Below are 57671 nucleotides of genomic sequence, written 5' to 3'. Positions count from 1 at the left end.
GCTCTTCGACTGATCCTTCTCTATGTCCATCTGATCGGGTTCGCGCTGCTGCTCGGCGGTGCGGTCGCCCAGTACGTCAGCGGTCGGCTGCGGGTCAACCAGGCCATGCTCTGGGGCTCGGTGATCCAGTTGCTGACCGGCCTGGGCCTCTCCGCGCCGCTGCGCGACGGCGACGAGCCGGCACCCGCCAAGCTTGTTACCAAGTTGGTGCTGGCACTGCTCATCTTCGTCATGGTCTTCTTCTCCCGTAAGCGGGCGCAGGTGGCCCGTGGCCACTTCCTGGCGATCATCGGGTTGACCCTGGTCACGGCCGCAGTGGCGGTGTTCTGGCGGTAGTCGGCCGAGGCCGGCGGGGGGCACCGGGAAACGGGCGTTCGCGACACCGGGCCGGTCAGCGCTGGCACGCTGAGTGATGTGCCCCACCCCCGGGTTACGCCGGGATAACGAGCGTTCAACAGTCGTGCACGATTGGCGGCCGGTGGGTGGGCGTGGGGCTACGCTCCCGTCCGTAACGTGGGATGCCGGCGGCACAACGCCTGTCGGTTCAAGGGCTGCCACCGCACGAGGCGGTGTGCAATGGAAGGAGACGTCTTGCGCTCTGTGCGTGGGATGCGGATCGCCTCTGCCATCGCGGCGGGTGGGCTCGTGCTGGGTGCCGCCGCGTGTGGTGAGGCGCCGGACGACGACAACAACGCCGGTGGCAGCGGCGACAAGAAGTACAGCGCCTGCATGGTGACCGACGTCGGTGGCATCGACGACAAGTCGTTCAACACCTCCGCCTGGAAGGGCCTGGAGGAGGCCAAGAAGGCCAACGACAAGATCGACATCAAGTACGTCGCGTCGAAGGCCGAGGCGGACTACGAGGTCAACCTGACCGGGTACGTCAACCAGAAGTGCGACTTCATCCTGGCCGTCGGTGGTCTGATGTCGGACGCCACCAAGAAGATCGCCGCCGCCAACCCGAACCAGCAGTTCGGCATCGTGGACGCGAACCCGGCCACGGCGAACGTCTACCCGATGCAGTTCGACACCGCCCAGGCCGCCTTCCAGGCCGGCTACCTGGCCGCCGGGATGAGCAAGAGCGGCAAGGTCGGCACCTACGGTGGCCTGCCGATCCCGCCGGTGACCATCTTCATGGACGGCTTCGCCGACGGCGTGGCGTACTACAACAAGGCCAAGAGCAAGAACGTCCAGGTGCTGGGCTGGGACAAGGCGACCCAGAAGGGTTCCTTCACCAACGACTTCGCCAAGCAGGACGAGGGCAAGAAGGTCTCCGACGCGCTGGTCGCCCAGGGCGCCGACATCGTCATGCCGGTCGCCGGTGGCGCGGGCCTCGGCACCACCTCCGCGGCGAAGGCCTCGGGCGGCAAGTACTCGGTCGTCTGGGTCGACGTCGACGGCTGCGAGAGCACCCCGGACTGCGCGGCGCTGCTGACCACCGTGGTCAAGAACATCCCGGACGCCGTCAAGGACGCCGTGCTCAAGGCCGCCGGTGGCGAGAAGCTCGCCGCCACCCCGGGCTTCGTCGGCAACCTGGCCAACAACGGTGTCTCGATCGCCCCGTACCACGACTTCGACAGCAAGGTCCCGGCGGACCTCAAGGCCGAGGTCGACAAGCTCAAGGCGGACATCGCCGCCGGCACCATCACTGTCACCTCGAAGGCCCAGCCGACCAAGTGACCGCCGCGTCGGCCGCCGCGATGGGATCATCGGCAGCGGCGGCCGGCGGGCACCAGGCATGACGACCGGCCGTCCCGGCGTACGTGGGGGAATCCACGGGCGTCGGGGCGGCCGGTCCGCGCACCGGTCGGCCGGCACCCCGGTGGCCGGTCGACCGGCAGCTAGGCTGCACCATCGCTCGCACTCCAGGAGGTTGCGCTGAGACTCGAACTGCGCGGCATCACCAAGCGGTTCGGTGATCTGGTCGCCAACGATCACATCGACCTGACGGTGGAGCCTGGAGAGATCCATGCCCTGCTCGGCGAGAACGGTGCCGGCAAGTCGACCCTGATGAACGTGCTCTACGGGCTCTACCAGCCCGACGAGGGCGAGATCCTGGTCGACGGCCAGCCGCTGAAGCTGAAGGGCCCCTCCGACGCGATCGCCGCCGGGATCGGCATGGTGCACCAGCACTTCATGCTGGTGCCGGTCTTCACCGTGACCGAGAACATCATGCTCGGTGCCGAGCAGGTCCGGGGCGGCATCGTCGGCTTCCTGGACCGGCGGCGGGCCCGCCGCGAGGTGGCCGAGGTCTCCGCCCGGTACAACCTGCGGGTCGACCCGGACGCGGTGATCGAGGACCTGCCGGTCGGCATCCAGCAGCGGGTCGAGATCGTCAAGGCGCTCACCCGCGACGTCGACCTGCTGATCCTGGACGAGCCGACCGCGGTGCTCACCCCGCAGGAGACCGAGGAGTTGCTCACGGTCATGCGGTCGCTCAAGGCGGCCGGCAAGTCGATCGTCTTCATCACCCACAAGCTCGGCGAGGTCAAGGCCATCGCCGACCGGATCACCGTGATCCGGCGCGGCCGGACCGTCGGCACCGCCTCCCCCGAGGCGAGCCGGGACGAGTTGGCCGCGCTGATGGTCGGCCGCAACGTCCGGCTCACCGTGGACAAGCAGCCCGCCACCCCGGGCCGGCCGATCCTGGAGGTCGCCGGCCTGGTCGTCGACGACGACCGGCAGATCCGCGCGGTGGACGGCATCGACCTGACCGTACGCGCCGGTGAGGTGTTGGGCGTGGCGGGCGTGCAGGGTAACGGGCAGACCGAGCTGATCGAGGCGATCATGGGGCTGCGCCCGACGCTCGCCGGCTCGGTGAGCCTCGACGGCGAGCCGGTCCACGGCTGGTCCACCAAGAAGGTGCTCCGCGCCGGGGTCGGCTACGTGCCCGAGGACCGTAGCGTCGACGGCCTGGTCAAGGAGTTCAGCGTCGCGGAGAACCTGGTCCTCGACATCTACGACCGGCCGCCGTTCGGCAAGGGCCTGGCGCTGCGGCCGGACGCGATCGCCTCCTCCGCACGGGAGCGGATCGCCCAGTTCGACGTGCGTACCCCCTCGGCGGACGCGGCGGTGGGCACCCTCTCCGGCGGCAACCAGCAGAAGGTCATCGTGGCCCGGGAGCTGTCCCGGCCGCTGAAGCTCTTCATCGCCGCCCAGCCCACCCGGGGCGTGGACGTCGGTTCGATCGAGTTCATCCACAGCCGGGTCATCCGCGAGCGGGACGTCGGCACCGCGGTCCTGGTCGTCTCCAGCGAGTTGGACGAGGTGATCGGCCTCGCCGACCGGATCGCGGTGATGTACCGGGGCCGGATCATCGGCATCGTCGGCCCGGACACCCCGCGCGAGGAGATCGGCCTGCTGATGGCCGGCATCACCCCGGACCCGCCCGGGGCCGCCCCGACCGGTGGCGCGGCCTCCTCGGCAGCGCCCGGGACCGCCCCGACCGGTGACGCGGCCACTCCGTCCGCGCCCGGAACGGCTCCGGCGGGTGGCGCTGCCGCCCCGGCCGAGGCGACCGGCGGTACGGGCGGCGGCGTGGCACCGGCATCCGAGAGCCCTGGTAACGAGGACGAGGCATGAGCAACCCCAACCCGGTGTCCGGCTCCCCGGACAAGGAACCGGCGACCGAGGCGGAACTGACCGCGACCGGCAAGGCCGACCGGGGCGCCACGATGACCTCACCCAAGCAGCCCGGCCCGGGGCCCCGGCCCTCGCTGGGTCGGCTCTTCCTGGACAACCTCTGGGCCGCCAACACGGTGACCGTCACGGTCCTCGCGCTGGTGCTGGCGATGCTGGTCGGCGCGGTCCTGATCATCGTGTCGGACCCGGAGGTGCTGGCCACCTACGGCTACATCACGGCCCGTCCGGCCGACGCGCTGAACGCGAGCTGGACGGTGGTCAGCGAGGCGTACGCCAACCTGTTCAAGGGGGCGGTCTTCGATCCGGAGGCGTCCGGCTTCACCGCCGCGTTGAGCCCGATCTCGGAAACCCTGACCTACACCGCGCCGTTGGTCTTCACCGGGTTGTCGGTGGCGCTCGCCTTCCGGGGCGGCCTGTTCAACATCGGTGCCCAGGGGCAGGCGACGATGGGCGTGATCCTGGCCGCCGTGGCCGGCTTCGCGTTGCCGCTGCCGCCGGTGGTGCACCTGGTCGTCGCGTTGATCGCCGGGGCGGTCGGTGGCGCGGTCTGGGGTTTCGTCCCGGGCATCCTCAAGGCCCGCACCGGCGCGCACGAAGTGATCAACACGATCATGCTCAACTACGTCGCGGTCTACTTCCTGTCCTGGGTCATCGTGCAGAACGGGGTGCAGAACCCGGACCGGGCGGACGCGATCAGCCGGCCGGTCGACTCCTCTGCCGCGCTGCCCCGGCTGCTCGGCGACAACCTGCGGGTGCACGCCGGCATCCTGCTCGCGGTGCTTGCCACCTGGGCCATCGCCTGGCTGCTCAACCGGTCGACGCTCGGCTTCGAGCTGCGGGCCGTCGGTGCCAACCCGGACGCGGCCCGGACCGCCGGCATCAGCGTCACCAAGACGTACGTGCTGGTGATGGTGATCGCCGGCATGCTCGCCGGGCTCGGCGGCAGTCAGATGGTGCTCGGCTCCACCGCGAACGCGCTGACCCCGTTGGTGATCGCGCAGATCGGCTTCGACGGCATCCTGGTGGCGCTGCTCGGCCGGGTGAAGCCGTGGGGGGTGCTGCTGGCGGCGCTGCTGTTCGGCGCGCTCCAGGCCGGCGGCAACCGGATGCAGTCGTACTCCGGGATCTCGTTGGAGCTGGTCACCGTGCTCCAGGCGCTAATCGTCATCTTCATCGCCGCGCCGGCCCTGGTGAAGGCGATCTTCCAGCTCCGGGCCGCCCGCGCCGCCCGGTTGCAGACGAGCCTCGCGAAGGGCTGGTGAGGCATGTCCACCACAGCTGTTCCCGACGTCGCCGTGGCCGCGGTCGACGAGGGTTTCTGGACCCGGCAACGCAAGACCGGCGCGGTCCTGCTGGCGCTGGGCGTGCTCGCCGCCGTGCTGTTCGGGGCGCTGGCCACCGGTCAGCAGGCCCGGTTCACCCTCAGTGAGACCGAGGGCGGCGCGGCGTTGGAGATCCACGGCACGGTCGGCGCGATCCTGTTCGGGATCGTCGCCGCCGCGGCCGGCGGCGCGCTGCTGGCCGGGGTGCCGAAGCGCTGGTTCACAGTGGTCCTCGGCGTCGGGCTGGTCGGCTTCGTGCTGAGCTTCCTGTGCTGGCAGGTCTCCGCCGCCCCCGAGGGCCGCAACTTCATGCCGATGGTCAACATCGTCCGGGGCACCTTCGTGCTGGCCCTGCCGCTGGTCTTCGGCGCGCTGGCCGGGGTGCTCTGCGAACGGTCCGGTGTGGTCAACGTCGCCATCGAGGGGCAGTTGCTGATGGGTGCGTTCAGCGGCGCGCTCTTCGGCAGCCTCTCCGGCAGCGTCTGGGTGGGCCTGGTGGCGGCGGCGATCGGCGGCGCGCTCGTCTCGCTGCTGCTGGCGGTCTTCGCCATCCGCTACCTCGTCGACCAGGTCGTCATGGGGGTGGTGCTCAACCTGCTGGCGGTCGGCGTCACCGGCTTCCTCTACGAGCGGCTGATGCAGACCGACGCGGAGAAGTACAACAGCGCGCCGCGCTTCGGCAACTGGGAGATCCCGCTGCTGAAAGACATCCCGCTGCTCGGCCCGGCGCTGTTCCGGGGCAACATCTTCCTCTACCTCGGCCTGCTGCTGGTGCTCGTCATCCACCTCGCGCTGTTCCGTACCCGGTGGGGGCTGCGGACCCGGTCGGTGGGCGAGCACCCGACCGCCGCCGACACCCTCGGGGTCAAGGTGCTGGGCCTGCGCTACCGCAACGTGCTGCTGGCCGGGGTGGTGGCGGGCATCGGTGGCGCGTCCTACACCCTGGCGCTCTACAGCTTCACCAAGAACATGATCGGCGGCAAGGGCTTCATCGCCCTGGCGGCGCTGATCTTCGGCCGGTGGAGCCCGACCGGCGCGCTGCTCGCCGCGCTCTTCTTCGGCTTCGCCGACCAGCTCGCCACCTACCTCGGCGCGATCGGCAGCAGCATCCCCAACCAGTTCCTGGCGATGCTGCCCTACCTGGCGACCATCCTGGCGGTGGCCGGGCTGGTCGGCCGGGTCCGGGCACCCGCCGCCGACGGCAAGCCGTACGTCAAGGGCTGAGATCCGGCCCGGTCCGGTGGGGGGAGACCTCGCCGAGCCGGGCCGGGTCTGGTGAAACAGCGCGGGGGCGGCGCGCGTCGGCCGGCACCATTCGCGCATCCGAGCCGGTGACCTGGGCAGAATGAGGGCTATGAGCGAGATCGACTGGGAGCGGCTGCGGGCCGCCGCCACCGAGGTGATGCGGCACGCCTATGTGCCGTACTCGAAGTTCCCGGTCGGCGCGGCGGCCCTGGTCGACGACGGCCGGGTGGTGGTCGGCTGCAACGTGGAGAACGCCGGGTACGGGGTGACCCTCTGCGCCGAGTGCGGGGTCGTCTCCGCCCTGCACGCCACCGGTGGCGGGCGGCTGGTCGCCATGTCCTGCGTCGACGCGACAGGCGAGCCACTGATGCCGTGCGGCCGGTGCCGGCAACTGCTCTGGGAGAACGGCGGCCCGGAGTGCCTTGTCGAGTCGAGGACCGGCCCGCTGCGGATGGCGGAGCTGCTGCCGCACGCCTTCGACGTGGCCGACATCGAGGCGGTCGTCGGCGAGACCCCGGTACCTGTGGTGCCGGACCGGTTGGCCGCCTGGCGGGGGCGGGGGACCGTCTTCGTGCACCCGGACCTCTCCGCCGGTCAGCAGGTCTGGACGGCGTACTGGGAGCGGTCGGCGGGGGACACCGACGAGACCGGGCCCGGGGTGCTGGAGGAGGGGCCGAGCTGGGGTGACCCGGCGGAGGCGATCACCTGGGGGCTGGCCCGTACGCCCAGGGTGGTGGTGGTGGACGCGGAGGGCACCATCTTCTGGGCCGGCGAGGGCGAGCCGCCGCTGGAGATCCCGGCCCGCTGGGCCGCCTCCTGAACCCGCCGGGCCGCCTCCCCAACCCGCCGGGCCGCCTCCCGAACCTGCGGGGCCGCCTCCCGAACCTGCGGGGCCGCCTCCCGAACCTGCGGGGCCGCCTCCGGGACCGGCAGGTGGTCACGCCGATTTCTGCAACGACTTCAGAGGGAACTCAACGGTGAGTGCTTTTACCGCGGTCGACGTCATCCGGGCCAAGCGGGACGGGGGCGTCCTGAGCGACGGCCAGATCGACTGGGTGGTCGACGCGTACACCCGGGGGTCGGTGGCCGACGAGCAGATGTCGGCGCTGGCCATGGCGATCCTGCTGCGCGGCATGACGGTGCCGGAGATCGCCAGGTGGACCGCCGCGATGATCGCCAGCGGGGAGCGGCTGGACCTCTCGGCGGTGGCCCGGCCGACAGTCGACAAGCACTCCACCGGCGGGGTCGGTGACAAGATCACGCTGCCGCTCACCCCGCTGGTGGCCGCCTGCGGCGGTGCCGTGCCGCAGCTCTCCGGCCGTGGGCTCGGGCACACCGGCGGCACCCTGGACAAGCTGGAGTCGATCCCCGGCTGGCGGGCGGCGCTGAGCAACGCCGAGTTCATCACCCAGCTGCGGGACGTCGGCGCGGTCATCTGCGCGGCCGGCGACCAGCTCGCCCCGGCCGACCGCAAGCTGTACGCGCTACGCGACGTCACCGGCACCGTGGAGGCGATCCCGCTGATCGCCAGTTCGATCATGAGCAAGAAGATCGCCGAGGGCACCGGGGCGCTGGTCCTCGACGTGAAGGTCGGCTCCGGCGCGTTCATGAAGAACGTGGCGGACGCCCGTGAGCTGGCCCGGACCATGGTGGCGCTCGGCGACGCGCACGGGGTGCGGACGGTCGCCCTGCTCACCGACATGTCCACCCCGCTGGGCCTGACCGTCGGCAACGCGGTCGAGGTGACCGAGTCGGTGCAGGTACTGGCCGGCGGTGGCCCGGCCGACGTGGTGGAGCTGACCCTGGCGCTGGCCCGGGAGATGCTCGAGGCGGCCGGGCTGCCCGACGCCGACCCGGCCGCCGCACTGCGCGACGGGCGGGCGATGGACGCCTGGCGCTCGATGATCCGTGCCCAGGGTGGTGACCCGGACGCCCCGATGCCGACCGCCAACGAGGTGGAGGTGGTCCGCGCCGAGGCCGACGGGTTCGTCGAGTCGGTCGACGCGTACGCCGTCGGGGTGGCCGCGTGGCGACTCGGCGCCGGTCGGGCCCGCAAGGAGGACCCGGTCAGCGCCGCCGCCGGGGTGGTGCTGCACAAGCGCCCCGGCGACCCGGTGCGCGCCGGCGACCCGCTGTACGAGCTGCGCGCCGACGACGCGACCCGACTGCCGGCGGCGCGGGCCGAGGCCGCCCGGGCGGTCCGGGTCGCCGCCCACGCACCGTCGACGTCGCCGCTGGTCATCGAGCGGATCGGCTGAACGACCGAGCCGGTCGGAGACTGGTGCGGCCGAAACCGGGCGGCCGGCATGGTGCCGGTCGACACGGAGCGCTATTCTCCCAGGCCAGGGGGACCGAACGGCGGTGACGCCGACGTGAGCAGACAGGGAATCCGACCGTGCTGGTAGCCGCCCCCGATCCCCGGGAGGTCCGCGAGGCGAGCCTCGACGAGTTGTCCCGGCTGGGCCTGCCCCTGCCGCCGGCCCAGTTTCCCCTGGTGTGGGAGCCGGGCGACGAGATCGAACTGCGGCCCACCGGGGAGATCGAGGCGCGTATCGCGGTGTTGCACCTGATCCTGGCCAGGTGCTTCGGGATGCCGGCGCAGACGGCGATGAGCTGGCTGCTCGAATCCCACCTGGTCGACATGGTCACCCCGCCCGAGTGGCAGTTCGTGATGGGCGGCAAGGGCGACCACCGCTCGTTCGTCCTGCACCACGACGCGCTCTTCTCGCTCTCCTGGGTGCTCGGCCTGAGCAAGCAACTCGACCCGACCGTACCGGTGGACGAGCGGCTGGTGGAGCGGATGCCGTACCTCGCCGGCGGGGAGACCTTCGACCAGTGGCGGGCCCGCATCCTGGCCGCTCCCCAGCACCCGGCGGACGCCGCCGCGCTGCTCGACCTGCACTACTGCCTGGACTGGGCGTACCTGGAGGTGGAGAAGTCGGGTCACCGGCTACCCGGCCTGGTGGACGCGAACGCGATCGGCCAGCGCCGGTGGGCGTTGGAGTGGGCGGTGATGCTGCGCGGGCCGTACCACGACGAGCCGCCCGGCTGGGAAGAGGTCGACCTCTCCACCTGAGCTTCCGGGCTGCGCGGTCCCTCACCACCGGGTGGGCCGGTGCGCCGTAGTGCCGTGGGTCGACGGGTCAATGCGTCGTGGCGCTGGGGGTCAGCGGGGGCGCCAGACGGTGAGCCGTACCGACGCGGTCACGGTGACCGGCGCGGGCAGTGCGTCGATCGCGGCGGCGAGTCGTCGCGGGTCGGTGTGCCAGGCACTCGGCCCCATCCCGACCAGGGTGGCCACCTCGGCCCGGTCGAGGGTGAGCCGGGCGGTGTGCACGGCGCTGTGCTCCGACGTGAAGTTCCCGGCGAGGCTTTCCGCGACCCGGTCGGTCTTGGCCGGGTCGACCCGCAGCAGCCCGAGCACGTCGACCAGTTCGGCGAGGTGGGCGTCGGTGGGGGTGACCACCAGCAGCGCCCCGGCCGGGTGGAGCACCCGGTGGAACTCGACGCCGTTACGCGGGGCGAAGACGTTGAGCAGCACGGCGACCGACCGGTCGGCCAGCGGCAGCCGCTGCCAGGTGTCGGCGAGCGCGGCGGCGGCGCGCGGATGGGCGCGGGCGGCGCGGCGCAGCGCCGGCTTGGCGACGTCCAGGGCCAACCCGACGGCGGCCGGCACCGCCGCCAGCACCGCCGCCAGGTGCCACCCGGTGCCCGCCCCGGCATCCACCACCAGCGGGTACGCCCCGAAGCCCGCTCCCGGCCTGTCCGCTCCCGGCCCGTCCGTTGCCGCCTCGGCGAGGGTGGATGCCGCCGCCTCGGCCAGGGTGGACGAGATGAGGTCGTAGTGCCCGGCGGCCAGGAAGTCGGCGCGGGCGGCGACCATCCCGGCGGTGTCCCCGACGTGCGGGGCACGGCCGGTGAGCAGGTTGACGTACCCCTGGCGGGCCAGGTCGAAGCTGTGCCGGCGGGGGCAGCGCAACGCCCGGGTGTCGGTGGCGGCGGCCAGCGGCTCGGCGCAGACCGGACAGCGCAGCCGGGCGACGATCAGCGGATACGTCGCGTCTAGGGGCGACGTCATGTCGTCAGCCTGCGTCGTGCCGTCGCGGTGTGTCGTGTCGTCGGGCTGTGTCGTGTCGTCGTGGGGCGTCGTGTCGTCGGCCTGCCCGGTCGAGTGCGGCGCGTTCACCCGCAGCAGCCTACGGCGCAGGGGAGACATGGCCTCGGAGGTGTCCCGAGAACTCCTGGTCAACTCAACATCGCTGATGTAGTGGTATCCACTCGCGCTGATACCACTACATGAGCGATGTAGTGGGGCTGGCCGTCGTGCGGGGCTGGCCGCGAGCCTGATCGCGGGTGGTCGGGGCACCTGACTAGGGTCTGGGGATGGTCGCAATCCGATACGAGGACATCGTCAAGGTCCCGAAGGCGCTGCTGCACGATCACCTCGACGGCGGCCTGCGGCCGGCGACGGTCGTCGAGTTGGCCGCCGAGGTGGGCCACGAGTTGCCGAGCACCGATCCCGAGGCGCTCGGCAGGTGGTTCGCGGAGGCGGCGCACTCCGGTTCGTTGGAGCGTTACCTGGAGACGTTCGCGCACACCGTCGCCGTCATGCAGACCGCCCCGGCGCTGCGCCGGGTGGCCCGCGAGTGCGCGCTCGACCTGGCCGCCGACGGCGTGGTGTACGCCGAGGTCCGGTTCGCTCCGGAGCAGCACCTGGAGCAGAACCTGACCCTGGACGAGGTGGTCGAGGCGGTCGTCGCCGGTTTCGTCGAGGGCAGCGCGGAGGCCGCCGCCTCGGGCAACCCGATCCGGGTCGGCACCCTGCTCACCGCGATGCGGCACGCCGCCCGCTCGCAGGAGATCGCCGAGTTGGCCGTCCGGCACCGGGACGCCGGGGTGGTGGGGTTCGACATCGCCGGCGCCGAGGCGGGTTTCCCGCCCACCCGGCACCTGGACGCCTTCGAGTACCTCCAGCGGGAGAACTTCCACTTCACGATCCACGCCGGCGAGGCGTTCGGGCTGCCGTCGATCTGGCAGGCGATCCAGTGGTGCGGGGCGGACCGGCTCGGCCACGGGGTGCGGATCGTGGACGACATCACCCCGGGCCCTACGCCGACGCTCGGTCGCCTGGCGGCGTACGTGCGGGACAAGCGGATTCCGTTGGAGCTGTGCCCGTCGTCGAACGTGCAGACCGGGGCGGTGGCGTCGATCGCCGAGCATCCGATCGGGCTGCTGCGGGAGCTGCGGTTCCGGGTGACGGTGAACACCGACAACCGGTTGATGAGCGGCACCTCGATGTCGCGTGAGATGGCGCTGCTGGTGGAGAACTTCGGCTACGGCTGGCAGGAGCTCCAGTGGTTCACCGTCAACGCGATGAAGAGCGCCTTCATCCCGTTCGACGAGCGGCTGGCGATCATCGACGAGGTGATCAAGCCGGCGTACGCGAAGCTGATCGGCTGAATCACCGGGGCGGGTGGCCGGCGACCAGGTCGGCCACCCGACGCAGGATCTCCCGGGCGTGGGCCGCCTCGGCACCGAGGCCGGTCTGCCGGCGCAGCACCGCCGGTTCGGCGCGCAGCAGTGCCACCCCGCGTCGGATCAGCACCTTCGGGGCCTTGCGCTGCTCGGCCAGGTCCCGGGCCAGCCGGCGGACGAAGGTCGCCCCGCGCGGTCGACGCAGTGCGTACGCCCCGGCGAGTAGCCCTCGTCGACGGCATTCCTCGACGATCTCGGCGGCGAAAATCCCTTCGGCGATGAAGAGTGGCGATCCGGTCACCTCGAATGGCCGGGTGGCCACTTGTCGATCCGCACCGATCGCATAGACGGGTACGTCGGCCCGGCCCTGCCGGGCCAGTCGGGCAATTGTCTCCACGGCCGTTCCCGCGTCCCACGACTCGGGCGCGTCCCAGTCGACCAGTCCGTTCTGTCGCGGCAACGTAGGGTCATCACCGTTCTTGTAGAAGTCGTCCAGGCAGAGCACGGGAAGGCCGGTTCGATGGGCTATGTACGACTTTCCGGACCCGGACGGGCCGGCGAGCAGGACGACGCGATGGCGATATTCCATTACTTTGAGTGACTCCGGCCAGACGGATAGCGATCAAATTGCATCAACATCTCATCACACCTCCGGCGACCGACAACCTGGGCTTTCTCTTTCAGGGGAGCCGTGATGGAATCTCGGAGGTCCGACCCGCCGGGTCGGTTGCTGGGCGTTGCCCGTGGCAACGCGGAGGCGCTGTAATCGCGAGGGCGGTGACGTGAGCAAACGGCCAACGACGGCGGGCTCCTTCCTGTCGCGTCTGCGTCGGCCGGCCGGCCGGCTCCGCGACATGCCGATCTGGTCCAAGCTCGGCCTGATCATGATCGTGCCGACCATCGCCACGGTCGTCGTGGGCACCAGCGGGCTGGTGGACCACCTGCAGACGCTCAACAACGCCAACCGGGCCGGTGACCTGGCCAACCTGGTGGGTTACTCGGGTGACCTCGTCAACACCCTCCAGGACGAGCGCACCAACGCCGTCCTGCTGCTCGGCTCGCCCAAGGGGCAGTCCCGCGCGCAGTACCAGGAGGCCTACAACCGGGTCAACCAGCGGGTCGATCAGTCCAAGGTGCCCTACTCGCAGCAGCGCGCCGAGATCGAGGGCCTGCCGGCGACCCTGGAGACGCAGCTCGACCGGATCGACACCGACCTGACGGAGATGCCCGGCGTCCGGAGTCAGGTCTACAACGGCAAGCTCCGACTCAGCGAGGCGGTCAGCCGGTACACCGGTCTGATCAACAACCTGATCACCATCCGTGACTCGGCCACCCAGCTCGCCGGTGACAACGACCTCAGCGACCAGATGCGGGCCGCCGCCGCGATGGCCCGCGCCAAGGAGTACGCCTCGGTCCGCCGGATCGCGGTGCACCAGGTGCTGCTCCAGAAGGCGTACACCCCGGCCCTGCGTGAGCTGTACATCTCCAGCAACACCGGTGAGCAGCAGGCCCTGCAGAGTTTCCAGGCGGTGGCCACCCGCGCCGAACGCGAGTTCCAGGACCAGAGCGTCTCGGGCTCCGACCGCCGTCAGGCCGACATCTACGCCGGCCAGGTCAGCGCGCTGAACAGCGACAGGTTGGACGGCCTCACCTTCACCACCGACCAGTGGGACGCGGCCATGGTCGCGTACGCCCAGCTCAACCGGGCCGTGGAGGTGCGCCTCGACGGCGACGTCGTCGCCAAGGCCGACGAGCTGCGCTCCGACGTCCAGCGTCAGGTCTTCCTGGAGACCGGCCTGCTGCTCAGCATGCTGCTGTTGGCGATCCTCTTCGCCTACCTGGTCGCCCGGTCGATGGCCCGGTCCCTGCGTGACCTGCGCCAGGGTGCCCTGTCCATCGCCCAGTTCGGCCTGCCGCAGGCGGTGGCCCGGCTGCGTGACCCGCAGTTCACCGGCCAACAGTCCCCGGCGCAGTTGGCCAACCAGATCGCCGAGCCGCTGCCGGTCCGCAGCAGGGACGAGTTCGGCCAGGTGACCGAGGCGTTCAACGCCGTCCACCTGGAAGCCGTCCGTACCGCCGCCGAGCAGGCCGCGCTCCGCTCCTCGGTCGCGACGATGTTCGTCAACCTCGCCCGCCGGTCGCAGATCCTGGTCGACCGGCTGATCGGCCACCTCGACCGGCTGGAGCGCGGCGAGGAGGATCCGGACCGGCTGGCCGAGCTGTTCCAGCTCGACCACCTGGCCACCCGGATGCGCCGTAACGACGAGAACCTGCTGGTCCTCGCCGGTGCAGACTCCACCCGGGTGCAGCGTGAGCCGGCCGCCCTGATCGATGTGCTGCGCGCCGCGCAGTCCGAGGTCGAGCACTACACCCGGATCGAGTTCGGGATCATCGACCGGGACATCGAGGTCTCCGCGCACGCGGTCAACGACATGGTCCACCTGGTCGCCGAGCTGTTCGACAACGCGACCGCGTTCTCCCCGCCGGACTCCCAGGTGATGGTCGAGGCCCGCCGGATCGGCGAGCGTGCTTCGCTCTACGTCGAGGACCGGGGCATCGGCATCAGCCCCGAGCAACTGGCCGACCTCAACGAGCGGCTGGCCACCCCACCCCAGGTGGACGTGGCGGTCTCCCGGATGATGGGCCTGGTCGTGGTCGCCCGGTTGGCGTCCCGGCACGGCGTCAAGGTCGAGCTGCGTCCGGGCACCGACCGGGGCACCGTGGCCGAGGTCGTCCTGCCCACCTCGGTGCTGGTCCCCCGCGCCCTCACCGGCCGGGCCCCGGGCACCCCCGGCCTGCCTGGCGCCGGCCCGCAATTCGGTGGTACCGGCTCGGCCCCGGCCTTCGGTGGCCCCGGCTCGACCCCCGCCTTCGGTGGTGCCGGCTCGGCCCCTGCCTTCGGTGGATCGAGCGCCTCCCAAGCCTTCGGTGCACTTCCCGCGATCGGTAACGGCCAGCCGCCGGCCCCCCGCCAGGGTGAGTCCGGAAACCAGGTCACCTTCGGGGGCCGACCCCTGGAGCCGGCGCCGCGCAACGGCTCCGGTGCTCCCGTCAACGGTGGCCGCGGGATGCCCGCCTGGTCGGACCTCACCGGTGCCGGCGGGGTCAACGGCGCGGACGGCTTCACCCCGCGGACCACGAACGGTCAGGCGATCGACCCGCTGCCCCAGCGGCGGAGCAGTGACGACCCGGACAGCACCGGTCAGCAGCCGACCATCCCGCGTCAGCTGCCGAGCAGCCCGGAGGCCCGGCCGTACAGCTCCCCGCCGGTCCCGCCGGTGTCGGCACCACCGCTGCCGCCCTCGTACCCGGCCGCTCCGGTCTCCGGTCAGCCGGTCTCCGGCTACCCGTTGTCCAGCCGACCGGTCTCCGGTCAGCCCGTCTCGGGTCAGCCGGTCTCCGGCTACCCGGGCTCCGGTTACCCGGTGTCGGGTCAGCCCGCCCCGGGCTACCCGGTGTCGGCGTCCCCGTATGCCGGTCAGCCGGGCCCGGCCGCTCCGGTCTCCGGGTCGCCCAGCGCTCCGCTGCCGTCCCGGCCCACCTCGGGCGGGGCCGCGCCGGGTGCCGCCGCACCGCCGGCCTGGCCGCCGGTGGCCAATCCCGAGCGGGACACGGCCACCCCGCCGGTCCCCGAGCGGCTCGCCGCCGCCCTGGACATGACCACCGAGCTGCCCCGGGTGCCGCGTAACGAGACGGCAGCGCCGGCACCTCGACAGCCCACACCACCGCCGGTGCGGGCCGGGCACGCGTCGTCGGCGGGCCAGCGACCTCCGGTCCCACAACAGGCACCCCAGCAGCGGTACGCGGACGAGACGATGGAGCTGCCGATCTTCCGGGAGCTCGAGTCGGCCTGGTTCCGCACCCGCAAGCCGGGCCCGGACGAGGCCACCGTTGCCAGGCAGCCGGTGGCCAACGGCACCGTGACCGCGCAGTCCACCGTCGACACCGCTGGTCATGCCCTCCAGTACCCCGCACCAGGGACGACAGGTAGCGCACCGATGGCAGAGACCGCGCCGGCCGGTGGCGTGCCGCGTGACAACGGGCCGACAGTGAACGGGGATCTGCCCGGTCGGGGCGACAGCCCGGTGACCCGTCGCCCCACCCCGCAGCCCGCCAGCTGGCAGACCGCCGCCGACGACGGTTGGCGGGCCGCGGTGGCCGCGACCGAGGCACCGGTGGCCGGGACGACCCAGACCGGCCTGCCGAAGCGGACGCCGATGGCCCAGCTCGTGCCGGGGGCGATCGAGAAGCCGACCACGTCGGTGCAGCGGCGTACGCCGGAGGCGGTCCGGGGTCTGTTGTCGGCCTACCATCGAGGTGTGCAACGTGGCCGGACCACCTCGGACAACCCCGCCAACCCGGACGCCACTCCGGGCGGGCAGCAATCCTCGCCGTCCGGCTCCGGCCGGGCGGGTAGGAGCGGGCAGAAGGAGCAAGAAGGATGACAAGTACGCAGGATCTTGGTTGGCTGTTGGCCAACTTCGCCGACCGGGTGCCGGGTGTCGCACACGCGGTAGCCGTTTCCGCCGACGGCCTGCTCCTCGCTTCGTCGCGCGACCTGCCCCGGGATCGGGCCGACCAGTTGGCGGCGATCGCGTCCGGCCTGGTCAGCCTGACCCAGGGCGCGGCCCGCTGCTTCGAGGGCGGTGCGGTGCTGCAGACCGTCGTCGAGATGGACAACGGCTTCCTGTTCCTGATGTCCATCTCGGACGGGTCGTCGTTCGCCGTACTGGCCGCCCGCAGCTGTGACGTGGGTCAGGTCGGCTACGAGATGGCGTTGCTCGTGGACCGGGTGGGTGACGCGCTCACCCCGCAGGCCCGTACGGCTGTCGGGATGATGGGCTGACCGGGCTGGCCAGCTGGTCGGTACGGGACGAGGACAACAACGACGGGTTCCACCGGGTGAGAGCCGGTGCCGGGTGCGAGGGAGGTGAGCGGCTACATGATCGATCGTGACGAACCGACAGGGGCGTTGGTCCGTCCGTACGCCGTGACCCGCGGTCGTACCCGTCCCCGGCTCGACATCGCCCTGGAGGCGCTCGTCGAGACGACGGTGCGCGGTCGCGCTGCTGCCGGTGGCAACGGCGGTCAGGGCCGGGAGCACCAGTACATCGCCGCGCTGTGTGACGGACGAGTGCAGTCGCTGGCCGAGATCGCGGCCCGGATGCAGCTACCGCTCGGTGTGGCCCGGGTGCTCATCGCCGACATGGCGACGGACGGCCTGGTCGCGGTCCACGAGCCGACCATCTTGGACGACTCGGACGACGCGGTGGGCACTGAACTGCTGGAGAGGGTGCTGAGTGGACTTCGCAGGCTCTGACATGTCGCAGCGGCCGCCTGCCCCGAACGGGCGCGTGACGTCGGCGAAGATCGTTATCGCCGGTGGGTTCGGCGTCGGCAAGACGACGCTGGTCGGCTCGGTCTCGGAGATCACACCGCTGACCACCGAGGCCATCATGACCTCCGCCGGCGTGGGCGTCGACGACACCCGGCAGGTGCCGGGCAAGACGACGACCACGGTGGCGATGGACTTCGGCCGTATCTCGATCGATCGGGATCTGATCCTGTACCTGTTCGGTACGCCCGGTCAGACACGGTTCTGGTTCATGTGGGACGAGCTGGTCCGGGGTGCCATCGGCGCCGTGGTCCTGGTCGACACCCGCCGGTTGGCCGACTGCTTCGCGGCGATCGACTTCTTCGAGCACCGGCGGCTGCCGTACCTGGTGGCCATCAACTGCTTCGACGGGATGCAGTACCACGACCCGCAGGACGTCCGGGACGCGCTGGCGATCTCGACCGACGTACCGGTGGTCGCCTGTGACGCCCGTAACCGGGAGTCGACCAAGCATGTGCTGATCTCGCTGGTCGAGTACGTGCTGACCATGCGTCGTTCGCGCGCGGTCGCCCCGGCCTGATCGACTTCGACGCGCCCGGTGGCGGCTCCGGCCGTGACCGGGCGCGTCTGCGCGTCAGGCCTGTGGACCACCGGGCGCGTCGGAGATCGCCGTCGACAAGTGAGTACGGCGGAGCTGTCCGGGTCTGCTACCGGATGCGGGTGGCCCGGGTGGGCGCGCGTCAGCCGAAAGGCCGGACGCACCGCGTGGGTACGCCCGGCCAGCCGTCAGGTTCGTCAGGACCGGTAGCCGGCAGAGCGGAACTCGTACTCCCGGTCGTCTTCCCGTTCGGTCGGATCCCGGCTGAAGTCCCAGCCACCGGCCGCTTCACGCCCCGGCCGGCCACCGACCGCGAAACCACCGATCTCCTGCCCACGACGCCAACCACGGAAGTAGCCGGTGGTGTTCTCGGCGAGGCTCGCGGCGTCCCGGACGATCCGCAGCGGACGCTCCTCGCGCAGCGGCGAACCGGGGACCAGGTTGGCCTTGGGGACCCGCTTGGGTAGCCCGGCCGAGGTCTCCGCACCGACGGCAGGCTGGGCGACCTTCTCGGCGGCCTGCCAACCGGTGTCCGCGGTGGACGACCATTGCAGGTCGCTCTCGTCGCCGTGCCCGACGAACCACGCCGACTTGGCCTGCGCGAAGATCAGCAGGTCACCGTCGCCCTCGTCGGAAACCGGCGGCGGCCGGTGCTCCATCGGCGGGGGACGGCGCTCGACCGGTTCCGGCCGACGGTCAAGGCCCGCCCGCTCGCTACGGGTCGACCGCTCGACCCGTTCGGGACGGTCGAGGAGCTCCGGCCTTTCGTCCCGATCGAGCCGATCGGGACGGTCGAGTCGGCTGGCCCGCTCGGAGCGCTCGGCCCGTTCGGGACGGTCGAGGCGCGCGGGACGGTCGGCCCGGGCGGGGCGGTCCAGATGTTCCGGACGGTCGAGGCGTTCCGGACGGTCGAGGCGTTCCGGACGGTCGGCCCGGGTGGATCGGCCGGGACGGCCGGCTTCCTCCCGGTCCACCAACCGCAGCGGCGGGGTGTCCAGGTGCGGATCGACTGCGGCGTCCAGCGCGCCCCGCAACGCCCGATCGGCAAGCGGCGGCGGCTCCACCAACCGCAGCATCGGCGGCTCCTGGGGCAGGTCGTCGGCGAGCCATGGCGGGGTGACCCGACGCCCGGCACCCGGGTCGGCGGGAGCGTCAGTCGCTCGACCGGCCCGCTCACCGTAGGCCGGGACCACCGGGTTGTTGGCCGAACTGTTGGCTGGGTCCTCGGGGTTGTTGACCAGCGGCCAGTTCGCCCGCGATCCCGGCGGGGCGACGGGCTCCGGCTCGGGGCGGGAAACTGGCACCGGGACGTTGAGATCGGTCGCGCTGAATCCACCGGTGGGCGTCGAGAGCGCACCCGTGGTCTTCGGTCGCGGCGGGATCACGGTGCGCTGCCGCTCGGCACGGGCGTTGTTGATCGCGGCGGTGGTCAGCGTCGGCCGGAACGGCTCACCGGCCTCGGCGGGCGGCACGTTGCCGCGTTGCGCCGGGGCGATCGGGGTGATGCCCGGAGGAGGCGGTGGCGGGGCCGAGACCGGCCGGTTGGTCGGGGCGTCCACCCCGCGCCGGATCGGTGGGATCATCGTCGTCGGGGCGTCCGACCCGTGCCGGACCGGCGTCCTCGGATCGGTACGCGCCGGCGGCACCGAGCTCGGCAGGGTGGACACGGCAGCCGGGGTCACCGGCTGGGGGGCCACCGGCGGCGGGGTGATCGGGGCGGGGGCCACCGGCGGCGGGCCGAGCGGTCGGGGTGCGGCCGGGGTCGCCCCACCGGGGACCGGCTCGGGGCGGCTACGACGACCGGTCGGGACCGGCGGCGCCGGCTCGGCGGACCGAACCGGACGTAGGCCGGTGCCGGTGCCGCTGATGCCGGTCAGCTCGCCGACCTGCTCGCCCCGGCGGGCGGCAGCCCGACGGCCCGGCATCGGGCTCGGAGCGCTGACCCGGGTGCTGAGTGCACTCACCAGCGCCTCGCAGCCGGCGTCGCAGGCGCGTACCGCGGCGACCGACTGTCGGACGGTCTCGGCGACGGCGGAGGTGAGCGCCCGGTTGACGGTGGCCCGGCGCGGAGTCTCGGAGATGGCCACCCGCAGCGCGGTGACCGCCGCCTCGATCTCCCCGGCCTCGGCGACCCCGTCGGCGGTGAGGTGCGCGATGACCGCCTCGGCGGCCACCGACAGGTCACGGCCCCGCGCCGACGTGCCGCCGAGCATGTTCGGCTCGGGTAGCGCGTCGAGGACGGCCAAGGCCACCGGCTCGGCCGGATCCGGGTATGCCCGCAGGGCGGCCGGGTAGAGCTCGCGGAGCACCTCACGCAGTGCCACGGCGGCGGAGTGCCGACCACTGGACAGGGCGGCGTGTGCCGCGAGGACCTGCTTGAAGCCGGCCAGGTCCCGGGAAGCCGGCAGGGTGACCGCGGAGAGTGCGCCGGCCTGGAGGGCACGGGCCAGACCCACCGCCCGCCGTTCGGCCGGCGCGGACTGCATCTCCTCCAGGGAGTCGTCGTCGGCGAACCGCTCGGCGAAGTCGTCGACCGAGTCGTCGTCGGCGATCGCCAGTGGACGGCCGGCTGCGCTCAGCAGCGAGGTGACCGCGTGGTCGTCGCTGTCGGCGGCGATCGCCACACCACTCGGCCCGCCCGACCGCTCCACGAGCAGCGAGACCAGCTGGGCATAACCCGCCGCGTCGTCACCGATCTCGTAGACATGCAGCAGACGGCCTGCGTCGTCGACCACGGCGGACGTCAGCGTCGATCCGGCCGAGGCCGGTCGGTCGGCCGGATCTGCCGAAGCCAGACCGCAGTACACGCGCACGAGCGCCACGGCGTCGTCCTCCTCCCGGGACACAGGTCTATTCTCTGCCAGCCACTGATGGTCCCCGCTCGGAGTCAGTCGCGCCAGTCCACGACGGCAGAGATCTTGCCGACAATGGTGCGCCAACCCAAGCTTGCGGTCTGGGCCCCGATCTTCTTCAACCGCCTACGGCCGAGAAAACCACCGACTCCGCCGTTGACAGATGCACGCAGCGCCTCGTCGAGGTCGTCCAGGCTGGAGCCGGCCGAGAGCATGTCCAGCACGGCTGGTAGCCGCAGCGCGTACGACAGGTCACGGGCCACCTCGCCAGCCTCGATCAGGAGGGTCGGGTCCCACGTGTCGTGCCCGCCGCGCAGGTTCTCCACGACCAGGTCGAGCTCGTAGGTGTCCTCGTCGCGCGGAGCGATGTCGGCCGGTGTGACCCGTTCGGACAATTCATTCCAACCGTCCAGCTGGGACAGGTCGTTGGGGGCACCCGACCGGATGAAACTGACGAGCGACTCGGGCGTCTTGAACAGCAGCAGCCGGCCCTTGTGGCTCAGGAAGACCGGCACCTCCTCCTCGTCGCCGTCGCCGTCGGCGTCCGCATCCGCATCCGCGTCGTCGTCGGTGTCGGCATCGTCGGTGTCGGTGCCGTCCTTCCCGCCTGCACGCTTGCCGTCGCCCGCGTCCTTCCGGTCGTCCTCGGCCTCAGCCTCGTCCTCGGCCGACAGGGCGGCGAACTCCTCGTCGAGGATCACCACCTCCTCGTCGTCCTCGGCCTCGACGACCTGACGTCGGGCCAGGAAGGGGTCGTCCTCGTCGCGTTCGGCGACGTCCGTCGGGGTCAGCTCGCGCGCCGCCCGGTACGCCCGAAGCGTGAAACCGGTGCCGGCGGGCAGGGCGATCTCGACCGGATCGATGCTCAGCTCTTCCCAGAGCGAGCGGTCGGCCGGGCCGGGCTCCACGTCGGGCCCGGTCGGCCCGTCGGTGTCGCCGAGCTCGGGTTCGTCGGCGTCGGGCCGTTGGGGCGACTGGCGGGCCACGCTGACCTCCGTGTGCGTCGGGTTGCCCACTCGGCGACGTGCCGCCGCCAAGTGACTCTGGGCACATACCCTAATGGGCGTCCCGGCGTGTGCCGACCCCGCACCCCGGCGGCGCTCGGAACCCGTACCCCGAAGATGGTCGAAGTCTGCGCCCCGACGGCGGCGGACCTCCGGGACCGGAGCTGCCCCGGGCGGCCGGAGCTGCCCCGGGCGGCCGGAGCCGCGCGGGCGTCGGGGCCCTGCGATCGCTGGCGGTTCGGGCGGTTGACAAGTAGCGTACCTACGTATGAAGGCTCAGGCGCTGCACGGCCACCTCGACGCCCTGCTGCTGGCCGTGCTGGAGCAGGGCGAACTGCACGGCTACGCCGTCATCGAGGCGCTGCGCGCCCGCAGCGACGGCCAGCTCGATCTGCCGACCGGCACCATCTATCCGGCGTTGCGCCGGCTGGAGCGGGCCGGGCACGTGGCCAGTTCCTGGAGCACCGTCAACGGCCGGGAGCGGCGGACGTACCGGCTCACCGACTCAGGGCGGGCGTCCCTGGCCGGCGAGCGGGCCGGCTGGCGCGAGTTCAGTGTCACCGTCGGCCGGTTCCTCGACCCCGCCGGCCCACCCGCCGCGCCGGCCTGATCCCACCGGGACCGGTTCTCCGCCGGCCACCCGCACGTCGGGACCGGCTTTTCGCGCCCCGGGACGTGGGCGGCCACGGGGTCGGTGAAGTGGCGCCGTCAGCGGGCGGCGACCAGCCAGGAGCGACCGGCCCGGAACAGGGCGAAGTGGGCGGCGCCGGCCAGCAGCGCACCGACGATCATCGGCGGCCAGGTCAGGGCGGCGTCCCACAGCTCGACCGACCAGGCGAAGAGCGCCATCCCGGCGACCGCGCCGAGCGCCAGCGTGCCGACCAGCCCCCACCCGAGCAGCCGACCCGCCGACGTGGTGGCCGACCCCCGCCGGGCCGCCCAGCGACCGCCCAGCAGGGCCGCCAGTGCCAGCCCGGCCACGGCCAGCCAGATTCCGTTCATCGAACCGGCGAGCAGCTGATAGCCGGCCGGTGGGGGCGGTCCACCGCTCCAACTCGATCCCCGCCAGGTCAGGTCGCCGCCGACCGTCAGCACCACGGCGATCAGCAGCGCCCGCCGGGACAGCCCGCGCAGCGCCCCGGCCGCCAGCTCCTCCTGGTATGCCGGAGCCAGCTCGGCCGGTGCGCCGAAGTCGGCCACCGCCCGACGTTCGGCCTCCGGTGCCGGCAGTCCCCCGTCCCGGTACGCCTCGGTGGCGTCGTCCAGGGCCCCCCGTGCCTCACGGATCAGTTCGTCCTTCAGCCGCGCCGGGCCGTGCAGCCGGGACGCCAGATCCCGCAACCGCTCGTCGATTCCCACCTCGTCGCAGGCATGCATGGCACCACCCTGCCACGACAGCTGTCGCCGCGCGTCGGGGAGATTCCCGGACCCGCGTTCCGGACGCCGATCCGGGTACGGGACGCCGACCGGCCCGGGACGTCGGGCCGGGCCCCGGTGTTCATTCAGGGCGTCAGGGCCAGGTATCCGCGTTCGGCGGCCTCCTGCAGCAGCCACTGGTCCCGGTACCAGCCCGGGGCGGCGACCAGGTCGGTGTGCCGCCCGCGCTGGGCCACCCGGCCGGCGACCAGCACCACGACCTCGTCGAAACCGGCCAGGCCACTGAGCCGGTGGCTGATCAGCAGCACCGAGCGCCCGGCAGGGGTGGCCGCCAGCACCCCGGCGAGCACCGCGTCGGCGGCGACCGGGTCGAGGCCCTCGGTCGGTTCGTCGAGCACCAGCACACCGGGGGCGGCGAGCAGGGCCCGGGCCAGGGCGAGCCGCTGCCGCTGCCCACCGGAGAGCTGACCGCCCTCCTCACCGACCAGGGTGTCCCAACCGTCCGGCTGGGCGCGTACCCAGTCGAGCAGACCGGCGGTGCGGGTCGCGTCGGCCAGTTCCGCCTCGTCCGCGTCCGGCCGGCCGAGCAGCAGGTTCTCCCGCACCGAGGCGTGGAAGACGTACGCCTCGGCGAGCAGTCCGCCGATCTCCCGGGGCAGCTCCTCGGCCGGGTACGTCGACACGTCCCGGCCGGCCAGGGTGACCCGGCCGGCGTCGGGTCGTACCGCTCCGGTCAGCACGGCGGCCAGCGTGCTCTTGCCGGCGCCGCTCGGCCCGACGATCGCGATCCGACGGCCGGCGGGCAGGTCGAGGCCGATCCCGTCCAAGGCGGGCGCGGCACCTTCCCGGTACCGGACGACGACCCCGTCGAACCGCACGTCGTGCGCGGCCGCCCCCGGCCGCCCCACCGTGCCACCCGCCGCCCCACCGACGACCGGGCCATCACGCACCGGCCCGTCGTGCACCGGCCCGTCGGACACCGGCCCGTCGGACACCGCGGCACCGGGCACCGCCGGGCCGTCGAGCAGGCTGGCGACCCGGGCCAGGCCGGCGCGGAGCTGGGTGCGCTGTCGGGCCGCGCCGACCAGCGCCAACGCGATCTCCACAGCGGCCAGGGCACCGACGGCGAGCACGCCCACCAGTACCCCGTCCACCCCGGAGCGCAGTGCGGTCAGCACCACCCCGGCGGCGGTCGCCCCGGCCACCAGCACCCCCGCCGCGTCCACCGCGAATCCGGTCGCGGCGAGCCGGCGCTCCAGTCGGGCCAGCCGGTCGGCGCGGCTCGTCGCGGCCCGCAGCGCCTGGTCGGTGGCCCCGAAGGCAGCCAGGTCGGCGGCACCGTGGGTGAGGTCGACGGCGTCGCTGGCGAGCGCCCCGCGCAGCGGCGCCACCTCGTCGGCGGCCCGCCGGGTCAGTGCGGTGGCCAGCACCGGCAGCGCCACCCCGGCGACCAGGAGGCCGACCGCGAGCACCCCGGCCGAGGGCGGCGAGACCAGGGCGGCCCCACCGACGGCCAGCACCCCGACCAGCGCAGCCGCCGCCCCGGGTACGAGGACCCGGAGCAGCAGATCCTGTACCGCCTCCACGTCGGAGACCAGCCGACTCAGGGCGTCCCCGGTGCGGTGGCCGGCGGAACCGGGTCGGGTGGCGAGAGTGGCGAAGACTCTGGCCCGGACGTCGGTGATCATGCGGAGTACGGCGTCGTGGCCGGCGAGTCGTTCGGTGTAACGCAGCACGCCCCGGCTGATGGCCAGTGCCCGGACGGCGACGATGGCGACGGTGAGCCGGTCCAGCGGCGGCTGGCCGGCGGCGCTCATCAGCAGCCAGGTGGCGGTGGCCATCAGGGCCAGCCCGGCGAACTCGGTGGCCGAGGCGAGCAGCCCGGCCCCGAGCAGCCGACCCAGGTACGGCCGGGCCAGCCGCAGCACCACCCGCTCGGGTCGAACGGCGGGAACGGGACCGGTGGTCATCGACTGGCCTCCCCGGCCGGGCTCGGGGTCAGTTCGGTCACCCGGCCGGCGGCGACGTGCAGCACCCGGTCGGCGTCCGCCAACAGCGCCGGCCGGTGCGCCACCAGCAGGGCGGTACGGCCGGCCACCAGCCGCCGGGTGGCGTCCAGGACTGTCGTCTCGCTCGCCGTGTCCAGCCGGGCGGTCGGCTCGTCCAGCAGCACCAGCGGGGCGTCCCGGAGGAACGCTCGGGCCAGCGCGACGCGCTGCCGTTGACCGCTGGACAGCCCGTGGCTGCGTTCGCCGAGCAGGGTGTCCAGCCCGTCGGGCAGGGCCGTCACGACCTCGTCCAGCGCGGCGTCGGCGACCGCGTCGGCCAGGGCGGCGTCCGGGGTGTCGGGGGCACCGAGCCGGATGTTGTCGGCCAACGTGGCGGCGAACAGGTGGGCCCGCTGCGGCACCCAGGCGATCCGCCGACGCCAGTCGTCCAGGTCGACGTCGGCCAGGTCGACCCCGTCGACGGTGATCCGGCCGGCGGTCGGGGTGACGAAGCCGAGCAGCAGGCCGAGCAGGGTGCTCTTGCCGGCGCCGCTCGGCCCGACGACGGCGATCCGCTCGCCGGGTCGGACGGTGAGCGTGACGTCCCGCAGGGCGGTGGTCCGCTCGTATGCGACGGTGACGTCGTAGAACCGGATCTCGCCGCCCCCCGACGGTGCCGGACGGACCGCGGCCACCGGACGAGCGGCCATCGGACCAGCGGCCACCGGACCGGCGGCGGCGGCCGGACCGGCGGGTACGGCGGAGACGGTCAGCGCCTCGTCCAGCGCGGTGAGCCCCTCCATGCTGGCGTGGAACCGGCTACCGGCCGCCCGCAACGGCAGGTACGCCTCCGGGGTGAGCAGCAGCACCAGCAGCGCGGTGGCCAGGGTGATCCCGCCGTCCAGCAGCCGGATGCCGACCGGCACCGCGACCAGCGCCACCGACAGGGTGGCGACCAGCTCCAGCACCAGCGCGGAGAGGAAGGCGATCCGCAGGGTCTTCATGGTGGCGACCCGGTGCCCGTCGGCCATCCGGCGGACCACCTCGGTCTGCGCCCGGGCCCGACCGAACGCGCGCAGGGTGGGCAGCCCGGCGACCATGTCGAGGAAGTGCCCGCCGAGCATCGACAGCCGACGCCACTGCCGTTCGGTGGCGGCCTGGGCCTGCCAGCCGAGCAGCGCGCCGAAGACCGGGATCAGCGGGATGGTGAGCACGATGATCAGGGCCGAGCTCCAGTCGGCGAAGACCAGCCGGGCCAGCACGGCGGCCGGCACGGTGACGCTGAGCACGAGTTGGGGGAGGTAGCCGGTGAAGTAGGCGTCCAGCGCGTCGAGGCCGCGCCCGGTGAGGGTGGCGAGCTGCCCGGCCCGCTGACCGGCGACCCAGCCGGGCCCGTGCCGGCCGACGGCGGCGAGCAGATCGGCGCGGAGCGTCGCCTTCACTGTGGCGGCGGCCCGCGCGGCGACGGTGCCCTGCCCCCAGGAGACCACGGCCCGCGCACCGACGGCGGTGACGAAGCCGGCCAGCGCGACGGTGTCCAGCCGGCCGTGGATGGCGGTGGCGAGCACCGTGGCCAGGGCGGTGGCCTGCGCGACGACAAGCAGCGCGGTGAGTCCGCCGAGGGCGGCGAGCACGGCGAGGTCGCGCCGGGCCGCGGGAACCCGGCGCAGCAGACGCGGGTCGAAGGGACGGCGGTTCACCAGTACACCGGTCCCCTGCCGTCGGTCCGTCCCCGGAACACCCACCAGCACATTGCCTGGAAGCCTAGTAGGGCCGGCAGCAGGGGCAGCGTCAGCCAGCCCAGCAGCCGCAGCGTCGGCCCGCTGGCCGCCGCGTCGGCGACGTCCACCGTGGCCGCGGGGTCGACCGTGGAGACCAGCACGGCCGGCCAGAGCGCCGCGCCGACCAGGGCCACCGGTAGCGCGAGCGCCGCGCCGGTGGCGGCCAGGGCCACCCCGGGACGACCCCGACCGAGCGCCGCACGGGCCGCCAGCAGCGCCCCGACCAGCAGTACCACAAGCAGTACGGCGGGCAGCGGCTGGCGGGTCGCCGCGCGTACCCGCTCGGAGAGCAGGCCGAGCGCGGTGGCGGTGGCGACCGCGGCGAGTGCCCCGACGACCAACCGGCGGGCCAGCCGGGCGGTGGCCGGCGCGTCGGCGGCCGGCAGTCGCAGGGTGAGGAAGGTCGCACCGTGCGCCGCGACCAGGGTGAGCAGGGCGAGCCCGGTGGCGGCGACGAACGGGGTCGCCAGGTGGGTCTGCCCGGCGACGCGACCGTCGGTGTGGATCGGCAGGCCCTGGAGCAGCCCGGCGAGCAGCGCGCCCCAGCCGAACGCGGCCAGCGCGCTGCCGGCCACGATCACCCGGTCCCACCCCCGGCGGGCGGCCGGTCCGGTGGGGCGGCTGCGCAGCTGCACCCCGGCGGTGACCAGGATCACCCCGACCAACGCCCCGGCCACGGCGGGGTAGTGGCCGGAGAGGAGTTCCCCTTCCAGGGTGGGGAAGGCGCCGAAGAGAATGCCGACGGCGGCCACCAGCCAGACCTCGTTGCCGAGGAAGAACGGGCCGAGCGCGGTGAGCCCGGCACGGCGGGCGGCCGGGGTGTCGTGCCGGGCGAGCAGCAGGCCCACCCCGTAGTCCAGGCCGCCGAGGACGAGGTAGCCGGCGAAGAAGAGGCCGAGCAGGGCGAACCAGACGAGTGCCATCGGGGGTCCTCTCAGGCGAAGGCGGGGGTGGGCCGGGGCTCGTCCCCGAGGACGCCGGGCGGACGACCGAGCGCCGGATCGGTGGCGCCCCGGGCGGCGTGCCGGGCGAGCAGCGTCCAGTTGGCGACGGTGAGCGCGCCGAGCAGCAGGCTGAAGCCGATCAGCGAGGCGAGCATCAGGCCCGGGTCGACGTCGGAGACGGCCCGGCCCGTGGGGAGCAGCCCGTACGCGGCCCAGGGCTGCCGGCCGACCTCCCGGGCGAGCCAGCCGAGGATCACCGCGACGAAGGGCAGCGGCAGGGCGAGCAGGGTCAGCCAGAGCGGGAAACGCAGCCGGATCACCAGGTCCCGCCAGAGCAGCGGCAGCAGCAGCCAGACGCAGCCCAGGGTGAAGCCGATCAGGATCATGAAGCCGAGCCCGACGCTGGACAGCGCCGGTGGGGTGTAGTCACCCGGGCCGAACCGGCTGGTCCACTCGGCGACCGCGGCGTCGGCGGTCGGGCCGCCGCCGAACTTGGTGGGTTGGAACTCGCCGACCGGCCCGAACTGGGCGAAGCCGAAACCCTGCACCAGGCTGACCGCCAGGGCCGCGGTCACCAGCCCGATCCGCAGCGAGGTGCGGTGCAGGGCGAAGTCGGTGGTACGCCGCAGCAGGTGCCAGGCGCTGACCGAGGCCATCAGCATGCCCCCGGTGAGCAGGCCGGCGGCGAGCACGTGGCCGAGGGCCATCCCCAGGGTCGGATTGGTGAGCAGCGCCCCGAAGTCGGTGAGCTGGGCGACGCCGTCGCGTACCTGGTAGCCGACCGGGTGCTGGAGCCAGGCGTTCGCCACCATGATCCAGAAAGCGGAGGCGTACGCGGTGAGCGCGACTCCCCAGAGCAGCGCCAGGTGCACCCCCCGACGCAACCGGTGCCAGCCGAAGATCCACATGCCGAGGAATGTGGATTCCAGGAAGAACGCCACGAGCGTCTCGATCGCCAACGGGGCCCCGAAGACGTTGCCGACGTAGCGCGACAGCCCGCTCCAGTTCAGCCCGAACTGGAACTCCATGACGATGCCGCTGGCGATGCCGAGCACGTAGTTGATCACGTAGAGCTGGCCCCAGAAGCGGGTCAGCCGTTCCCACTTCGGGTTCCCGGTGAGGAACCACGTGGTCTGCATGCCGACCAGCAGGGTGACCAGCCCGAGGGTGACCACGACGAAGAGGAAGTGCAGCGAGGTGGTGGTGGCGAACTGCAGGCGCGCGAGGAGCAGGGTGTCCATGACCGCTCTCCAAGGGGTTGGCTCGCTTGTCGTAGCCACCCTACACGTAGCTTGCCTACCTATAAGCCGCGCACCAACCCCCAACCCTCCCCGCCACCCCACCACCCCGCCTCACGCCGCCCACGCCCGCCCGCCCACGCACACCCGCCCACGCCGCCGTGCGCAAGATCGTGCTCTAACTAGGAAACCAACACCGTTGCGTCAACGCCGTGGGCGGCTGGTCAACCTGCCCGATCGGGGAGCGGGGTGGGCCCGCTTGGCGATCATGGAGTGGTGGTGCCGACCTTGGGGGCTTTACGGGCGTTCTGTCGCCCACCACAACTCCATGATCGGCGAGGCAGCGCTGGTTGACGAACAGCCGTTCCACCTAACGCAACGGTGTTGAGAACCTGGATGTAGTGCGATCTTGGGACAGCACGGCCCTGGGTGGTGACGTGCAAGGGAGCAGGTGGGTGCGGGGAGCGGGTGAGTGTGAGGGGCGGGTGGGTGCGGGGCGTCAGCTCAGGAAGAGGGAGATCGGGAGGGCGGCCAGGGTGGTCGTCACCGCCAGCGCGGCGGCACCCAGCAGCCGGGGCGGCCGGTCGGCGGCGAGCAGCCGCTGCACCCGTACGTCGAGATCGCGGTCACCCATGCCCAGCGCGCCGGCCGGGGTGACCCGGTCACCGCAGGCGGCGAAGCGGCGCAGCGCGCCCGCCAGTGGCGCCTCGGCGTGCAGCTCACGGGCCTTGTCGTCGGCCCGCATCTCGACCAGCAGGGCCACCCGCTCGTGTGCGGCGCGTACCCAGCGGAACCAGGGCAGTGCCCGGCAGAGTGCGGTGAACGGCAGCAGCACCAGGTCGTGCCGCTCCTGGGCGTGTGCCCGCTCGTGGGCGAGTACCGCCGCCAACTCGGCCCGGTCCAGCAGGCTGAGGGTGCCGGCGCTGACCACCACCCGGGGTCGCACCCCGGGCAGGCAGTACGCGGCGGCGCTGGGATGGTCGAGCACCAGCGCGCCGGGAACCGTCGGGTCCCGCCGGGCGACCAGGGTGAGCAGGTCCCGATGGCGACGCTGGGCCCGGACGGTGGAGTGCACGCTGCGTACGGTCGTGGCGAGCAGCACCGCGCCGATGCCGAAGCCGACCCCCACCAGGCCCAGGTGGACGGCGGTCACCCCGACCGGGAGCGTGCCGTGGCCGAGGTCGTCGGCGAGGGCCAGCAGCGCACCGCCTGTCGGTCGGTCGTACGCGGCGAGCCCGAGCGCCATCGGCAGGCCCATCGCGGACAGGCCGAGCGCCAGCCCGACCGCCTGCCAGCAGACGATCGCGACCCGGGGGGCCCGCCATGTCCAGGTGGAACCGGCCAGGACCTGAGCGGTCAGCCAGCAGGCCAGGACCGCCCCGGCGAAGTGCACGGCGTACGCCACGGTGGTCGCCCTACCGGTCCGTCGCCTCGTCGGCGACCCTGGCCCGGCTGACCCGGTGATCCTCGGCCCGGTCGGTCAGCCCCGCCTCGTGCCGGGTCGGTGGTACCTCGTGCCGGGTCGGCTCGGCACCGGTCAGGCCCGCCTCCGCGCCGAGCGCCGCCCGCAGCACCTCGGCCTCGGTGCCGGTCACCGAGCGGGCGAAGCGCACCAGCGCGGCGTCCCGGCTGCCGCCGAGGTCCAGGGCGTCGAGCATGAGCCGGGCGATGTGCGCCTCACGGCTGGCGGCGGCCCGGTAGCGCCACGCCCGTCCCTCGCGTTCCCGCTGCACCATGCCCTTGCCGGCGAGCCGGTCCAGCACCGTCATCACCGTCGTGTACGCCAACTCGCGCCCGTCCAGCGCCTCGGCGACCTCGCGCACGGTCACCCCGTCCGACGTGCCCGGGACCACGTCCCAGAGCACGTCCATCACCGCCCGCTCAAGATCGCCCAACCGAGTCACCCGCTAATCCTACCCCCCGTAGTAGAACCCCTCCCAAGGCAGGACACCCGCGATCACACCCCCTTGGGGTGCCAGACCGTCTTGGTCTCCAGCAGGGCGGTCATCCGGGCCAGGCCCGGGTCGCCCGTCCAGTCGTGGTCGGCCGGGGTCGGCCGGAGGACCCGCTTGAGGTTCTCCGCCGCCCTGGCCTCCAGGTCGGTCGCCAACTCGGGGTCGGTCACCCCGGCCAGGTCGATCGCGTTGACGTCCAGGTGCGCGGCAAGCGTCGGCGCGGTCTCGGTGATCCGGCCGGTGAGCAGGTTGACCACCCCGCCGGGCAGGTCGGAGGTGGCAAGCACCTCGGCCAGGGTCACCGCCGCCAGCGGGGCCGACGGGGAGGCCGTCACCACCACCGTGTTGCCGGTGACGATGGCCGGGGCGATCACGCTGACCAGGCCGAGCAGCGCCGGGGTCTCGGGGGCCACCACGGCCACCACCCCGGTCGGCTCGGGCGCGGAGAGGTTGAAGTACGGCCCGGCGACCGGGTTCGCGCCGCCGTACACCTGGGGGAGCTTGTCGGCCCAGCCGGCATACCAGACCCAGCGGTCGATCGCCGCGTCCACCTCGTCGCCGGGGATGCCGAGCGCGACGAACTGCTCGCGGCGGCCCTCCAGCATCTCGGCCACCCGGTAGAGGATCTGACCCCTGTTGTACGCGGTCGCGCCGGCCCACCCCTTGACGGCGGCCCGCGCGGCGACCACGGCGTCCCGCGCGTCCTTGCGAGAGGCCAGTGACACGTTCGAGGACTGCACGAGATACGACCGTCCCGACTCGCTGCGCGGGAACTTCCCGCCGATGAAGAGCTTGTACGTCTTGCGTACCGCGACCCGCTCAGACATTGAGGTACGCCTCCAGCCCGTGCCGGCCACCCTCGCGGCCGTAGCCCGACTCCTTGTAGCCGCCGAACGGCGAGGTCGGGTCGAACTTGTTGAACGTGTTGGCCCAGACCACCCCGGCGCGCAGCCGGTCGGCCGTCCACAGGATGCGGGAGCCCTTGTCGGTCCAGATCCCGGCCGACAGCCCGTAGGGCGTGTTGTTGGCCTTCTCCACCGCCTCGGCCGGGGTGCGGAAGGTCAGCACCGACAGCACCGGGCCGAAGATCTCCTCGCGGGCGACCCGGTGCGCCTGGGTGACCCCGGTGAAGATCGTCGGCGCGAACCAGAATCCCCGGTCGGGCAGCTCGCACGGCGGTGACCAGCGCTGCGCGCCCTCGGCGGCCCCGGCGTCGGACAGTTCCCGGATCCGGGCGAGCTGGGCGGCCGAGTTGATCGCCCCGACGTCGGTGTTCTTGTCCAGCGGGTCGCCGACCCGCAGCAGCGCCATCCGTCGCTTGAGCGCGTCGAGCACCTGCTCGGCGACGTTCTCCTGGACCAGCAGCCGGGAGCCGGCGCAGCAGACGTGACCCTGGTTGAAGAAGATGCCGTTGACGATCCCCTCGACGGCCTGGTCGACCGGAGCGTCGTCGTAGACGATGTTGGCGGCCTTGCCGCCCAGCTCCAGGGTGACCTTCTTGCGGGTGCCGGCCACCGACCGGGCGATGGCCTTGCCGACCCCGGTGGAGCCGGTGAAGGCGACCTTGTCCACGCCCGGGTGCTCCACCAGCGCCCGGCCGGTGTCGCCCGCGCCGGTGACGATGTTGACCACGCCGGCCGGCAGGTCGGCCTGCTGGCAGATCTCGGCGAACAGCAGCGCGGTCAGCGGGGTGGTCTCGGCGGGCTTGAGCACCACGGTGTTGCCGGCGGCGAGCGCCGGGGCGACCTTCCAGGCGAGCATGAGCAGCGGGAAGTTCCACGGGATGACCTGGGCGGCCACCCCGAGCGGCTGCGGGTCGGCCCCGAACCCCGCGTGCGGCAGCTTGTCGGCCCAGCCGGCGTAGTAGAAGAAGTGCGCGGCGACAAGCGGCAGGTCGACGTCCCGGGATTCCCGGATCGGCTTGCCGTTGTCGAGCGACTCCAGCACCGCCAGCTCGCGGGAGCGTTCCTGGACGATCCGGGCTATCCGGTACAGGTACTTGGCCCGGTCCCGGCCCGACATCGGCCCCCAGACCTTGTCGTACGCCTTGCGGGCGGCGCGGACCGCCCGGTCGACGTCCTGCGTGCCGGCCCAGGTGACCTCGGCGAGCACCTCCTCGGTGGCCGGGTTGACCGTCTTGTCGAGATTTTCGCCGTCGACGAATTCGCCGTCGATGAACAGACCGTAGGACGACCTGATGTCGACGATCGCGCGCGACTCGGGCGCAGGGGCGTATTCGAACATCATGCTCAGTCCAGGGTGAAGTAGTCGGGACCGGAGTAGATGCCGGTCGTCAGCTTGGTGCGCTGCATGAGCAGGTCGTTGAGCAGGCTGGACGCGCCGAACCGGAACCAGTCCGGGCTCAGCCAGTCGGCGCCGACGGTCTCGTTGACCATGACCAGGTACTTGATCGCGTCCTTGGTGTTCTTGATCCCGCCGGCCGGCTTCACGCCGACCTGCCTCCCGGTGGCGGCCCGGAAGTCGCGGACCGCCTCCAGCATCACCAGGGTCACCGGCAGGGTGGCGGCGACCGGGACCTTGCCGGTGGAGGTCTTGATGAAGTCGCCGCCGGCCAGCATCGCCAGCCAGGAGGCCCGCCGGACGTTGTCGTAGGTGGCCAACTCGCCGGTCTCCAGGATCACCTTGAGGTGGGCTGCCGGTCGCCCCTGGCGACCGCCATCAGCAGAGCCGCAGGCCTCTTTGACCGCCTTGATCTCGTCGTAGACCTCGGTGTAGCGCCCGGCCAGGAACGCACCCCGGTTGATCACCATGTCGATCTCGTCGGCTCCGGCGGCGACGGCCGCCCGGGTGTCGGCGAGCTTGACGTCGAGGGGCGCCTGCCCGGACGGGAACGCGGTCGCCACGCTGGCCAGGTGCACGGTGCTGCCGCGCAGCACCTCGGCCACGTACGGCACCATCGCCGGGTAGACGCAGACCGCGCCGACGTGCGGGCAGGTCGGGTCGGCCGGGTCCGGGCGCAGTGCCTTGGCGGCCAGGGCGCGTACCTTGCCCGGGGTGTCGGCCCCCTCCAGGGTGGTCAGGTCGACCATCCGGATGGCCAGGTCGATCGCCTGGGCCTTGGCGGTGGTCTTGATCGAGCGGGTGCCGAGCTGTGCCGCCCGCTGCTCCGCGCCGACCTGGTCCACCCCGGGCAGGCCGTGCAGGAAGGTCCGCAACGCGGTCTCGGATCGCCCCAGCTCGGACAGGTCCGACCGGGCCGACGTCGTTGTCGCCGTCATGCCCCGAATACTACGCAGCCGCGCGTCGGGTGATCCTGGTCACGGTGCTCAGGGTGGGCGGCGCAACGGCACTGTGGGTGAGCGGCGTCGCGGCCCGCCGCGCACCCGTACTGCCGGCGGGGCCGGACCGGTAGGTTGAGCGATCGTGGACGTACACGTCATTGACCACCCGCTCGCCCAGTCGCGGCTGACCGCCATGCGGGACGCCCGGACCGACTCGTCGTCGTTCCGGGCCGCGCTGCACGAACTCACCACCATGCTGGTGTACGAGGCCGCGCGCACCTTCCCGGTCGAGAAGTACCCGGTGCAGACCCCGGTCACCGGGGCCGAGGGCACCCGGTTGGCGAACCCGCCGCTGCTGGTGCCGGTGCTGCGGGCCGGCCTCGGGATGGCCGACGCCGCGCTCGGGCTGCTGCCGGAGTCGTCGATGGGCTTCGTCGGCCTGGCCCGCGACGAGGAGACGTACGAGCCGCGCGCCTACATGGAGTCGCTGCCCCGGGAGCTGGCCGGGCTGCCGGTGCTGGTGCTCGACCCGATGCTGGCCACCGGCGGTTCGCTGGAGCACTGCTGCCGGCTGCTCGCCGACCGGGGCTGCACCGACATCACCGTGCTCTGCGTGCTCGCCGCGCCGGTCGGCATCGCTCGGCTGGAGCGGTCCGGGCTGCCGCTGCGCCTGGTCACCGCGTCGATCGACGAGGGGCTGAACGACAACATGTTCATCGTCCCGGGCCTCGGTGACGCCGGTGACCGCCAGTTCGGCGGCATGCCCCGCTTCTGACCCGCGTGCCCGGCTCGCGTGCCCGGTCCGCTCGGTTCCGTGCCTGGCCGCCCGGCCTCCGACCTGCGCGCAGCCGGCATGACCTGCTGCTGATTCGCGCAAAGCAGGCACGTCGCACTGGGCTGCCTGGACCGGCCGGTGGGGTTGCCTTCCCACGGAACGCGAGTCGGGGCGCGCGCGGTGCGTTCAGGCGCTAGCGTCTCGGGCCATGACTGGTGTTGCTGTGGCCGAGGAGTTGTTGCTCCTCGCGTATGACGATGAATCCGGCAAGGCGACCATGCCCCGGATCGGCCTCGACCTGGGGATGGCCGCCGCCGTCCTGGTCGAGCTGGCCCTCGCCGGCCGGATCGCGTACGTCGATGGGAACCTGGCGGTGACCGACCCGACGCCGGTCGGCGAGCCGATCCTGGACGGGGTGCTGGGCCGGATGGCCGCCGACACCCCGCACAGCCCGTCCTCCTGGGTGCAGCGGCTGCGGCACGGCCTGCGTGACCGCATCCTCGGCGACCTGGTCGACCGGGGTGTGGTGCGTGATGTCGAGGAGACCGAGCTGGGCTTCATCGTGGTGCACCGCTACCCGACCACCGACCCGTCGGTGGAGCAGGACAGCCGGCGGCGACTGGCCGAGGCGCTGGCCGGCGAGCAGCTCCCCGACGAGCGGACCGCGGCGCTGGCCACGCTGGTGGCGGTGCTGCGGATGGAGCCGGCGCTCGGCCTGACCGGCACCGCCGCGCAGGACGCCCGGCGTCGGCTGGAGGAGATCGCCGGCGGGGCGGGCTTCTCCGGCACGATTAGCCTGGAGGAGTCGGTGGTCCGTCCCTCGGTCGCCCTGGTGGTCACCGCCCTCGGCCAGGCCGTCGACCACGCACTCGGCAAGCGCGCCGTGAGCTGACCCGGCCCGCCGCCACCGCACGCGGCCCCGACGGGTTGCGCGGGAGCCTCGCAGTTTCCTTGTTGTAGTGGCATCCGAGCGGGATGGATGCCACTACAACAATGAAATTGAGTTGATCATGCAGCGCGGGCGCGCGGAGGGGAATGTAGCGGGGCGCGTGGTGGGACACGCCGGCCGGACACGCGGCGGGGTGTGGGGCGGGGCGGGGCGGGGTCAGATGCCGAGGGCGGTGGCGATCTCGGTGCGCAGGGTGGCGAGCGTGGCCGCGGCGCGGGTGCGGGCCGCCGGCACGTCCCCGTCCGAGACCGGCTCCACCACCTCCAGGTACGCCTTGAGCTTGGGCTCGGTGCCCGAGGGGCGGATCACCACCCGGGCGGCGGCGGTACGCAGGATCACCACGTCGGCGGCGGGCAGCAGATCCTGCGTCTCGGTGACCGGCGCACCGAGCAACGTGGTCGGGGTGGCCGCCCGGATCCGGGCCATCGCGTCGGCGATGATCCGCAGGTCGTCCACCCGGGCCGACAACTGGTCGGTGTGGTGCACGCCGAACTCGGCGGCCAACTCGTCCAGCCGGTCGGTCAGGGTGCGCCCCTGCGCCTTCAGGTCGGCGGCCAGCTCGGCGACGGTCAGCGCGGCGGTGATGCCGTCCTTGTCCCGCACGTGCCCGGGGGCCACGCAGTAGCCCAGCGCCTCCTCGTAGCCGTACGCCAGGGGTGGCGTCCCGCCCCCGGCCCGGACGATCCACTTGAACCCGGTCAACGTCTCGTCGTAGGCCCGGCCCCGGGCCGCGCACATCGCCCGCAGCAGGGACGACGACACGATCGTGGTGGCGTACAGGCCGTCGACGCCGCGCCGCATCAGGTGGTCGGCGAGCAGCACCCCCACCTCGTCCCCGCGCAACATCCGCCACCCCGCCCCGGCCGACGACTCGCGCACCACTACCGCGCAGCGGTCGGCGTCGGGGTCGTTGGCGATCGCCAGGTCGGCGGCGGTGGCGTCGGCGAGGGCCACCAACCGGTCCACCGCGCCGGGTTCCTCCGGGTTGGGGAAACTGACGGTGGGGAACGCCGGGTCCGGCTCCGCCTGGTCGGGCACCACCCCGGGAGTCGGGAAACCGGCCCGCGCGAAGGTCGCGGTCAGCACCGCCGCACCCACCCCGTGCAGCGGGGTGTACGCCACCCGCAGGTCGCGCGGTCCACCCGGGGTGATCACCGCGACGGCCCGCTCCACGTACGCGGCGACCAGGTCGTCGCCGAGCACCTGACCGGGCGGGCCCAGCGGCACCTGGGCCAGCGGGCCGACCGCCCGGATGGCCGCCTCGATGCCGGCGTCGGCGGGCGGGACGATCTGCGCACCCGCGCCGAGTGCCCCACCGAGCTGGGCACCCAGATAGACCTTGTAGCCGTTGTCCTGCGGCGGGTTGTGGCTGGCCGTCACCATCACCCCGGCCACCCCGCCGAGTCTGCGCACCGCGTACGCCAGCACGGGGGTGGGCAGCGGCCGGGGCAGCAGCAGCGCCGGCCGGCCCGCGCCGGTGGCGACCTGGGCGGTGCGCTCGGCGAACTCCCGGGAACCGTGCCGGGCGTCGTACCCGATGACCAGCGGACCCTCGCCGCCCTCGGCGGCGAGCCAGCCGACCAGTCCGGCCGCCGCCCGGGTGACCACCGCGAGGTTCATGCCGTTCGGGCCGGCGCGCAGCGGGCCGCGCAGACCGGCCGTGCCGAAGGTCAGCGGGCCGGCGAACCGGTCGGCCAGCTCCGGCGCGCTGGCCGGCAGCCGGTCGAGTACGGCCCGCAGCTCGTCCTGGCTGGCCGGGTCGGGGTCGTCGTCGAGCCAGCGTCGAGCCTGGTCGCGAATCCGGTCGAGGTCAGTGCTTTCCGCCGCCATTGCCTCTTGATAGCACGACGGCGGATCACCGCGTCCGGTCGACCCGGATCACCCCGTCGCGTGAACCGCTCCGGCCCACCCCGCGATCCGGCTCAGCTGGCCCCGGTGAGCTGGAAGGACTTGACCATCTCGTCGAAGATCGGCTTGCTCTCGGCGAACTTGGCGTCGTTGGCGGTCAGATAGAACGAGTAGATCCGGCCCTGGTGCACCAGACCCCGCCACACTCCGTGCCGCTTGGTGTCGCCCTCGCCGCAGGTGTACTCCAGCTCGGCGGCCGGCTTGCCGGCCAGCGTGTTCTCGGTGATGCCGACCTGCTGGTAGGGCTTCACGCAGGACCGGGAGCGGGTGCGCAGGCCGTCACCGGCCACCTCGGCCCAGCGGACCGAGGAACTGCCGCCCTTCTCGACCAGGATGCGGACCTTGCGGGTGTCGTCCTCGGGGTCGACGTAGTCGACCCAGTCGCCGGCGCTCTTACGCACCCACCCCTTCGGCACGTTCACCCGGATGCCCTTGGCGTCGTGTGCCTGCGTCTCGACTCCCCCACCACCTGCGGGCGCGCTCGGGCCGGCCTGTGGGGGAGGGGTCGGCTCCGGGTCGCCGCCGCCGAACAGCGCCACCGCGCCGATCAGCAGCACCACCGCCAGGCCACCGGCCGCCGCGAGCTGGATCTTGCGCGGCCAGCCCTTCACCGTGCCGACGAGTCGACCGCCGGCACCCTTCGCCCGGCCGAGCGCGCCACCCTCGGCCCTGCCCGGCGGCGGCGGCGACGTCCACGACTGCCCGGTGCCGGGGATGGACCACTGTCCGCCGTACACCGCCTGGGTCTGCTCGGATTTTCCGCCGCCGTAGATGGCCTGGATCGGCTCGGCGGCCCCGTAACCGGACCGGCTGGTCTCGGTGCCCGCGCCGATCCGCTGGGTGGCGTCCGAGTGCCCGCCGTCGATGCGCTGGGTGGCGTCGGCGCTGCCGCCGCCGATGCGTTGGGTGGCCTCCGGGGCGTTGCCCGGGGTGATCCGCTGGGTGGCCTCCGCCGGCTTGCCGTACGTCCCGGCGGTCAGGTGGGCCGGCAGGGTGCCGGCGGTGGGCCCGCCCGGGGCCGACATCGCGCCGGTCGGGGTGTGCAGCGGGCCGGCGAGCGCGTCGGCGCTGGTGTCGTCGAGGGCGGCGGCGGAGGTCACCACCGGCTTGGGGCGTTCACCCCGGCGCAGCTTGGCCAGCCGGTCGGTGAGCGACTCGCCGGCGGCCAGCATCGCCCGGCCGCCGATCTGCCCGCTCGGCTTCGGCTCGGCCGGCGGCGTGGCGGTGACCGGCGGCGTCGACGGGCGCTGCACCGGCACCACCGAGTACGGGTCGGTGATCGAGTTGACCGCGGTCGCCGTGCTGGTCAGCGGGCCGGCGAGCAGTTCGCGCAGCATCGCCCGCGCGGTGTGCACGTCCAGCCGGCGGGCCGGGTCCTTTTCCAGCAGGCCCATCAGCACCCGGGTCAGCGGGCCGCTGCGCTGCGGGGTGGCCGGCGGGTCCTCGACCACCGCGTGCATGGTCTCGATCGGGTCGCCCTTGTCGAACGGGGGTCGCCCCTCGACCGCCGTGTAGAGCGTCACGCCCAGCGAGAACAGGTCGCTGGGTGGGCCGAAATCCTGCCCCATGGCGCGCTCGGGGGAGATGAAGTGCGGCGAGCCGAGCACCATCCCGGGGGTGGTGAGCTGGACGTCGGTGGGCATCCGGGCCACCCCGAAGTCGGTCAGCACGCAGCGGCCGTCGGTGCAGATCAGCACGTTCGCCGGCTTGACGTCGCGGTGCAGCACCCCGTTGGCGTGCGCCACCTCCAGCGCGCCGAGCAGCGCGATGCCGATCTTGGCGACCGCGCGACCGGCCACCGGACCGTCCTCGATCACCATGTCGGCGAGGCTGCGGGCGTCCAGCAGCTCCATCACGATCCACGGGCGGCCACCCTCGGTGACCACGTCGTAGACCTGGACCACTGCCGGGTGCTGGATCGCGGCGGCGGCGCGGGCCTCACGCAGGGTGCGTTCGTACATCGCGTCCCGGTCGCTGGGGGCCAGCCCCGGCGGCAGGACGACCTCCTTGACCGCCACGTCACGCCGCAGCAGGGTGTCTGTCGCGCGCCAGACCGTGCCCATGCCGCCGTTGCCCACCGAGGAGCGCAGCGAGTACCGGCCACCGATGGTGGTGCCGGGTGCCGCGCGTCCGTTGGGGGGACTCACAGGTCCGCCGCTCCACGTCGGGATCTGAGTCACAGAAAAGCCACCGGGAAAGTCGAGGGGGCTGGGACACAACCTCTCTATCTTGCTGGTTCCGACGCCCGATGCGAAACCCGACGCGGCGTACCTTTGTCCTACCTGACGGTACCCACCGCCATGTCGAACGGTGTGTACCTGGCCGTTCACCTGCTGTCGACCGATGCCGAACCGAGATGTGCGCCATCCCTCACCCCACCGATGCCCCTCCGCGTCCTACCATCCGTGGATGAGCGATGCGCGGGCGAGCGAGTCGGGGTTCCCCATCAAGGGCGTCTACACGGCCGCCGACCTCCCCCCGGAGCTGGACTCCCGCCTCGGCGGGCCAGGTGAGTACCCGTACGCCCGGGGGGTCTACCCGACGATGTACACCTCCCGCCCGTGGACGATGCGGCAGTACGCCGGCTTCGGCACCGCCACCGAGTCCAACGCGCGCTACCACCAGTTGCTGAAGGCCGGCACCATGGGCCTGTCGGTCGCCTTCGACCTGCCCACCCAGATGGGGTACGACTCCGACGACGCCATCGCCAGCGGCGAGGTGGGCAAGGTCGGGGTGGCGATCGACTCCATCGAGGACATGCGGCTGCTCTTCGCCGGCATCCCGCTGGACAAGGTCTCCACCTCGATGACCATCAACGCGCCCGGCTCGGTGCTGCTGCTGCTCTACCAGCTCGTCGCCGAGGAGAACGGCATGCCGGGCTCGGCGCTCAACGGCACCATCCAGAACGACATCCTCAAGGAGTACATCGCCCGGGGGACGTACATCTTCCCGCCGAAGCCGTCGCTGCGGCTGGTCGCCGACACCTTCGCGTACTGCCGCAAGGAGGTGCCGAAGTGGAACACCATCTCCATCTCCGGCTACCACATGGCGGAGGCCGGCGCGACGCCCGCGCAGGAGATCGCGTTCACCCTGGCCAACGGGGTGGAGTACGTCCGCGCGGCACTGGCCGCCGGGCTGGCGGTGGACGACTTCGCCCCCCGGCTGTCGTTCTTCTTCGTTGCCCGGACGACCCTGCTGGAGGAGGTGGCGAAGTTCCGCGCCGCCCGGCGGATCTGGGCCCGGCTGCTGCGCGAGGACTTCGGCGCGAAGGACCCGAAGTCGATGATGCTGCGGTTCCACACCCAGACGGCGGGGGTGCAGCTCACTGCCCAGCAGCCCGAGGTGAACCTGGTCCGGGTGGCGGTCCAGGGGCTCGCCGCGGTGCTCGGCGGCACCCAGTCGCTGCACACCAACAGCTTCGACGAGGCGATCGCGCTGCCCACCGAGAAGGCCGCCCGGCTGGCGCTGCGTACCCAGCAGGTGCTGGCGTACGAGACGGACCTGACCGCCACCGTCGACCCGTTCGCCGGGTCGTACGTGGTGGAGGCGATGACCGCCGAGATCGAGGCGGCGGTCAACGACCTGATGGACCGGGTCTTCGACCACGGTTCGGCGGTGGACGCGATCGAGGCCGGGTTCCAGAAGCGGGAGATCGAGCAGTCGGCGTACCGGTTCGCCCAGCAGATCGACGCGGGCGAGCGGGTGGTGGTCGGGCTGAACCGGTTCCAGATCGACACCGAGGAGCCGTACGAGCCGCTGCGGGTGGACCCGACGATCGAGGCGACCCAGGCGGAGCGGCTGGCCAGGCTGCGGGCCGAGCGGGACGCCGACGCGGTCGAGCGGGCCCTCGCCGAGCTGCGGGCCGCCGCCGAGGGGGAAGAGAACGTGCTCTACCCGATGAAGGAGGCGCTGCGGGCCCGGGCCACAGTGGGCGAGGTCTGCGGGACGCTGCGCCAGGTATGGGGGACGTACCGCCCGAGCGACCGTTTCTGACCCCGGTCGACGCCCCGGGCAGGGCGTGACTCCACGGCGGCTCCCGCCGGCGTACCGACGTCGGCAGGGGTCGCCGTCGTCGTCGTGCCGGGAGCGTCAGGGGTCGCCAGGTGGGGGTTGCGGGGCTACCGTCGGTGACAGCCTGCGGTGCGTCGGGTGGGGGCGGTCCGCCCGGGTGGGCGGCGGTGCTCCCGGCGGGGTGTGTGCCTCCGGGGATCCCTGGGTAACCCGAACGGGTGAACGGGACGGACAGCATGTCCGAGCGCAGCCTGGGGCACCGTGTCACCGTCGGGAACCGACCGCTCACCGGGGGTCGTCGGGTAATTGTCCGAGCGGCAGTCCACTCGGGCGACCAATGCGACAATTCGGGTACGACGGCCCCGGATCGATGCCGATTTCGCGACCGCCCAATCGGTTACGCGTTGTAGGAGGTGGGGGGCAGATGACGGCATCCGACCGCGATCTACCTGCTGTCCCGCAGATATTCGAGCCCTTCCACCAGGGCTTACGTGACGCTGTGCGGTCTGATCGCTACCGTAACGAGGTTGCGCAGCGTCACCGTCGGAGGTCTAGGCTGTCTGCTGTCCGCCCCGATGATCCATCCATTTCTAGTGATCGAGAATTCGACGTGACGAGTGCGTTGACGCTGCCCGACGGCAGCCAGCTGGCGTCGTCCTGGCCGGAGGCGCCGTCCGGGTCCCAGCCCCTGCCCCACGATCTGGATCACCTGCTCGCGCTGCGGGTGCCCGGCCTGATCGCCACCCGCCGCCACCTCCACTCCCACCCGGAACTCTCCGGCGAGGAGTTCGAGACGGCGGCGCTCATCGCCCGGGAGCTCACCCTCGCCGGGCTGCACCCCCGACTGCTACCCAAGGGCAACGGGGTGATCTGCGACATCGACGGGCGGCCCGACGGCCCGGTCGTCGCGCTCCGCGCCGACATCGACGCGCTGCCGCTGACCGACGTCAAGGACGTCTCCTACCGTTCCACGGTGGACGGGGTCTGCCACGCCTGCGGCCACGACGTGCACACGACCGTGCTGCTCGGCGTCGGCATGCTGCTGGCCCAGCTCGCCGACGCCGGCCAGCTCGACGGCCGGGTCCGGCTGATCTTCCAGCCGGCGGAGGAGATCCTGCCCTGCGGCTCGCTTGAGGTCATCGAGGCCGGTGGCCTGGAGGACGTGGTGCAGATCTTCGCGCTGCACTGCGATCCCAACCAGCCGGTGGGCCGGGTGGGGCTGCGGGTCGGTCCGATCACCGCGGCGGCCGACAACGTCACCGTGAAGCTCACCGGGCCGGGCGGGCACACCGCCCGCCCGCACCTGACCGTCGACCTGGTCGACGCGCTCGGCCGGCTGGTCACCGAGGTCCCGGCCCTGGTCAACCGCCGGGTGCCGGCCAACAGCGGGCTGCTGCTGGTGTTCGGCCACGCCTCGGCCGGCACCCGGTACAACGTCATCCCGTCCGAGGCGTGCGCGGCCGGCACCCTGCGGGTGATGGACCGCGACACCTGGGAACGGGCCCCCGAGATCGTCGCTCAGGTCGTCCGGGACGTGATCGCGCCCACCGGCGCCACAGTCGACCTGGAATATCTGCGGGGTCGTCCGCCGGTGAGCAACGACGCCCGTGCCATCGGCATCCTCACCGCCGCCACCGCCGCGGCGCTCGGCCCCGAGGGGATCGCGGAGACGCCGCAGAGCATGGGTGGCGAGGACTTCTCCTGGTACCTCGAACACGTCCCCGGCGCACTGGCCCGGCTCGGCGTCGGCCGGGCCGGCGGCCCCACCGTGGACCTGCACCGGGCGTCCTTCGACGTCGACGAGCGGGCCATCCCGGTCGGGGTGCGCCTCATGGTGCAGACCGCGTTGCGGGCACTGGCGGCGGTCCGGTAGGAGCCGGCGGGTGGCCCCCGCCGACCGGTCCCACCGGCGGCGCGGGCCGCCGGCGCTGACGCCGCCGGCGCAGCAGCACCACCAGCGCCGTCACCGGCACCCCGATGACCAGCAGCCAGGGCAGCAACGCCCCGAGTACGGTCAGCAGCACGCCCATCGAGGCGAGGAAGACCGTCCAGCCGCCGCGCAGACCCACCATGAACCCGGTGCGGTCCTCCTCCTCGTCGGCCGTCGAGGCGTCCCGGCCGACGAAGGTCACCGTGATCGTGGAGAGCGCGGTCAGGTCGGCCAGCCGGCGCTTCTTCGCCTCCAGCGAGGCCAGGTCGGCCTCCCGGCGGGTCACCTCGTTCTCCAACGAGACCAGCTCGGCCACCGTGTCGGCCCGGGCCAGCAGCCGGCGGGCGCTGTCCACCCGGGCCCGCTGGGTGGTGATCCGGGCGTCCAGGTCGACCGTCTCCTCGGTGACGTCCTGGGTACGGATCTCGCGGCGCTGCTGCCGCCCGTAGGTGGCCAGCTCATCGACGAGCGCGGTGAACTTCGCCGCCGGAACCCGCAGCTCCAGTTCCGCCTGGGCGGAGGCGTCCACGCTGCGGCGCTGGTCCCCGCCGACGAACCCGCCGGTGGCGGTGACCGCCTCCACCGCCCGCCGGGCGGCACCCTCCACGTCGTCCACCTGCACCCGCATCGTTCCGGTGTAGATGATCGCCCGCTGGTCGACCCGCAGGTCGGGAGCGCCCGTACCGGCCTGTCCCGCCGCCGCGTCGCGGTCAGGTGCCGCGCCGCCCGGTGCTTCCCGCGCCGGTGCCTTCTCGGCCGGTGCCGCCCCGCCCGAGTCGCTGCTCCGGTCGGCCGCCCCGCACCCGGCCAGCAGCAGCGCCGCCAAACCGACCGCCGCCAGGGCCCGCGCCCCGCCGGCCGCTGTCCTCAGTGTCATCCCCGCTCCCGTCGTCGTCCGCGCCCCGGTTGCGGGGCGATAGCTCGGACGCGGCGCGCAGCCGCCCCGGTTCCGGCAGACTGCGCTGAGGACATCACGATTCGATAAGCGAGGAGTCACGATGCGGCTCACCAAGTACTCGCACTCCTGTCTGCGGGTCGAACGCGACGGGGCGGTGCTGGTCGTCGACCCGGGCGTGTTCAGCGAGCCGGCGGCGCTGGACGGGGCGGACGCGGTGCTGGTCACCCACGAACACCCCGACCACCTGGACGTGGCCGCGCTGAACCGCCGGCTGGACCGGGAACCACTCCCGGTGTACGGGCCGGCGGCCCTCGGTGCCGTGCTCGGCGACGCGGCGACGGCACTGACCCCGGTAACCCCGGGTGACACCTTCACCGCCGCAGGCATCCCGGTACGCGCCGTCGGCGGCCGGCACGCCGTCATCCACCCCGACATCCCGGTGGTGGACAACCTCGGTTACCTGCTCGACGGCACGGTCTACCATCCCGGTGACGCGCTGTACGTCCCCGAGGACGTCGAGGTGGACACGCTCTTCGCCCCGATCCACGCCCCCTGGTCGAAGTTCTCCGAGGTGGTCGACTTCATCCGGGCGGTCGCCCCCCGCCGGGCGTACGCCCTGCACGACGCGCTGCTCAACGACAACGGGTACGGCGTGCTCGACAGGCAGTACACCGCGCTGTCCCGCACCGACTACCAACGGCTGGAGCCGGGCAGCCGGATCGACGCCTGAGCCGTGACCGCCGACGAGTCCGAGCTGACCCGGCAGCTCCACCGCACCCCGCCCGACCGGTTCGTCGCCGCCCGGGACGCCGCCGTCGCGGAGGCCCGCCGGGCCGGGGACGTCGCCACCGCCCGACGGTTGGCCGGGCGGAAGCGACCCACCGTGGCGGCCTGGCTGGTGAACCTGCTCGCCCTGGACCGGCCCGAGCTGGTGGCCGAGCTCGGCCCGTTGGCCGAAGCGCTGCGCACCGCCCAGCGGGATCTCAAGGGGGCCCGGTTGCGGGAGCTGTCCGCGCAACGGCGGGCGGTGGTCGCCGCCCTGGTCACCGAGGTACGCAGGCTCGCCGCCGACATCCCCGGGGCACCGCCGGCCGCCCGGCTGCCGCTGGCCGAGGTGGAGGCCACCCTGCACGCGGCGCTCGCCGACACCGGGGTCGCCGAGCAGGTGCGCACCGGGCAACTGCTCAAGGCGGTGCACCATTCCGGCTTCGGTGAGGTGCCCCGCCCGCAACTGCGGCTGGTCACCGGCGGCGGGGCGCAGGCCGGCGCGGGAGGCGGGGCGGAGATCGGCGCGGGCGGCGGGGCGGAGCCGCATCCGGACGGTGGGAGAGAGGCTGCCGGCGTACCCGAGGGGGAGGGTGAGCGGGGCGGTGCGCGGCGGGCCCGCGACGAGCGGGCGGCGGCTCGGGCCGCCCAGGCCGAACGGGCCGGGCGTCGCCGTGCCCTGACGCGGGAACTCGCGGCGGCCCAGGCCGCCCAGCGGCAGTCGGAGCGGGAGCTCGACGGGACGGCCACCGCCGAGCGGAACGGCGTCGACGTCCTCGACCGGATCGAGCGCGAACTGGCCGAACTGGAGCGTCGTCGGGCCGTTGCCGAGCAGGAGCTGAGCCGGGCCAAGCTGGCCCGCCGGGCGGCCGAGCGGGCCCACACCGCCGCCCGGCGACGCACCGGGGAGGTCGAGGCGGCGATCGAGGCGGTCGACGCCGAAGAGGAGGATGCCACGGCTGGCGGTGGCAAGGCAGACTGAGCACGATGGATGTGTGCAACGGGCGGTCGGGATGACGCCGGAACAGGTCGCTGCCGGCAGCAAACCCGCAGTGCTGGAGCTGGGGGAGCTGTTCAGCCGCTGCCCGGGAACCCTGCGACGGGCCAGGACGCTCGGCATCTCCGGCTGGGCCTTCTATGTCACCGGGCGGGCCGGCGCGTTGGGTGACATCCGCGCCGAGACGGTCGCGGCGGCGCTCGGCTTCCTCGCCCCGGAGGCCGTCGCCGACGGGTGGGACACCGCCGCCCGGGTGGCCCGGCCGTTGGAGGTGGCCACCGCCAACCTGGCCGAGTGTTGCCGGTGGGGCGCCCAGCACCTCGACGACCTTCCCGGCACACCCCGGCTGACCGTCCTGCTGGAACGGGTGGTGGCCGCCGCCGACGCCACAGGCATGCCGCTCTTCGCCGCCTGGCGGGCCATGCCGCTGCCGGAGCACGCCGAGGGTGCCCGCGCGGCCGTGGCGCTGCTGCTGCTCCGGGAGTACTTCGCCGGGGCGTACCTGCTGGCGGTGCGGGCCGCCGGGATGACACCGCTGGAGGCGGTGCTGGCCGGCCCGGCGGGGGAGGGCGGGGCGGCGGCGTGCGGGTGGACCCCGCCGTACCCGCCGGTCGGGCCGTTGGTGCGGCGCCGGCTGTGGGCCGAGGCGGTCACCGACCGGTTGGCGTCGGCCGGCTTCCGGGCGCTCAGCCCGGCCGAGGGGCGGGAGCTGATCGGGCTGCTCACCGACGTCCGGGCGCGACTACGGGCCGAAGCGGACGGGTGACCCCCGGTCTGCCGACGCCTGACCGGGTTGACCCGGTGTGGGACGCGTGACGCCTGGCGGGGTCGCCGTCGGGCGGCCCCGGCCCCGGTAGCACACTGGGCGGGTGCGATACGCGTTACGCCGAGGCGGTGCCTGTGGGGCGGGACCGCAACTCGGAGACGTAGTCGTCGGGGGCACCCGCCTTCTCGGCGGCGTTCGCGATCTCCGACAGGTACCAGGCGGTCGGCAGGCCGCCCTCGTAGCCGTCGAAGACGTACACCCAGGCGGTCACGTCCCCGTCCAGCGTCGAGACCCGCACGGTGAGCCTGCGGTACGTGCCGGCGTTGACGCCCTCCAACTCGTCGAGCTGGGCGGCGTCGTAGGGGTCGATGTCGTACAGCGCCACGAAGACCCGGTCACCCGGGGACTCGACCACGGTGCTGACGGAACCTTCCCAGCCGATCACGTCCTCGCCGGCGAAGGTCAGCCGCCAGCCCTCCAGCCAGCCGACGCCCACCATCGGCGAATGCGGACAGTAGGCACGCATCCGGGCGGGGTCCAGGTTTGAGCCGTAGGCCGCGTAGTGACGCACGGCGATGACGATAGCCCGCCGGACGGGTGGGGGAGAATACGACGGTGCGTGTCGCACGGGTTCGGGAGAAGAAAGTCACTGTGAGCACTGAGAGAGGGCGAGGGCTGTGAGCCGCATCGTGATCATCGGCGGGGGGCCGGCCGGCTACGAGGCGGCCCTGGTCGCCGCCCAGCTGGACGCCGACGTCACCGTGGTGGAGGCCGAGGGTGCCGGGGGTGCCTGCGTACTCTCCGACTGCGTCCCGTCGAAGACCTTCATCGCCAGCTCGGAGGTGGTGACCGGCTACCGGGACACCGAGGAGTTCGGCATCCACTCCGACGGCCTGGAGGCGGTCACGGTCGACGCCCGGGCCGTGCACGAGCGGGTGAAGCGGCTCGCCCTGGCCCAGTCCGCCGACATCCACACCAAGCTGCTCAAGGCGGGGGTGACCTTCGTCGCGGGCACCGCCCGGCTCGGCGAGGACACCCTCGGTCACACCCACCGGGTCGTCGTCACCCCGGCCGACGGCGGCGAGGAATATTCGATCGCCGCGTCCACCGTGCTGGTCGCCACCGGTGCCACCCCGCGCCAGCTGCCCACCGCGCTGCCCGACGGGGAGCGCATCCTCACCTGGCGGCAGGTGTACGACCTGCCCGAGCTGCCCGCCCACCTGATCGTGGTGGGCTCCGGCGTCACCGGTGCCGAGTTCGCCAGCGCCTACCAGGCGATGGGGGTCGAGGTGACCCTGGTCTCCAGCCGGGACCGGGTGATGCCGCACGAGGACGCCGACGCGGCGATGGCCATCGAGCAGGTGTTCCGCAGCCGGGGCATGAGCATCCTCAACAACTCCCGGGCGGACGAGGTCCGGCGTACCGACGACGGGGTGGAGGTGGTCCTCTCCGACGGGCGGGTGGTGTCCGGTTCGCACGCCCTGATCGCCGTCGGCTCCATCCCGAACACCGCCGGCCTGGGTCTGGCCGAGTACGGCGTCGAGCTGGCCAAGGGCGGCTACGTCACGGTCGACCGGGTGTCGCGTACCAACGTCCCCGGCATCTACGCCGCCGGCGACTGCACAGGCGTGCTGCCGCTGGCCAGCGTCGCCGCCATGCAGGGCCGGATCGCGATGTGGCACGCCCTGGGCGAGGCGGTCCGTCCGCTGCGGCTGCGGACCGTCGCGGCGAACGTCTTCACCGACCCGGAGCTGGCCACCGTCGGCGTCTCCCAGGACGAGGCGGACGCCGGCCGTACCCAGGCCCGCCAGGTGATGCTGCCGCTGACCGGCAACGCCCGGGCCAAGATGGACGACCTGGCGGACGGATTCGTCAAGCTGTTCTGCCGCCCGTCCACCGGTCAGGTGGTCGGCGGGGTGGTGGTGGCCCCCAAGGCCAGCGAGCTGATCCTGCCCATCACGATGGCGATCGAGAACAACCTCACCGTCAACGAGCTGGCCCAGACCATCACCATCTATCCGAGCCTGTCCGGTTCGATCACCGAGGCGGCCCGCCAGCTCATGCTCCACGAACTCGAATGACCCGGTGACCCGGCGGGCGTCGGTCGAGCAGTTGACCGACGCCCTACCGTGCGATGTCAGCCGGATCGGAGGCTGACGTGCGGTGCCGGTCGACCGACAAGCCGACCGGCGGTGGAATCTCAGGCCACGTTGAGTTGGATGTTCCCGATGCGAGCGACCACGTCCACCTGACCGCCAAGTCCGGTGACGTACGCGCGAAGGGTCTCCAGGCTGGTGTGTTCGCCGGTCTCGATCTGGCTGATCCTGGCCTGGGACAGGCCGGATGCCTCGGCGAGTTGCTGCTGGGTCATGCCGAGTTGCCGGCGGATCTCGGCCAGTTGCGCGCCGCTCACCGAGGCGAGCATCTTTCGCGGAACCGGCCGCGCCGGGCGATCCGCTCGGGGTCTTCCCAGGAGGGGTCGAGCTCGCGGGCCTTGGCCCTGACCTCACGCCAGTCGGATCCGTTGCTCATCGTTGCGCTTCCTTCAGTGCGATTAGATGCTCCCCGAATCTGGCGTCGGCGAGCGGGACGGCCTGCTGGTACCAACTCTGCCACTGTCCCGACTTGTCGCCAGCGACTGAGACGGTCCACCAAGGGACGTCCCGGTGCAGAGCCATGTTCGGCACGAAGATCGATGGCTTCGCTGACCAGATCCGCGCTTGTGGGATCGACGCGACACAGCTTGAGAAAGCACGCCTCCACCTCAGGATGCGGTCTGATGTCCCACACCCCTCAATATAAGCAAGACCTTATACCGGCGGGGGTGTGGACGCGCTCAGGTCGGTGGGGGTTTCTCGGCTGGCGGCGCGGGTGCTGATCAGCATCATCGTCCAACCGGCCGCCCCGAACCCGGCCGCCGCCGCTGCCGCGACGACCCCCAACCGCCAGGCCGACCCGGTGAGCGCGGTGCCGCCGAGGTGGCCGACCAGCGCGCCGTAGCTGGCCCAGCCGACGGCCGCCAGCGCCTCGTAGCAGAGGAACAGCCGGTACGGGTAGCGGCTGCGGCCGGCGGAGAAGCAGGCCGCCATCCGGCCGCCGGGTACGAACCGGCAGAGCAGGATGGTCAGTGGTCCGGGGCGGCGCAGCCCACGGGTGACCCGTCCGGCGACCCGACGGGCCCGGCCGGGGGCCACGTGCCGGGCCTGCCGCCGGTCCGGGGCGCTGCGGCCGAGCAGATAGCAGGCCAGGTCACCGACGAAGACGCCGAGCGCCCCGACACCGATGGTCAACGGCAGGCTCAGCCCGCCGACCACGGTGAGCGCGCCCCCGGTGATCATGACCGCCTGGGTGGGGATGACCGGCACGAAGGCGTCCGCGACGAGCAGCCCCATCAGCAGCAGGTATGCCAGCAGGGGCGATGCGACGTCAGTGAGAAGCTCGGGCACGACTGCCACCTCGCGGGTCAGGGCCGGTTCCAGGCAACGAGCCTCCCGCCAGCTCCGCCGTCACGGTAGAGCGGACCGGTCGGTGGTGACCACGGACACCTCCGGGGCGCGCGGTGCCGGAGGGCGTGACTCCGCGCCGTGCGCCACCGGTAGCAGCATGGAGGGCCGTCTGCCGCTCGCCGTCTGCCGCTCGCCGCTCGCCGCCCGGAGGGGGTCGGCGGATCGTCGATCGTCGGCGTACCGTTGGGTACGCGGCCCCACACCCGTCGGGTCCCCCGTTCCTGACGAGCGGGCCGCCGTGGGTCGCCGGCAGGTCCCGTGCCGGCGACCCTCCTAATCTCCGCCCCGGTAAAGCCGGGAAGTCGTGTTCTGGCCAGCGGGAACGCCGCACCGGTGAGCGTCGGGTCGCGTCCGGTCCCCCGCTCTGGCGCCGGCCCCGGATGATGATCGTTGATCATGGCGGCTGTCGATTCTGACGATGGCAACTGAGCCAACCGTATCGCCGTCATCGGCACGGACCCGGTCATTGACCCCAGTCGCGCGGCGACGGCCTCAGCGAGTCGGACCGGTGCCGCCGGCCCGACCCCGGCTGCGCCGGTCACCCGCACCCCGGTCGAGCCGGGCACCCTCCCCCTTCCCGGCCGTCGGCCGCGCGGGTCGTACGACGCCTCGCGGCCGTCGGAGCGGCATCGTGCCGCTACCGGCCGAGGGGTGATCGTCGTTCGGACACACCGGCTGTCGGCCCGAGGACACCATGCCCCGCTCGGCGGTGTCGCTCGGATAGCGTCCCGGGCTCAACCGACATTCCTTATCGGAGGCTCGTAGATGGTTTCCACCCTGGTGCGGGGCGCGCTCGCCGTGACCCTGGCGCTCGGCAGCACCCTCGTCGTCGTGACCGGCCCTGCCGAGGCGGCGGCGACGAAGTACAAGAACTGCACCGCGTTGAACAAGAAGTACAAGCACGGGGTGGGCAAGAAGGGAGCGAAGGACAAGGTCCGGGGCAGCACCAGGCCGGTCACGAACTTCACCGTGTCCGACTCGGTCTACGCGAAGAACACCCACCTGGACCGGGACAAGGACAAGGTCGCCTGCGAGAAGCGCTGACCGGTCGCCGCCGGCCGTCGGAGAGTCGCGGGTCGGAGAGAGACCGGTCCGCCGTCGGGCGGAAAAGCGCTCGCCCCGGGCGTCGCCGGGGTCGTAGGTTGGCGGTATGTGCAGTGCGGTGGTGACCACGACGTCGGGAGATCCCGGCGTGCCGCACTGACGTCTTCCGTAGACGAGGCCCCGGGCGATCCGCCCGGGGCCTCGTGGCATTGCGGGCACGGTCGCCTCCGGGTCGTACCCGATCATGGAGCGCGACATGATCGACCACCGTAGGCTCGGCCGGGAGCTGGACCTGTTCGTCTCCGACCCGCTGGCGGGGGCCGGGCTGCCGATCTGGCTGCCGGCCGGCGCGGCGGCCCGGCACGCCGTCGAGGAGTACGTCCGCGAGTTGGAGCGCCGGGCCGGCTACCAGGGGTGGACGCCGCCGGCTCGCTGGGAGCCCGGGTCCGGGACGCGGCCCGCCGCCGGGTGCCGTACGTCGGGGTGGTCGGTGCCCGGGAGGCGGCCGACGACGCGGTCGCCCTGCGCCTGCGAGACGGCCGGGGGCTGCCCCCGATGCCGGTGGCGGACGCGGTGGGGCTGATCGGCGCGGTGGTCGCGGCCCGCGCGGCGGAGCTGCTCCCGGCCGGCTGACCACTGCGGGGCGGGACCGGAAGCGACGCCCCCGGTCCCGCCCCGACTGGTACGACGGTCAGCCCCGGGCCGGTGCCGGTGCCGCCGCTTCCGGCGCGGCCTCGTCCTCGACCACCGCCGCGGTGAACTGCGCCTGGTAGAGCCGGTGGTACGCCCCCCGCGCGGCGAGCAGTTGCTGGTGGGTGCCCTGCTCGACGATCCGGCCGTCCTCCATCATCAGGATCAGGTGGGCGTCGCGGATGGTGGAGAGCCGGTGCGCGATGACGAAGCTGGTCCGGTCGGAGCGCAGCGCCGCCATCGCCCGTTGCAGCAGCACCTCGGTACGGGTGTCCACCGAGCTGGTCGCCTCGTCCAGGATCAGCAGCGACGGTTCCGCGAGGAACGCCCGCGCGATGGTGATGAGCTGCTTCTCACCGGCGCTGACGTTGCTGCCCTCCTCGTCGATGACGGTGTCGTACCCGTCGGGGAGGCTGCGGACGAACCGGTCCACGAAGGTGGCCCGGGCGGCGGCGAGGATCTCCTCCTCGGTGGCGTCCGGGCGGCCGTAGGCGATGTTGTCCCGGATGGTGCCGCCGAAGAGCCAGGTGTCCTGGAGCACCATGCCGATCCGGCCGCGCAGGTCGTCGCGGCGCAGCGTGGTGATGTCCACCCCGTCCAGGGTGATCCGCCCGGCGTCCAGCTCGTAGAAGCGCATCACCAGGTTGACCAGGGTGGTCTTCCCGGCACCGGTCGGGCCGACGATGGCCACGGTGTGACCGGGCTCGGCGACCAGGGACAGGTCGTCGATAAGCGGCTTGTCCGGGTCGTACCGGAAGGAGATGTTCTCGAACTCGACCCGGCCGTGCGGTGCGACGACCTGGGCCGGGGTGGCCGGGTCGGGGCTCTGCTCGTCGGCGTCGAGTACGGCGAAGACCCGTTCGGCGGAGGCCACCCCGGACTGGAGCAGGTTCGCCATCGAGGCGACCTGGGTGAGCGGCTGGGTGAACTGCCGCGAGTACTGGATGAACGCCTGCACGTCACCGAGGCTCATCGACCCGGACGCCACCCGCAGCCCGCCGACCACGGCGATCGCCACGTAGCTGAGGTTCCCGACGAACATCATCGCCGGCATGATGATCCCGGAGATGAACTGCGCGCCGAAGCTGGCCCGGAACAGCTCGTCGTTCTTGGCGTGGAAACTGGCCTCGACCTCCGGCTGACGGCCGAAGACCTTGACCAGCTCGTGGCCGGTGAACGCCTCCTCGATCTGGCCGTTCAACTCGCCGGTGTGGGCCCACTGGGCGATGAACTTCTGCTGCGACCGCTTGGCGATCCGCTGCGTCACGATCACCGACATCGGCACCGCGACCAGCGCGACGAGCGCCAGCAGCGGCGAGATCCAGAACATCATCGCCAGGACGCCGACCACGGTCAGCAGCGAGGTGAGCAGTTGGCTGAGCGTCTGCGACAGGGTCTGCGAGATGTTGTCGATGTCGTTGGTGACCCGGCTGAGCAGCTCACCCCGGGGTTGCCTGTCGAAGTAGGGCAGCGGCAACCTGTTGAGTTTCTCCTCCACCTCGGCGCGCAGCCGCAGCACTGTGGACTGCACCACCCCGTTGAGCAGCCAGCCCTGCCACCAGGCCAGCAGGCTGGCCGCCACGTAGAGGCCGAGCGCGAACAGCAGCGTCCGGCCGAGGGCGTCGAAGTCGATGCCGGCACCGGGGACCACGTCCATCCGGGCGATCATGTCGGCGAAGTTGTCGTTGCCGGCGGCCCGCATCCCGGACACCGCCTGGTCGACGGTGACGCCGGCCGGAAGCTGCCGACCGATCACCCCGGCGAAGATGATGTCGGTGGCGTGGCCGAGGATCTTCGGGCCGATCACGCTGAACCCGACGCTCGTCACCGCCAGGGCGATGATGCCCGTCAGCGTCACCCGGTGCGGCCGGAGCCGGCGGAGCAGCCGGCGTACCGACGGCCCGAAGTTCATCGACTTCTCCGCCGGCATGGCGGCGTTCATCCACGGCGGCCCGCCGCCGCCGCGTCGGCCGGCCGCCGGCAGCCGCTGCGGAGTGGTCGCCTCCGGGGCCTTCTTCTGCTCGGGTACGGCGGTCATGCCGGCACCCCCGTCGTCTGCTGGGACGCCACGATCTCGGCGTACGTCGGACAGTCGGCAAGCAGTTCGTCGTGACGGCCCATCCCGACCACGCCTCCGTCCTCCAACACGATGATCTGGTCGGCGTCGACGATCGTGGAGACCCGCTGGGCCACGATCACCACCGCGGCATCGGCGGTGACCGGGCGCAACGCGGCCCGCAACCGGGCGTCGGTGCCCAGGTCGAGCGCCGAGAACGAGTCGTCGAACAGGTAGATCTCCGGCTTGCGGACCAGCGCGCGGGCGATCGCCAGCCGTTGCCGTTGCCCGCCGGAGACGTTCGTCCCACCCTGGGCGATCGGGGCGTCCAGACCGCCGGACATCTGGGCGACGAAATCGCGGGCCTGGGCGATCTCCAACGCCGTCCACAGTTCGTCGTCGGTGGCGTCCGGGTTGCCGTACCGCAGGTTGCTCGCCACCGTGCCGGTGAACAGGTACGGCTTCTGCGGCACCAGGCCGATCCGCCGCCACAGCTCCTGCGGGGCCAGTTCCCGGACGTCGACCCCGTCGACCAGCACCGCGCCCGCGGTCGGGTCGACCAGGCGGGGGATCAGGGTCAACAGGGTCGTCTTGCCGGCACCGGTGGACCCGATCACGGCGGTGGTCCGGCCGGGGGTGGCCCGGAACGAGATGTCGTGCAGCACCGGTGCGCTGGCCCCCGGGTACTGGAAGGCCACGCCGCGCAGCTCCAGCTCACCGTGTCCGTCGACGTGGGTGACCGGGGTGGCCGACGGGACCACCGAGGACTCGGTGTCGAGCACCTCGACGACGCGTTCGGCGCAGACCGCCGCGCGGGGCACCAGCATCAGCATGAAGGTGGCCATCATGACGGCCATCAGGATCTGCATCAGGTACGCCAGGAAGGCGGTCAACGCGCCGATCTGGATCTGTCCGGAGTCGATCCGCTGGGCGCCGAACCACAGCACGGCGACGCTGGAGACGTTGAGCACCAGCATCACCACCGGGAAGATCACCGCCATCAGCCGGCCGACCCGCAGGGCGGTGGCGGTGAGGTCGGCGTTGGCCACCCCGAACCGCTGCGTCTCGTACGGCTCCCGGACGAACGCCCGGACCACCCGGATGCCGGTGATCTGCTCGCGGAGCACCCGGTTGACGATGTCGATCCGGGTCTGCATGAGCCGGAAGCCGGGCACCATCCGGCGGATGACCAGCCCGAGCGCGACGGCGAGCACCGGCACGCTGACAAGCATCAGCCAGGACAGGCCGATGTCCTCCCGCAGCGCCATCACCACCCCGCCGATGCTCATGATCGGGGCCGCGACCAGCATGGTGCAGCTGGTCAGGACGAGCATCTGCACCTGCTGCACGTCGTTGGTGTTGCGGGTGATCAGCGAGGGTGCGCCGAAGTGGGCGACCTCGCGGGCCGAGAACCGGTTGACCTGCCCGAAGATCGCCGAGCGGAGATCCCGGCCGAAGGCCATCGCGGTGCGGGCGCCGAAGTAGACGGCCGCCACCGAGCAGGCGATCTGCACCAGGCTGACCAGCAGCATCCAGCCACCGGTACGGATGATGTAGTCGGTGTCGCCCCGGGCCACGCCCAGGTCGATGATGTCGGCGTTGAGGCTCGGCAGGTAGAGCGAGGCCATCGTGCCGACGAACTGGAGCAGCACCACCGCGCCCAGCGGTCGGTGATAGGGGCGCAGGTAACGGCGCAACAGGCTGATCAGCACGGATGGCTCCCGGGCCTCGGGTGGTCGGTCGATTCCTGGTGTTGTGTTGTCAACCTCTTGTCCTCCCCGTCGGACATGGTCGTGATGACCTCGATCAGGAAATCCCGGATCACCGCGCGCCTGGCCGGGTCGGCGTCGACGGAGGTGAGCGGGGTGTCGGTGTGCATCCGGGCGACCAGGGCGCGGGTGTGTTCCCGCCCCTTGTCGGTCAGCGCGAGCCGTACGCTGCGCCGGTCGGCGTCGTCACGGCGGCGCTCGACGAAGCCGTCCCGTTCCAGGGTGTCGACGATGCCGGTGAGGGTGGCGGGCCGGACGAAGCAGCGGTCGGCGACGTCCCGGTGGGCGGCGTCGTCGAGGTGGGTCAGGGTGAACAGCACCCGCATCCCGGCCGGGGTCAGGCCGTGGTGTTCGGCGAGATAACGGCCCCAGTGCTGGTCGACGAGGTGGCCGGCGACCGACAGCAGTCGCCCGAGCGGTGCCCCGCGGAGCGCGTCGGGAAAGACGGCAAGTGGTTCCGATTGCACGGTCGTACATTAGCCCCCGAACCATCAGGGGCCAAACGAAATGGTCAGGGCCGCTCCGACGTACAGGATCTGGAGCGCGGTACGCGGCCCGAGCGGGGTGACCGGGCGACCGGCGAGCGTCACGCCGCGCCGGGCCGCCGAGATGTTCGCGGGGAACATCGCCATCATCATCAGGGCCAGGCCGGCGGCGACCGGACGGGCGGTGGACGGGATCAACAGCCCCACCGCGCCCACCAGTTCCAGCACTCCCGTCACCGTGACCAGGGCGCCGGGGAAGGGCAGGCGCGGCGGGACCATGGCGGTCAGACCCTCCCGGTGGGGCGAGGTGAAGTGGGCGAAGCCGGTCGTCACGAACAGCAGCGCCAAGCCGATGCGGAGTGCGGGCTGCCAGCCGTCGAGCGCGTCCACGCCGGCCAGCCCGGCCAGACGCGCGACGGCGGTGCCGACGAGCAGAGCGATCAACGGAACCATGCGGGCCTCCTCGGGTGCAAATCTTTATACTGACAAGATAGTCGCCCGAATGGCTGTCTTGTCAACGTAAAGATATGCTTGGTGTCATGACCGACACCCGCGCCTACCACCACGGCGATCTGCCACGTGCGCTGCTCGACGCGGCGGTGGCGGCGATCGGGGATTCCGGCCCGGCGGCGCTCAGCCTGCGCGACCTCGCCCGCCGCGCGGGCGTCTCCCACGCCGCCCCGACCCACCACTTCGGCGACAAGGCCGGGCTGCTCACCGCACTCGCCGTCGAGGGGTTCGACCTGCTCGCCGGGGCCCTGACCGCAGCCGGTGACGACCTGCTCGACGTGGGGGTGGCGTACGTGGACTTCGCCGTCTGCCACCGGGCGCACTTCGAGGTGATGTTCCGACCCGACCTCTACCGGGCCGACGCTCCCCAGGTGCGGGCCGCCCGGGAGCGTGCGGGCGCGGCGCTGCACCTCGGCGTGGCGGCCCTACCGCCGGACCGGGCCGAGCCGGGCGAGTCGCGGACGGACGCACTGGCCGCCTGGTCGATCGTGCACGGCTTCGCCACCCTCTGGCTCTCCGGCGCACTGCCCCCCGACGTCGAAGCCGACCCCCGCGCCGCCGCCCGCACCGTCATCCGCCGCCTCTTCACCCCACCCCCACCTTGACCCCCACCA

50 protein-coding genes and 1 pseudogene (1 of these 51 running past the window's edge) are annotated in these 57671 nt (G+C 72.6%); 26 read left to right on the top strand and 25 right to left on the bottom strand.

From position 1 onward, the window contains the following. The 8 genes from AC0AIB_RS21045 to AC0AIB_RS21010 form a co-directional block, all read left to right on the top strand. Positions 1–336 carry the 3' portion of a hypothetical protein gene (locus AC0AIB_RS21045; protein ID WP_328340270.1) on the top strand. Its footprint begins 6 nt before the window's first position, so 336 of the gene's 342 nt are visible here — the last part of the coding sequence; its start codon lies off the left edge, out of view; its stop codon occupies positions 334–336. 273 nt (positions 337–609) lie between these two features. Then, on the top strand, positions 610–1680 hold the full coding sequence (locus AC0AIB_RS21040) for a BMP family lipoprotein (RefSeq protein ID WP_465097318.1): 1071 nt from the start codon (positions 610–612) through the stop codon (positions 1678–1680). Between the two features lie 198 nt (positions 1681–1878). After that, entirely contained in the window at positions 1879–3582 is a 1704-nt protein-coding gene (locus AC0AIB_RS21035; RefSeq protein ID WP_465097317.1) for an ABC transporter ATP-binding protein, read from the top strand. Next, on the top strand, positions 3579–4904 hold the full coding sequence (locus AC0AIB_RS21030) for an ABC transporter permease (RefSeq protein WP_328340268.1): 1326 nt from the start codon (positions 3579–3581) through the stop codon (positions 4902–4904). Before AC0AIB_RS21035 ends, AC0AIB_RS21030 begins: the two co-directional genes overlap by 4 nt. A 3-nt stretch (positions 4905–4907) precedes the next feature. Beyond that, a complete protein-coding gene (locus AC0AIB_RS21025; RefSeq protein WP_328340266.1) occupies positions 4908–6188 on the top strand; it encodes an ABC transporter permease in 1281 nt (426 codons plus the stop codon). 121 nt (positions 6189–6309) lie between these two features. Further along, positions 6310–7029: a cytidine deaminase gene (locus AC0AIB_RS21020; RefSeq protein ID WP_442930577.1), complete on the top strand. Its 720-nt coding sequence runs from the start codon at positions 6310–6312 to the stop codon at positions 7027–7029. Between the two features lie 157 nt (positions 7030–7186). Then, entirely contained in the window at positions 7187–8467 is a 1281-nt protein-coding gene (locus AC0AIB_RS21015) for a thymidine phosphorylase (protein ID WP_328340260.1), read from the top strand. Positions 8468–8604: 137 nt separating this feature from the next. Then, entirely contained in the window at positions 8605–9285 is a 681-nt protein-coding gene (locus tag AC0AIB_RS21010; protein ID WP_328340258.1) for a DUF4272 domain-containing protein, read from the top strand. 90 nt (positions 9286–9375) lie between these two features. On the opposite strand, the gene AC0AIB_RS21005 is transcribed toward AC0AIB_RS21010, so the two are convergent. Continuing rightward, a complete protein-coding gene (locus tag AC0AIB_RS21005) occupies positions 9376–10287 on the bottom strand; it encodes a putative RNA methyltransferase (RefSeq protein WP_465097315.1) in 912 nt (303 codons plus the stop codon). 305 nt (positions 10288–10592) lie between these two features. Between AC0AIB_RS21005 and AC0AIB_RS21000 the strand changes: the two genes are divergently transcribed. Continuing rightward, the gene (locus AC0AIB_RS21000) at positions 10593–11669 is read left to right on the top strand and encodes an adenosine deaminase (RefSeq protein WP_465097314.1); all 1077 of its coding nucleotides are present in this window, start codon (positions 10593–10595) and stop codon (positions 11667–11669) included. A 1-nt stretch (position 11670) separates the two neighbouring features. On the opposite strand, the gene AC0AIB_RS20995 is transcribed toward AC0AIB_RS21000, so the two are convergent. Continuing rightward, positions 11671–12144 (bottom strand): ATP-binding protein, encoded by a 474-nt coding sequence (locus tag AC0AIB_RS20995; protein WP_465097313.1) that lies wholly within the window; start codon positions 12142–12144, stop codon positions 11671–11673. Positions 12145–12466: 322 nt separating this feature from the next. Here AC0AIB_RS20995 and AC0AIB_RS20990 point away from each other — a divergent pair, with 322 nt between their 5' ends. The 4 genes from AC0AIB_RS20990 (at position 12467) to AC0AIB_RS20975 (ending at position 17599) form a co-directional block, all read left to right on the top strand. Beyond that, positions 12467–16129 carry a nitrate- and nitrite sensing domain-containing protein gene (locus AC0AIB_RS20990; RefSeq protein WP_328340251.1) on the top strand — a complete coding sequence of 1221 codons (3663 nt, stop codon included), beginning with the start codon at positions 12467–12469 and terminating at the stop codon, positions 16127–16129. Beyond that, positions 16126–16530, top strand: a complete 405-nt coding sequence (locus AC0AIB_RS20985; RefSeq protein ID WP_088643911.1) for a roadblock/LC7 domain-containing protein — start codon at positions 16126–16128, stop codon at positions 16528–16530. Before AC0AIB_RS20990 ends, AC0AIB_RS20985 begins: the two co-directional genes overlap by 4 nt. 96 nt (positions 16531–16626) lie before the next feature. After that, a complete protein-coding gene (locus AC0AIB_RS20980; RefSeq protein ID WP_067304754.1) occupies positions 16627–17004 on the top strand; it encodes a DUF742 domain-containing protein in 378 nt (125 codons plus the stop codon). A gap of 1 nt (position 17005) precedes the next feature. Then, entirely contained in the window at positions 17006–17599 is a 594-nt protein-coding gene (locus tag AC0AIB_RS20975; protein ID WP_088643912.1) for a GTP-binding protein, read from the top strand. A gap of 215 nt (positions 17600–17814) precedes the next feature. Here the strand turns inward: AC0AIB_RS20975 and AC0AIB_RS20970 are convergent, their stop codons facing one another. Together AC0AIB_RS20970 and AC0AIB_RS20965 are read right to left on the bottom strand one after the other, a co-directional pair. Further along, positions 17815–20463: a transposase gene (locus AC0AIB_RS20970; RefSeq protein ID WP_328340247.1), complete on the bottom strand. Its 2649-nt coding sequence runs from the start codon at positions 20461–20463 to the stop codon at positions 17815–17817. Positions 20464–20504: 41 nt separating this feature from the next. Continuing rightward, on the bottom strand, positions 20505–21485 hold the full coding sequence (locus AC0AIB_RS20965) for a DNA primase (RefSeq protein ID WP_465097312.1): 981 nt from the start codon (positions 21483–21485) through the stop codon (positions 20505–20507). 256 nt (positions 21486–21741) lie between these two features. On the opposite strand from AC0AIB_RS20965, the gene AC0AIB_RS20960 reads away from it, so the two are divergent. Beyond that, complete coding sequence (locus AC0AIB_RS20960) at positions 21742–22083, top strand: PadR family transcriptional regulator (RefSeq protein ID WP_328340243.1); 342 nt, start codon at positions 21742–21744, stop codon at positions 22081–22083. A 98-nt stretch (positions 22084–22181) separates the two neighbouring features. Here the strand turns inward: AC0AIB_RS20960 and AC0AIB_RS20955 are convergent, their stop codons facing one another. The 10 genes from AC0AIB_RS20955 to deoC all read right to left on the bottom strand — a co-directional run bounded on the left by AC0AIB_RS20955 (position 22182) and on the right by deoC (position 33995). After that, positions 22182–22850, bottom strand: coding sequence for a permease prefix domain 1-containing protein (locus AC0AIB_RS20955; protein ID WP_465097311.1), 669 nt, complete (start codon positions 22848–22850; stop codon positions 22182–22184). 125 nt (positions 22851–22975) lie between these two features. Next, complete coding sequence (gene cydC / locus AC0AIB_RS20950) at positions 22976–24820, bottom strand: thiol reductant ABC exporter subunit CydC (RefSeq protein WP_465097310.1); 1845 nt, start codon at positions 24818–24820, stop codon at positions 22976–22978. Then, complete coding sequence (gene cydD / locus AC0AIB_RS20945) at positions 24817–26538, bottom strand: thiol reductant ABC exporter subunit CydD (RefSeq protein ID WP_465097309.1); 1722 nt, start codon at positions 26536–26538, stop codon at positions 24817–24819. Before cydD ends, cydC begins: the two co-directional genes overlap by 4 nt. Beyond that, positions 26535–27542, bottom strand: a complete 1008-nt coding sequence (locus tag AC0AIB_RS20940) for a cytochrome d ubiquinol oxidase subunit II (RefSeq protein ID WP_328340235.1) — start codon at positions 27540–27542, stop codon at positions 26535–26537. Before AC0AIB_RS20940 ends, cydD begins: the two co-directional genes overlap by 4 nt. Before the next feature lie 11 nt (positions 27543–27553). Beyond that, positions 27554–28804, bottom strand: a complete 1251-nt coding sequence (locus AC0AIB_RS20935) for a cytochrome ubiquinol oxidase subunit I (protein WP_465097308.1) — start codon at positions 28802–28804, stop codon at positions 27554–27556. A 496-nt stretch (positions 28805–29300) separates the two neighbouring features. Beyond that, positions 29301–30206: a M56 family metallopeptidase gene (locus tag AC0AIB_RS20930; protein ID WP_328340232.1), complete on the bottom strand. Its 906-nt coding sequence runs from the start codon at positions 30204–30206 to the stop codon at positions 29301–29303. A 10-nt stretch (positions 30207–30216) separates the two neighbouring features. Then, positions 30217–30705 carry a BlaI/MecI/CopY family transcriptional regulator gene (locus AC0AIB_RS20925; RefSeq protein WP_328340231.1) on the bottom strand — a complete coding sequence of 163 codons (489 nt, stop codon included), beginning with the start codon at positions 30703–30705 and terminating at the stop codon, positions 30217–30219. A 53-nt stretch (positions 30706–30758) separates the two neighbouring features. Continuing rightward, positions 30759–31583 (bottom strand): aldehyde dehydrogenase family protein, encoded by an 825-nt coding sequence (locus AC0AIB_RS20920; RefSeq protein ID WP_465097307.1) that lies wholly within the window; start codon positions 31581–31583, stop codon positions 30759–30761. After that, the gene (locus tag AC0AIB_RS20915; RefSeq protein ID WP_465097316.1) at positions 31576–33000 is read right to left on the bottom strand and encodes an aldehyde dehydrogenase family protein; all 1425 of its coding nucleotides are present in this window, start codon (positions 32998–33000) and stop codon (positions 31576–31578) included. The genes AC0AIB_RS20920 and AC0AIB_RS20915 overlap by 8 nt, the downstream gene beginning before the upstream one ends. 5 nt (positions 33001–33005) lie before the next feature. After that, positions 33006–33995, bottom strand: coding sequence for a deoxyribose-phosphate aldolase (gene deoC / locus AC0AIB_RS20910; protein ID WP_465097306.1), 990 nt, complete (start codon positions 33993–33995; stop codon positions 33006–33008). A 145-nt stretch (positions 33996–34140) separates the two neighbouring features. Here deoC and upp point away from each other — a divergent pair, with 145 nt between their 5' ends. Continuing rightward, entirely contained in the window at positions 34141–34773 is a 633-nt protein-coding gene (gene upp, locus AC0AIB_RS20905; protein WP_088643926.1) for a uracil phosphoribosyltransferase, read from the top strand. A 208-nt stretch (positions 34774–34981) separates the two neighbouring features. Then, on the top strand, positions 34982–35665 hold the full coding sequence (locus AC0AIB_RS20900) for a GOLPH3/VPS74 family protein (RefSeq protein WP_328340222.1): 684 nt from the start codon (positions 34982–34984) through the stop codon (positions 35663–35665). Between the two features lie 213 nt (positions 35666–35878). Here the strand turns inward: AC0AIB_RS20900 and AC0AIB_RS20895 are convergent, their stop codons facing one another. Together AC0AIB_RS20895 and AC0AIB_RS20890 are read right to left on the bottom strand one after the other, a co-directional pair. Beyond that, a complete protein-coding gene (locus AC0AIB_RS20895; protein WP_328340220.1) occupies positions 35879–37552 on the bottom strand; it encodes a phospho-sugar mutase in 1674 nt (557 codons plus the stop codon). Positions 37553–37644: 92 nt separating this feature from the next. Continuing rightward, complete coding sequence (locus tag AC0AIB_RS20890; protein WP_465097305.1) at positions 37645–39810, bottom strand: serine/threonine-protein kinase; 2166 nt, start codon at positions 39808–39810, stop codon at positions 37645–37647. 229 nt (positions 39811–40039) lie between these two features. On the opposite strand from AC0AIB_RS20890, the gene AC0AIB_RS20885 reads away from it, so the two are divergent. Both AC0AIB_RS20885 and AC0AIB_RS20880 read left to right on the top strand, forming a co-directional pair. Next, the gene (locus tag AC0AIB_RS20885; protein WP_328340216.1) at positions 40040–41623 is read left to right on the top strand and encodes an acyl-CoA mutase large subunit family protein; all 1584 of its coding nucleotides are present in this window, start codon (positions 40040–40042) and stop codon (positions 41621–41623) included. Positions 41624–42251: 628 nt separating this feature from the next. Next, the gene (locus AC0AIB_RS20880; RefSeq protein ID WP_328340214.1) at positions 42252–43514 is read left to right on the top strand and encodes an amidohydrolase; all 1263 of its coding nucleotides are present in this window, start codon (positions 42252–42254) and stop codon (positions 43512–43514) included. On the opposite strand, the gene AC0AIB_RS20875 is transcribed toward AC0AIB_RS20880, so the two are convergent. Continuing rightward, the gene (locus AC0AIB_RS20875) at positions 43471–44448 is read right to left on the bottom strand and encodes a DUF4349 domain-containing protein (RefSeq protein ID WP_328340212.1); all 978 of its coding nucleotides are present in this window, start codon (positions 44446–44448) and stop codon (positions 43471–43473) included. The genes AC0AIB_RS20880 and AC0AIB_RS20875 overlap by 44 nt on opposite strands. Positions 44449–44569: 121 nt before the next feature. On the opposite strand from AC0AIB_RS20875, the gene AC0AIB_RS20870 reads away from it, so the two are divergent. The 3 genes from AC0AIB_RS20870 to AC0AIB_RS20860 are packed head-to-tail and all read left to right on the top strand — an operon-like array spanning position 44570 to position 46997. Continuing rightward, positions 44570–45199: an MBL fold metallo-hydrolase gene (locus AC0AIB_RS20870; RefSeq protein ID WP_328340210.1), complete on the top strand. Its 630-nt coding sequence runs from the start codon at positions 44570–44572 to the stop codon at positions 45197–45199. 3 nt (positions 45200–45202) lie between these two features. Next, entirely contained in the window at positions 45203–46216 is a 1014-nt protein-coding gene (locus AC0AIB_RS20865) for a hypothetical protein (RefSeq protein WP_328340208.1), read from the top strand. A gap of 31 nt (positions 46217–46247) precedes the next feature. Next, positions 46248–46997, top strand: a complete 750-nt coding sequence (locus AC0AIB_RS20860; RefSeq protein ID WP_328348929.1) for an SCO6745 family protein — start codon at positions 46248–46250, stop codon at positions 46995–46997. A 115-nt stretch (positions 46998–47112) separates the two neighbouring features. On the opposite strand, the gene AC0AIB_RS20855 is transcribed toward AC0AIB_RS20860, so the two are convergent. Then, positions 47113–47568: a gamma-glutamylcyclotransferase gene (locus AC0AIB_RS20855; protein WP_328340206.1), complete on the bottom strand. Its 456-nt coding sequence runs from the start codon at positions 47566–47568 to the stop codon at positions 47113–47115. A gap of 106 nt (positions 47569–47674) precedes the next feature. Between AC0AIB_RS20855 and AC0AIB_RS20850 the strand changes: the two genes are divergently transcribed. Next, complete coding sequence (locus tag AC0AIB_RS20850) at positions 47675–49078, top strand: NAD(P)H-quinone dehydrogenase (RefSeq protein WP_465097304.1); 1404 nt, start codon at positions 47675–47677, stop codon at positions 49076–49078. A gap of 119 nt (positions 49079–49197) precedes the next feature. Here the strand turns inward: AC0AIB_RS20850 and AC0AIB_RS20845 are convergent, their stop codons facing one another. From AC0AIB_RS20845 to AC0AIB_RS20835, 3 genes are all read right to left on the bottom strand, one after another. After that, positions 49198–49410, bottom strand: coding sequence for a helix-turn-helix domain-containing protein (locus tag AC0AIB_RS20845; RefSeq protein WP_328340202.1), 213 nt, complete (start codon positions 49408–49410; stop codon positions 49198–49200). Beyond that, complete coding sequence (locus tag AC0AIB_RS20840; RefSeq protein WP_465097303.1) at positions 49407–49529, bottom strand: hypothetical protein; 123 nt, start codon at positions 49527–49529, stop codon at positions 49407–49409. The genes AC0AIB_RS20845 and AC0AIB_RS20840 overlap by 4 nt, the downstream gene beginning before the upstream one ends. A 278-nt stretch (positions 49530–49807) precedes the next feature. Continuing rightward, positions 49808–50443 carry a DedA family protein gene (locus tag AC0AIB_RS20835; RefSeq protein ID WP_328340198.1) on the bottom strand — a complete coding sequence of 212 codons (636 nt, stop codon included), beginning with the start codon at positions 50441–50443 and terminating at the stop codon, positions 49808–49810. An 825-nt stretch (positions 50444–51268) separates the two neighbouring features. Between AC0AIB_RS20835 and AC0AIB_RS20830 the strand changes: the two genes are divergently transcribed. From AC0AIB_RS20830 to AC0AIB_RS20820, 3 genes and pseudogenes are all read left to right on the top strand, one after another. Further along, positions 51269–51547, top strand: coding sequence for an excalibur calcium-binding domain-containing protein (locus AC0AIB_RS20830; RefSeq protein ID WP_328340196.1), 279 nt, complete (start codon positions 51269–51271; stop codon positions 51545–51547). Positions 51548–51803: 256 nt separating this feature from the next. Next, positions 51804–51974 (top strand): annotated as a pseudogene (locus tag AC0AIB_RS20825) (threonine--tRNA ligase); the annotation flags it as partial. Beyond that, positions 51962–52180 carry a His/Gly/Thr/Pro-type tRNA ligase C-terminal domain-containing protein gene (locus AC0AIB_RS20820; protein ID WP_328340194.1) on the top strand — a complete coding sequence of 73 codons (219 nt, stop codon included), beginning with the start codon at positions 51962–51964 and terminating at the stop codon, positions 52178–52180. The pseudogene AC0AIB_RS20825 and the gene AC0AIB_RS20820, both read left to right, overlap by 13 nt. Before the next feature lie 58 nt (positions 52181–52238). On the opposite strand, the gene AC0AIB_RS20815 is transcribed toward AC0AIB_RS20820, so the two are convergent. From AC0AIB_RS20815 to AC0AIB_RS20800, 4 genes are read right to left on the bottom strand one after another with little or no spacing between them, the layout of a single operon-like run. Next, positions 52239–54275 (bottom strand): ABC transporter ATP-binding protein, encoded by a 2037-nt coding sequence (locus AC0AIB_RS20815; protein ID WP_328340192.1) that lies wholly within the window; start codon positions 54273–54275, stop codon positions 52239–52241. Further along, on the bottom strand, positions 54272–56005 hold the full coding sequence (locus AC0AIB_RS20810) for an ABC transporter ATP-binding protein (protein WP_328340190.1): 1734 nt from the start codon (positions 56003–56005) through the stop codon (positions 54272–54274). Before AC0AIB_RS20810 ends, AC0AIB_RS20815 begins: the two co-directional genes overlap by 4 nt. After that, the gene (locus AC0AIB_RS20805) at positions 55999–56529 is read right to left on the bottom strand and encodes a MarR family winged helix-turn-helix transcriptional regulator (protein WP_328340188.1); all 531 of its coding nucleotides are present in this window, start codon (positions 56527–56529) and stop codon (positions 55999–56001) included. The genes AC0AIB_RS20810 and AC0AIB_RS20805 overlap by 7 nt, the downstream gene beginning before the upstream one ends. Positions 56530–56553: 24 nt before the next feature. Then, positions 56554–57000, bottom strand: a complete 447-nt coding sequence (locus AC0AIB_RS20800; protein ID WP_328340186.1) for a DoxX family protein — start codon at positions 56998–57000, stop codon at positions 56554–56556. 86 nt (positions 57001–57086) lie between these two features. On the opposite strand from AC0AIB_RS20800, the gene AC0AIB_RS20795 reads away from it, so the two are divergent. Continuing rightward, positions 57087–57662, top strand: coding sequence for a TetR/AcrR family transcriptional regulator (locus tag AC0AIB_RS20795; RefSeq protein WP_465097302.1), 576 nt, complete (start codon positions 57087–57089; stop codon positions 57660–57662). Positions 57663–57671: the final 9 nt, after the last annotated feature.

It is taken from the genome of Micromonospora sp. DSM 43699 (assembly GCF_055517075.1).
Note: the sequence above shows the minus strand (reverse complement) of the source record. Positions and strands in the feature narration are given on the sequence as shown.

What these genes read in the sequence shown, in the direction of transcription:
- AC0AIB_RS21040 (WP_465097318.1), top strand. Translation starts at nt 610, where the DNA reads ATGCGGATCGCCTCTGCCATCGCGGCGGGTGGGCTCGTGCTGGGTGCC.
- AC0AIB_RS21030 (WP_328340268.1), top strand. Translation starts at nt 3,579, where the DNA reads ATGAGCAACCCCAACCCGGTGTCCGGCTCCCCGGACAAGGAACCGGCG.
- AC0AIB_RS21025 (WP_328340266.1), top strand. Translation starts at nt 4,908, where the DNA reads ATGTCCACCACAGCTGTTCCCGACGTCGCCGTGGCCGCGGTCGACGAG.
- AC0AIB_RS21020 (WP_442930577.1), top strand. Translation starts at nt 6,310, where the DNA reads ATGAGGGCTATGAGCGAGATCGACTGGGAGCGGCTGCGGGCCGCCGCC.
- AC0AIB_RS21005 (WP_465097315.1), bottom strand. Translation starts at nt 10,287, where the DNA reads ATGACGTCGCCCCTAGACGCGACGTATCCGCTGATCGTCGCCCGGCTG.
- AC0AIB_RS21000 (WP_465097314.1), top strand. Translation starts at nt 10,593, where the DNA reads ATGGTCGCAATCCGATACGAGGACATCGTCAAGGTCCCGAAGGCGCTG.
- AC0AIB_RS20985 (WP_088643911.1), top strand. Translation starts at nt 16,126, where the DNA reads ATGACAAGTACGCAGGATCTTGGTTGGCTGTTGGCCAACTTCGCCGAC.
- AC0AIB_RS20980 (WP_067304754.1), top strand. Translation starts at nt 16,627, where the DNA reads ATGATCGATCGTGACGAACCGACAGGGGCGTTGGTCCGTCCGTACGCC.
- AC0AIB_RS20975 (WP_088643912.1), top strand. Translation starts at nt 17,006, where the DNA reads ATGTCGCAGCGGCCGCCTGCCCCGAACGGGCGCGTGACGTCGGCGAAG.
- AC0AIB_RS20960 (WP_328340243.1), top strand. Translation starts at nt 21,742, where the DNA reads ATGAAGGCTCAGGCGCTGCACGGCCACCTCGACGCCCTGCTGCTGGCC.
- AC0AIB_RS20955 (WP_465097311.1), bottom strand. Translation starts at nt 22,850, where the DNA reads ATGCATGCCTGCGACGAGGTGGGAATCGACGAGCGGTTGCGGGATCTG.
- cydC (WP_465097310.1), bottom strand. Translation starts at nt 24,820, where the DNA reads ATGACCACCGGTCCCGTTCCCGCCGTTCGACCCGAGCGGGTGGTGCTG.
- AC0AIB_RS20940 (WP_328340235.1), bottom strand. Translation starts at nt 27,542, where the DNA reads ATGGCACTCGTCTGGTTCGCCCTGCTCGGCCTCTTCTTCGCCGGCTAC.
- AC0AIB_RS20935 (WP_465097308.1), bottom strand. Translation starts at nt 28,804, where the DNA reads ATGGACACCCTGCTCCTCGCGCGCCTGCAGTTCGCCACCACCACCTCG.
- AC0AIB_RS20920 (WP_465097307.1), bottom strand. Translation starts at nt 31,583, where the DNA reads ATGTCTGAGCGGGTCGCGGTACGCAAGACGTACAAGCTCTTCATCGGC.
- AC0AIB_RS20915 (WP_465097316.1), bottom strand. Translation starts at nt 33,000, where the DNA reads ATGTTCGAATACGCCCCTGCGCCCGAGTCGCGCGCGATCGTCGACATC.
- deoC (WP_465097306.1), bottom strand. Translation starts at nt 33,995, where the DNA reads ATGACGGCGACAACGACGTCGGCCCGGTCGGACCTGTCCGAGCTGGGG.
- AC0AIB_RS20900 (WP_328340222.1), top strand. Translation starts at nt 34,982, where the DNA reads ATGACTGGTGTTGCTGTGGCCGAGGAGTTGTTGCTCCTCGCGTATGAC.
- AC0AIB_RS20895 (WP_328340220.1), bottom strand. Translation starts at nt 37,552, where the DNA reads ATGGCGGCGGAAAGCACTGACCTCGACCGGATTCGCGACCAGGCTCGA.
- AC0AIB_RS20885 (WP_328340216.1), top strand. Translation starts at nt 40,040, where the DNA reads ATGAGCGATGCGCGGGCGAGCGAGTCGGGGTTCCCCATCAAGGGCGTC.
- AC0AIB_RS20875 (WP_328340212.1), bottom strand. Translation starts at nt 44,448, where the DNA reads ATGACACTGAGGACAGCGGCCGGCGGGGCGCGGGCCCTGGCGGCGGTC.
- AC0AIB_RS20870 (WP_328340210.1), top strand. Translation starts at nt 44,570, where the DNA reads ATGCGGCTCACCAAGTACTCGCACTCCTGTCTGCGGGTCGAACGCGAC.
- AC0AIB_RS20860 (WP_328348929.1), top strand. Translation starts at nt 46,248, where the DNA reads ATGACGCCGGAACAGGTCGCTGCCGGCAGCAAACCCGCAGTGCTGGAG.
- AC0AIB_RS20840 (WP_465097303.1), bottom strand. Translation starts at nt 49,529, where the DNA reads ATGAGCAACGGATCCGACTGGCGTGAGGTCAGGGCCAAGGCCCGCGAG.
- AC0AIB_RS20830 (WP_328340196.1), top strand. Translation starts at nt 51,269, where the DNA reads ATGGTTTCCACCCTGGTGCGGGGCGCGCTCGCCGTGACCCTGGCGCTC.
- AC0AIB_RS20815 (WP_328340192.1), bottom strand. Translation starts at nt 54,275, where the DNA reads ATGACCGCCGTACCCGAGCAGAAGAAGGCCCCGGAGGCGACCACTCCG.
- AC0AIB_RS20800 (WP_328340186.1), bottom strand. Translation starts at nt 57,000, where the DNA reads ATGGTTCCGTTGATCGCTCTGCTCGTCGGCACCGCCGTCGCGCGTCTG.
- AC0AIB_RS20795 (WP_465097302.1), top strand. Translation starts at nt 57,087, where the DNA reads ATGACCGACACCCGCGCCTACCACCACGGCGATCTGCCACGTGCGCTG.